Annotated in this window: 38 protein-coding genes, 1 riboswitch and 1 other annotated feature (1 of these 40 running past the window's edge); of the genes, 3 read left to right on the forward strand and 35 right to left on the reverse strand. The window is 49.1% G+C overall.

Features of this window, described 5'->3' with window-relative positions; all coding sequences use genetic code 11:
• From thyX to ACY2VW_RS01710, 8 genes are all read right to left on the reverse strand, one after another.
• Positions 1-350: the 5' portion of an FAD-dependent thymidylate synthase gene (thyX, locus tag ACY2VW_RS01675; protein ID WP_022461846.1), read on the reverse strand. The gene continues 307 nt to the left of window position 1, outside the view; 350 of the gene's 657 nt are visible here — the first part of the coding sequence; the start codon lies at positions 348-350; its stop codon lies off the left edge, out of view.
• A 16-nt stretch (positions 351-366) separates the two neighbouring features.
• Complete coding sequence (locus ACY2VW_RS01680; protein ID WP_118660036.1) at positions 367-1,521, reverse strand: cysteine desulfurase family protein; 1,155 nt, start codon at positions 1,519-1,521, stop codon at positions 367-369.
• Complete coding sequence (locus tag ACY2VW_RS01685) at positions 1,521-2,273, reverse strand: 16S rRNA (uracil(1498)-N(3))-methyltransferase (RefSeq protein WP_022461848.1); 753 nt, start codon at positions 2,271-2,273, stop codon at positions 1,521-1,523. The genes ACY2VW_RS01680 and ACY2VW_RS01685 overlap by 1 nt, the downstream gene beginning before the upstream one ends.
• 42 nt (positions 2,274-2,315) lie before the next feature.
• On the reverse strand, positions 2,316-3,272 hold the full coding sequence (gene prmA, locus ACY2VW_RS01690) for a 50S ribosomal protein L11 methyltransferase (RefSeq protein ID WP_022461849.1): 957 nt from the start codon (positions 3,270-3,272) through the stop codon (positions 2,316-2,318).
• Between the two features lie 112 nt (positions 3,273-3,384).
• Positions 3,385-4,746, reverse strand: a complete 1,362-nt coding sequence (locus ACY2VW_RS01695; RefSeq protein WP_461876783.1) for an MFS transporter — start codon at positions 4,744-4,746, stop codon at positions 3,385-3,387.
• 337 nt (positions 4,747-5,083) lie between these two features.
• A complete protein-coding gene (gene rfbD, locus ACY2VW_RS01700; protein WP_173829660.1) occupies positions 5,084-5,953 on the reverse strand; it encodes a dTDP-4-dehydrorhamnose reductase in 870 nt (289 codons plus the stop codon).
• Between the two features lie 180 nt (positions 5,954-6,133).
• Positions 6,134-7,024, reverse strand: a complete 891-nt coding sequence (gene rfbA, locus ACY2VW_RS01705; protein ID WP_022461852.1) for a glucose-1-phosphate thymidylyltransferase RfbA — start codon at positions 7,022-7,024, stop codon at positions 6,134-6,136.
• Between the two features lie 155 nt (positions 7,025-7,179).
• Positions 7,180-8,403, reverse strand: coding sequence for a chloride channel protein (locus tag ACY2VW_RS01710; RefSeq protein WP_461876755.1), 1,224 nt, complete (start codon positions 8,401-8,403; stop codon positions 7,180-7,182).
• Positions 8,404-8,597: 194 nt separating this feature from the next.
• Here ACY2VW_RS01710 and ACY2VW_RS01715 point away from each other — a divergent pair, with 194 nt between their 5' ends.
• Positions 8,598-9,017, forward strand: a complete 420-nt coding sequence (locus tag ACY2VW_RS01715; RefSeq protein WP_461876756.1) for a hypothetical protein — start codon at positions 8,598-8,600, stop codon at positions 9,015-9,017.
• A gap of 375 nt (positions 9,018-9,392) precedes the next feature.
• On the opposite strand, the gene ACY2VW_RS01720 is transcribed toward ACY2VW_RS01715, so the two are convergent.
• Complete coding sequence (locus ACY2VW_RS01720; RefSeq protein WP_461876757.1) at positions 9,393-10,037, reverse strand: DUF4317 family protein; 645 nt, start codon at positions 10,035-10,037, stop codon at positions 9,393-9,395.
• 163 nt (positions 10,038-10,200) lie between these two features.
• Between ACY2VW_RS01720 and ACY2VW_RS01725 the strand changes: the two genes are divergently transcribed.
• Positions 10,201-11,118 carry a metallophosphoesterase family protein gene (locus tag ACY2VW_RS01725; RefSeq protein ID WP_461876758.1) on the forward strand — a complete coding sequence of 306 codons (918 nt, stop codon included), beginning with the start codon at positions 10,201-10,203 and terminating at the stop codon, positions 11,116-11,118.
• Positions 11,119-11,276: 158 nt separating this feature from the next.
• Here the strand turns inward: ACY2VW_RS01725 and dapB are convergent, their stop codons facing one another.
• The 3 genes from dapB to ACY2VW_RS01740 all read right to left on the reverse strand — a co-directional run bounded on the left by dapB (position 11,277) and on the right by ACY2VW_RS01740 (position 13,977).
• A complete protein-coding gene (dapB, locus tag ACY2VW_RS01730) occupies positions 11,277-12,038 on the reverse strand; it encodes a 4-hydroxy-tetrahydrodipicolinate reductase (protein ID WP_461876759.1) in 762 nt (253 codons plus the stop codon).
• A 35-nt stretch (positions 12,039-12,073) separates the two neighbouring features.
• A complete protein-coding gene (gene dapA, locus ACY2VW_RS01735; protein WP_461872834.1) occupies positions 12,074-12,964 on the reverse strand; it encodes a 4-hydroxy-tetrahydrodipicolinate synthase in 891 nt (296 codons plus the stop codon).
• A 152-nt stretch (positions 12,965-13,116) separates the two neighbouring features.
• Positions 13,117-13,291, reverse strand: a riboswitch (Lysine riboswitch).
• Positions 13,292-13,347: 56 nt separating this feature from the next.
• The gene (locus ACY2VW_RS01740) at positions 13,348-13,977 is read right to left on the reverse strand and encodes a single-stranded DNA-binding protein (protein ID WP_173813577.1); all 630 of its coding nucleotides are present in this window, start codon (positions 13,975-13,977) and stop codon (positions 13,348-13,350) included.
• Positions 13,978-14,382: 405 nt separating this feature from the next.
• Between ACY2VW_RS01740 and typA the strand changes: the two genes are divergently transcribed.
• Positions 14,383-16,212 carry a translational GTPase TypA gene (gene typA / locus ACY2VW_RS01745; RefSeq protein WP_461876760.1) on the forward strand — a complete coding sequence of 610 codons (1,830 nt, stop codon included), beginning with the start codon at positions 14,383-14,385 and terminating at the stop codon, positions 16,210-16,212.
• Between the two features lie 87 nt (positions 16,213-16,299).
• Here the strand turns inward: typA and ACY2VW_RS01750 are convergent, their stop codons facing one another.
• The 23 genes from ACY2VW_RS01750 to ltrA form a co-directional block, all read right to left on the reverse strand.
• Positions 16,300-17,391: a polysaccharide deacetylase family protein gene (locus ACY2VW_RS01750; protein WP_461876761.1), complete on the reverse strand. Its 1,092-nt coding sequence runs from the start codon at positions 17,389-17,391 to the stop codon at positions 16,300-16,302.
• 269 nt (positions 17,392-17,660) lie between these two features.
• The gene (locus tag ACY2VW_RS01755; RefSeq protein ID WP_461876763.1) at positions 17,661-18,839 is read right to left on the reverse strand and encodes a hypothetical protein; all 1,179 of its coding nucleotides are present in this window, start codon (positions 18,837-18,839) and stop codon (positions 17,661-17,663) included.
• A gap of 64 nt (positions 18,840-18,903) precedes the next feature.
• Positions 18,904-19,140: a hypothetical protein gene (locus ACY2VW_RS01760; RefSeq protein ID WP_461876764.1), complete on the reverse strand. Its 237-nt coding sequence runs from the start codon at positions 19,138-19,140 to the stop codon at positions 18,904-18,906.
• Positions 19,141-19,236: 96 nt separating this feature from the next.
• Complete coding sequence (locus ACY2VW_RS01765; RefSeq protein ID WP_461876765.1) at positions 19,237-20,154, reverse strand: carboxypeptidase-like regulatory domain-containing protein; 918 nt, start codon at positions 20,152-20,154, stop codon at positions 19,237-19,239.
• A 41-nt stretch (positions 20,155-20,195) separates the two neighbouring features.
• Entirely contained in the window at positions 20,196-20,684 is a 489-nt protein-coding gene (locus ACY2VW_RS01770) for a hypothetical protein (protein ID WP_461876766.1), read from the reverse strand.
• Positions 20,685-20,702: 18 nt separating this feature from the next.
• Positions 20,703-21,206: a hypothetical protein gene (locus ACY2VW_RS01775; protein WP_461876767.1), complete on the reverse strand. Its 504-nt coding sequence runs from the start codon at positions 21,204-21,206 to the stop codon at positions 20,703-20,705.
• 51 nt (positions 21,207-21,257) lie between these two features.
• A complete protein-coding gene (locus ACY2VW_RS01780) occupies positions 21,258-24,488 on the reverse strand; it encodes a hypothetical protein (RefSeq protein ID WP_461876769.1) in 3,231 nt (1,076 codons plus the stop codon).
• Positions 24,489-24,507: 19 nt separating this feature from the next.
• Entirely contained in the window at positions 24,508-25,065 is a 558-nt protein-coding gene (locus ACY2VW_RS01785; protein ID WP_461876770.1) for a hypothetical protein, read from the reverse strand.
• A gap of 167 nt (positions 25,066-25,232) precedes the next feature.
• Entirely contained in the window at positions 25,233-26,459 is a 1,227-nt protein-coding gene (locus ACY2VW_RS01790; protein WP_461876771.1) for a LuxR C-terminal-related transcriptional regulator, read from the reverse strand.
• A gap of 202 nt (positions 26,460-26,661) precedes the next feature.
• On the reverse strand, positions 26,662-30,387 hold the full coding sequence (gene rpoC / locus ACY2VW_RS01795; RefSeq protein WP_461876772.1) for a DNA-directed RNA polymerase subunit beta': 3,726 nt from the start codon (positions 30,385-30,387) through the stop codon (positions 26,662-26,664).
• Positions 30,388-30,425: 38 nt separating this feature from the next.
• Entirely contained in the window at positions 30,426-34,265 is a 3,840-nt protein-coding gene (rpoB, locus tag ACY2VW_RS01800) for a DNA-directed RNA polymerase subunit beta (RefSeq protein ID WP_461876773.1), read from the reverse strand.
• Positions 34,266-34,613: 348 nt separating this feature from the next.
• On the reverse strand, positions 34,614-36,164 hold the full coding sequence (locus tag ACY2VW_RS01805) for a carboxylesterase/lipase family protein (protein ID WP_461876774.1): 1,551 nt from the start codon (positions 36,162-36,164) through the stop codon (positions 34,614-34,616).
• Positions 36,165-36,329: 165 nt separating this feature from the next.
• Entirely contained in the window at positions 36,330-38,828 is a 2,499-nt protein-coding gene (locus ACY2VW_RS01810) for a GH39 family glycosyl hydrolase (RefSeq protein WP_461876775.1), read from the reverse strand.
• Between the two features lie 102 nt (positions 38,829-38,930).
• Positions 38,931-40,325 carry an MFS transporter gene (locus ACY2VW_RS01815; protein WP_461876776.1) on the reverse strand — a complete coding sequence of 465 codons (1,395 nt, stop codon included), beginning with the start codon at positions 40,323-40,325 and terminating at the stop codon, positions 38,931-38,933.
• Between the two features lie 210 nt (positions 40,326-40,535).
• Positions 40,536-41,315, reverse strand: a complete 780-nt coding sequence (locus ACY2VW_RS01820; RefSeq protein WP_461876784.1) for a GH39 family glycosyl hydrolase — start codon at positions 41,313-41,315, stop codon at positions 40,536-40,538.
• Between the two features lie 319 nt (positions 41,316-41,634).
• On the reverse strand, positions 41,635-43,308 hold the full coding sequence (locus ACY2VW_RS01825; protein ID WP_461876777.1) for an alpha-glucosidase: 1,674 nt from the start codon (positions 43,306-43,308) through the stop codon (positions 41,635-41,637).
• 149 nt (positions 43,309-43,457) lie between these two features.
• On the reverse strand, positions 43,458-45,149 hold the full coding sequence (locus ACY2VW_RS01830; RefSeq protein ID WP_461876778.1) for a CocE/NonD family hydrolase: 1,692 nt from the start codon (positions 45,147-45,149) through the stop codon (positions 43,458-43,460).
• A 3-nt stretch (positions 45,150-45,152) separates the two neighbouring features.
• Positions 45,153-45,452, reverse strand: a complete 300-nt coding sequence (locus ACY2VW_RS01835) for an AtuA-related protein (RefSeq protein WP_119197923.1) — start codon at positions 45,450-45,452, stop codon at positions 45,153-45,155.
• A 133-nt stretch (positions 45,453-45,585) separates the two neighbouring features.
• The gene (locus ACY2VW_RS01840; RefSeq protein ID WP_461876780.1) at positions 45,586-46,938 is read right to left on the reverse strand and encodes an acyclic terpene utilization AtuA family protein; all 1,353 of its coding nucleotides are present in this window, start codon (positions 46,936-46,938) and stop codon (positions 45,586-45,588) included.
• A 349-nt stretch (positions 46,939-47,287) separates the two neighbouring features.
• The gene (locus ACY2VW_RS01845) at positions 47,288-47,770 is read right to left on the reverse strand and encodes a helix-turn-helix domain-containing protein (RefSeq protein WP_119197880.1); all 483 of its coding nucleotides are present in this window, start codon (positions 47,768-47,770) and stop codon (positions 47,288-47,290) included.
• Between the two features lie 92 nt (positions 47,771-47,862).
• Positions 47,863-48,237, reverse strand: coding sequence for a 50S ribosomal protein L7/L12 (rplL, locus tag ACY2VW_RS01850; RefSeq protein ID WP_055266931.1), 375 nt, complete (start codon positions 48,235-48,237; stop codon positions 47,863-47,865).
• A gap of 71 nt (positions 48,238-48,308) precedes the next feature.
• Complete coding sequence (rplJ, locus tag ACY2VW_RS01855) at positions 48,309-48,818, reverse strand: 50S ribosomal protein L10 (RefSeq protein ID WP_195997549.1); 510 nt, start codon at positions 48,816-48,818, stop codon at positions 48,309-48,311.
• Positions 48,819-48,855: 37 nt separating this feature from the next.
• Positions 48,856-49,000 (reverse strand) — a sequence feature (ribosomal protein L10 leader region).
• 362 nt (positions 49,001-49,362) lie between these two features.
• Complete coding sequence (gene ltrA / locus ACY2VW_RS01860) at positions 49,363-50,667, reverse strand: group II intron reverse transcriptase/maturase (RefSeq protein ID WP_461876781.1); 1,305 nt, start codon at positions 50,665-50,667, stop codon at positions 49,363-49,365.
• Positions 50,668-51,031 lie beyond the last annotated feature (364 nt).

The raw sequence follows: 51,031 nt of genomic DNA on the forward strand, positions 1-51,031 counted from the left end.
AGATCATAGGAAAATCCGGTTGCCAGATCGATACAGGTGATCTGGTTTCCAAATTTATCTTTCGAATAGTTGCAGTAGCGGGTGCTCTCCTGGCTGTAGCTTGCGATACGGTGGCGGACGATCTCATGGGTCACGCCGCGGTCGCACGTTACTTTTACGGTGATGGAGCCGTGCTCAATGACGGATTCATGGCCGCGTTTGATGATGCCTGCAATGAATTTCTCTGCAGTGCCTTCTCCAATGCGCTCCTCGCTCTTGTAGCAGACTCTTCCGATTTTCTCGATCCGGCGCAGCATATCCTCGTAGGATTCGGTGCTCAGGATTTCAATTTCCGGCTGTATTGTAATCATAATTTTCCTCTTTCTATTATTTCCTGGTAAATCTGCGCAGCATCGGCAGTACCTCGCGCAGCGTATCCAGGGTGTAATCAATCTGTTCCAGTGTCGTAAATTCGCTGAAGCTGAACCGCACGGCAGACTCCATCTCGGCTTTCGATGCGCCGATGGCAGTCAGCGTCGGGCTTCCGGCTCTCTTGTGTGATGAGCAGGCGCTTCCGGCGGAAACGTAGATCTGGCGGTCCTCCAGCGTGTGCAGCAGCACTTCACTACGCACATTTAAGAACGATGCATTGACAATCTGCGGCGCACCCTCTTCTTCCGGCATGCCATGGATGACCACATCGTCCAGCTCCCGCAAGCCTTCGATCAGACGGTGTTTACAGGCACGCATCTGCGCAGTCTGCTCGTCAAAATGCCTGTAAACGATCTCAGCGGATTTCGCAAGGCCTGCGATGCCCGGCACATTGTCGGTTCCGGAACGCATGCCGTTCTGCTGGCCGCCGCCTAAGATCAGCGGACGGATTTTTACTTTCTCATCAATATATAAAAAGCCGCTTCCCTTCGGTCCGTGGATCTTGTGGCCGCTCACGGAGAGCATGTCGATGCCCATCCGTTTCGGATAAATCCGGTATTTGCCGAACGCCTGGATCGCATCGACATGAAAATACGTTTTCGGATTTTTCGCCTTGATTCTGCGTCCGATCTCCCCGATTGGCTCAACAGAACCGATCTCATTGTTGACATACATAATCGAAACGAGAATCGTCTCCGGTGTGATCGCTTCTTCGAGTTCGTTCACATCCACAAGGCCTTCTTTATTTACCGGCAGGCGCGTAATACGGAATCCCTGCTCCTCCAGAAATGCCAGCGGTGCCGACACGGCCGGGTGCTCGATCGCGCTTGTGATGATGTGGTTTCCCGTTCTCTTATTTGCCATTGCTGTTCCGACGAGCGCCCAGTTGTCGGACTCTGTGCCACCGGAGGTAAAGAAAATTTCTTTTTCTTTGACTTTCAGAATCTTTGCCAGCGTTTCCTGGGCGGTTCTGATATATTGTTCTGCTTCTACCCCTTTTTGATGCATCGCAGACGGATTTCCATAATGATTTACCATCAGATCACAGACGAGATCTGCGGTTTCCTGATAAACACAGGTGGTTGCGGAATTGTCCAGATATGCTTCCATTATCTTGTTCGTTCCCTTCCTTCTAAAAGATACACCAGAATGGAAAGCACGGTCATTCCGGCCGTTTCCGTGCGCAGAATGCGCTTTCCGAGCGTAATCGGCTCTACCTTTTCCTTCATGGCCATTTCCACTTCCGCTTCGTCGATGCCGCCCTCCGGTCCGATCAGGATCGCAATAGATTCACCCGGTTCAATGGATTCCAGAATTCTTCTCGTTCCTTCCATCCCCTCTGCGTTCTCATACGGCATCAGGCGAACGTCTGATTCTGCCATCATTGCAAGCGCCTGCTGAAATGTAACAGGCATGTGTACCGTCGGAATCTGCATCCGTTTGGACTGCTTTGCCGCACCAAGCGCGATCGTCTGCCAACGCTCTGCTTTCTTTTCCGCCTTTTTCCGGTCCAGCTTCACAACGCAGCGTTTCATCTCCACCGGAACAATTTCCGTCGCACCAAGTTCCACTGCTTTTTGGATGATCAGTTCCATTTTGTCACCTTTTGGCAGACCCTGAAACAGTACAATTCCGGACGGGAGTTCTCTGTCTGCTGCTGTGACTTCTTCTACTGCGGCAAGAACCTCCCCTTCCGGGAAATCCGAAACGGCACAATGATATTCCTTTTCGCCTCCGGTACTGACCAGTATTTTTTCGCCCGGCCGCATGCGGAGCACATTTTTGATGTGATTAACGTCACTGCCCGTGATGTGGACAGTGCCGTCATAAATCTGACTTTCTTCTACAAAAAAACGGTACATGAATCTGTTCTCTTTCTCTTCTGGTGTTTCGCTTTTCTTAATTTACATCGGTTTTCTTGCTGTAACAGAAACCCATTCGCCCTGATGTGTAACTTCAACCACTTCAAGTCCCGCTGCAACGACTGCCTCTTTGACAACTTCCTCTTTCACATCGAGAATGCCGGATGTGATATAAACAGCGCCCGGCTTCATCTGGTGTACGATTACCGGCGTCAGCGGAACGAGAACATCTGCAAGAATATTGGCGGTAACGATATCGTATTTCTCGTATCCGACTCTGTCCTGTACTTCTTTGTCATCAATGATATTTCCGATCATCATATCAAAAGCTTCTACCGGAATTCCATTGACTTCTTTGTTTTCCTCAACCGCAGGAACCGCACACGGATCGAGGTCTGTTCCGACCGCATGACGCGCACCAAGCTTCAGTGCAATAATCGAAAGAATACCGCTTCCGGTTCCGACATCAAGCAGCTCGGTATCCTTTGTCACATATTTCTTTAACTGACGGATGCAAAGCTGTGTTGTCTCATGCATACCCGTTCCAAAGGCTGTGCCCGGATCGATATGGATGATCATTTTATCCCGGTCTTCCGGCTTTACTTCCTCCCAGGACGGGATGATCAGAATGTCGTCCACATAGAACTGTTTGAAATACTGTTTCCAGTTGTTGATCCAGTCCTTGTCCTCTGTCTCAGACTCTGTGATGGTGCACTCTCCAAGGTCCAGGAACTCCTGCATTTCTGCAAGTGCCGCGCGGACATCTGCAAGAACCTTCTCCTTGTCCTCATCCACATCGAGGTAAAAATTCAGGTAGGCAATGCCATCGTCATCCGGAATATCCGGCATGATATCCACGAACATCTGCTGTTTGTCGCTCTCGGTCAAAGGCTGTTTGTCCTGAATTTCCACGCCTTCGATTCCCACATCGGCCAGAGTGGAGATCACAATGTCTTCCACTTCCGATCTTGTTTTTAATGTAAATTTATTCCATTTCATTGTTTAAACTCCTTTTTGCGCTTCTCTTTTCCATACGTGCAAAGAAAGCCACATTTATCATACACGATATCGTTCCTGTTGTAAATGTTATTTTCGGCTTTTACGGCCCGTCTCAATCCGAAATCTTTGTCAGAAAGTCATCTTTTTTCGCCTTCTGATAACGCCATATCAGCCCGAATGTGGATAAAATGCGAACCCCAAGATCTATCAGGTTGAACCGGTACAGTGCCGTAAGATCTGCCCCAAGTGCCGTATACAGACGGACACCAAGCAACGGCAGAACACTGTTGGTCAGCGTCGTCATCATCGTAAAGAGGCTGATCAAAAGCGAACGGTTCTTTTCCGGTGCGGCATTTAAAAGAATCTGTACCGTGCAGAGTGCAACGGCACACTGTGGAGCGTTCAGAACCGTCATCAGAACAATAAAAGTAACCCCTCGGTACGCCAACGGTAAATGTGGAACCAGAATCATAATAACCGGGCAGAAGCAAAGACCGATCCCGGCGGAAATCAGTGCAAAATCCGGCGATTTTTTCCGGACAACCTTCGCGATCATTCCAACTGCCGCAAGCTGGCCGATATTGAAAACACCGTTGCAGATGGAAAGTGTCATCTCCGACATTTTGCAATATTTGACCTGTCCTAAATACCACATGCTCCAGTCAAGCTGCCAGGTGATATAGAAAAAGACCACCGGCACGAAAAACCAGCGCAATGCTTTATTTTTCCCCACGCTTGTGATCGCCTCCAGCAGATCAGAAACAGAAAAACGTGAGGATGCCTTCCCCGCTTCTGCCGGAGCCTTTCCCTCCTCCTGCTGTTTCACCGGAATTTTTTTGATTGCAGCGGCCTGCAGCAGAACACAGACAGCACACAGATAAAAGAAGCTTCGGAGTACCAGAAGCTTTCCATCGGCCGTGTGGCATCTTCCCATCAGAATCCCGCAGATCACCGGTGCAAGAATGCCAATCACAAACATGAACTGATTCCGAAAGGCATAGACATCGTTTCGCTGCCGCAGTGAAACCGCAGCACCGAACATTGCCTGCCACTGCGCATTGTAAATAGCAAGTGCCCCTGCAGTAAATGCCAGTGATACAAAAAACAGCTCCATACGTCTCTCGCCGAGTGCCGGTACACTTCCAAGAAATGCATAGCCGGCACACATCACAAGAAGCGTAAGCATCGGTATCGTCTTTGTCGACTTCAGACGATCCGCCAGAATTCCAAGCGGCAGCAGTGCTGCACACGCTACAATGTTCGGCACCATCTGGATAATACCGATCTGACTGTCGGTTGCACCCATGTTTGTCGCATACAGATTCAGGCCGAAACCGTTGATCGATGTGATATATTGCAGAAATACACCCTCGACGGCAAACAGCAGCATGATCTGCGCAGATGGCGGCATCTTTTTTGCCCGGTAAAACAGACTCTTTTTCATTGCTTCATCCCCCATGCCTTCTTTTGTCATCTTCACGTTCCTGCCCCCTGCCGGATACGTAAAGATTCTGCTTTCATAATGGCAATTTCATGTTCAAATGTCAACAGAAATACCCGGATCCAATGTGAGAATTTTAACGGCATTTTCTGTCAATATTCACAAAAGAAAAAAGGGCATTCTCCCTGTTGAATGCATGGGTTTGGCATAAGAAAAAGGAGCCCCCGTTTTACCTGGGAACTCCGCATATTGGAAATGTTTATAGCAATCTCAGAAACCAAATTCATCTCCCACCGCAGAACGTGTCTTCTTGCCGGAAGAGGATAAAAAAATTCAGCACTGCTTTTTTGCGTTATTTTCGGGGTTTCTATCAGAATTCGATCTCGCGCAGATATCTGTGCAGCGCATCCTGCCAGGTCGGCAGTTTTTCGAATCCGTTCTCGGTCAGTTTCTCTTTGCTCATGCGGCTGTTGGACGGACGTTTTGCTTTTGCCGGGTACTGGTCAGAGCTTACCGGTGATACACTTACTTTTCCGTAAGCCGGATCGATCTCAGCGGCCTGTTTGAAAATCTCGCAGGCGAACTCATACCAGGAGCAGAGTCCCTCGTTTGTTGCATGGTAGCGGCCGTAGTTCTCTTTCTCTGCCATGTCGACAAGCAGGCGGGACAGGTCGTAGGTGTAGGTCGGGCTTCCTACCTGATCATCTACAACAGTCAGATGATCGTGTGTCTTTCCAAGGTTCAGCATGGTCTTGATGAAGTTCTTTCCGTTCACGCCGAATACCCATGCGATGCGGACGATGTAGAATTTTTTCACCCATTTCTCTACCGCGAGCTCTCCCTCGCATTTCGTCTGGCCGTATACGTTCAGCGGATGACGCTCATCATCCGGCTCCCACGGGCGGGTGCCCTGGCCGTCGAATACGTAGTCGGTGGAGATGTAGATCATTTTGCAGTCAAGGTCATGGCAGACTTTTGCGATGTTCTCGGTTCCGACTGCATTGACCTGATGTACTTTTTCTTTTTTGTCATCATCCTCAGCAAGGTCTACCGCGGTCCATGCTGCACAGTGGATTACGACATCCGGGTTTGCTTCGGTAATGACTTTTCTTACGCTTTCTGCATCGGTGATATCCATTTCTTCAATATCAACGCCGATTCCTTCATGACCGCGTTTTGCAAGTTCATTCATGACGTCATGGCCGAGCTGGCCTTTTACACCTGTTACAAATACTCTCATAATGGTTCTCCTTTTTTCTGATTTTGTTATCGTTATGTTTTGTCTGTCTCTTGTTTTTCAGTCTGATTTTCTGTTTGTACCATGAGTATAAAGGATGACGTTATGTCATGGTCAAGCACTTTTTTCAAAAACTGCCCCGGATTTTTCTTCCGGGGCAGTTTTCTTCAACGCTGTTCGCTTTTATTTGTCGATATATTTTCCGTTCATCACATCCATCAGATACTGACCGTACTGATTTTTCTTCAGCGGCTCGATGTCGGTCAGAAGCTGGTCTTTGCCGATCCAGCCGTTCAGGTAACCGATCTCCTCGAGGCACGCAATCTTGCGGTGCTGATGGGTCTCGATGGTTTTTACGAAGTTGGTTGCCTCTACCAGGCTCTCATGTGTACCGGTATCCAGCCAGGTGAAGCCCTGTCCGAGAAGCTCAACGTTCAGGCTGCCGTCTTCCAGATAGATCCGGTTCAGGTCGGTGATCTCAAGCTCTCCGCGCGGTGACGGTTTCAGGTTCTTTGCATACTCTACGACTTTGTTGTCATAGAAGTACAGACCTGTAACACAATAGTTTGATTTCGGTTTCTCCGGTTTCTCTTCGATGGAGATGGCTTTTCCCTCGGAGTCAAATTCTACGATTCCGAAACGCTCCGGATCATCTACATAATAGCCGAATACGGTTGCGCCTTTTCCGGTCTCAGCGTTTTCTACTGCTGCTTTCAGGCGTTTGTTCAGACCGTGTCCGAAGAAGATGTTGTCGCCGAGCACCATGGCAACGGAATCATCCCCGATGAACTCCTCGCCGATGATGAAGGCCTGTGCCAGTCCGTCCGGGCTTGGCTGTACCTTGTAGGAAAGCTGTACACCGAACTGATGGCCGTCACCGAGCAGTGCCTCGAAACGCGGGGTGTCCTGCGGGGTGGAAATGATCAGGATATCACGGATGCCTGCGTTCATCAGAACAGACAGCGGATAGTAGATCATCGGCTTGTCATAGATCGGGAGAAGCTGTTTGGATGTTACCATAGTTAACGGATAAAGACGTGTGCCGGAGCCTCCGGCAAGTACGATACCTTTCATAATTCATTACTCCTTTTTCGTATATGATACCTCTAGTATAACCTTATTCCCGGAAACGCGTCAACCCGTGTCGTAACGTAACGGTATGACACGGGTTGACGCGGATTGTGTGATTTTCTGTCTAAAAGACCATTTTCTATCAGGATTCCTCCTGATCAGCAGCTGTACTTCGTCAATTTCTGGCGGGAATAGATCGAGCTGTTGCGGTTAAATACGTAGGCGGCCGTGCAGACAATGAAGAAATACGGCAGATAATCGTAACCGAAAATTTCGCCGCCGATGAAGATAGCGGCCAGCAGTGTATTCGTTCCGCCGCCGAAAACAGCAGCGTAGCCAAGCGCCGCAGAAAGTTCCACCGGAATGCCGAACAGACTGCCGAGGACTGCGCCCAGGGTTGCTCCGATGGTAAACAGCGGCGTCACCTCGCCGCCCTGGAAACCGGCAGACAGCGTCAATACCGTCAGAATAAATTTCAGCGCCCAGTCATAGGCGTACACTTTCTTTCCCGTAAAAACTGCCTCGACAAGATTCGTTCCAAAGCCGCAGTACCGTCCGCGGTACAGAACCAGAAACAGAATACTTAAGACAACACCGATGGAAAAAACGCGTACCAGCGGATTTTTGATTTTTTCACCGAGATATTTTTTCGTACGTTTCAGACACCACGCAAAGAGGCCGCCTGTGATTCCAAAGATGATACCGAGTGTAATCAGGCGTACCAGCAGAAATGGTGTCAGGCTTTCGCTGATGTGGATCGTCAGATTTTCTTTGTGGATTCCAAGCAGGGAAGCCACAGCGCTCGCGGAAAAGGATGCTGTAAATGCAGGAAGCAGCGCTTCATACCGCATTTCTCCGGCAGCGAGCACTTCCACTGCAAAGATCACAGCCGCAATCGGTGTCCCGAACATGCCCGCAAAGCCGGCTGCTATTCCTGTCACCAGAAAGATTCCAGGAGCATTTTTGAACGGCAGTTTCTTTCCTGCAAAATAGGAAAATACTGCGCCGATCTGTACCGCAACGCCCTCACGTCCGGCACTTCCGCCGAACAGGTGGGTCAGCGTTGTCGAAAGCATTGCCAGCGGGATCATGCGGAGCGGAAGCTCCTCTTCTTCTTCATACGCCACATCGAAAATCAGACTCATGCCCTTCGTTCCCTTGCCGCCGAATTTCTGATTGACGATTACAATCACAAGACCTGCCACGGCGAGAAACGGCAGACACCAGAAAAGATGCGCCACACGGATGGCCGTTACTTTCAGCAGCAGACGGCAGAACAGCGCCTCGATCAGACCGACTGCCGCGCCCATCGGAACGCCGGTGACGCCGAGCAGCAGCAGAGCTCCGTAGGTGCGGAGGGATTTCTTCAGTTCTTCTTTCATCTTCTGTCTCTCCTTTGTTGAATTCTGCTGCTATCATATCACAATTTTTACTCCGCTGCCAGCCCGCCGCAAAGCTTCCATAAAACTGATTTTTGTCAAGATTTGTGACGGCTGCTTCTTTTTTGTATATTTTCCGGCATTCTTCAAATACTAGCAACTGTCCAGACACTGTTAGGGAAAGGAGATTTTTGAAGATGAGAAAAATCAGAAAAGTGTGTATGACGCTGGCATTGGCGGGGTTACTGGCCGGGATGACGGCCTGCGGAAACAACACCACAAACGATGCGGGGAACGGCAATACCAACACGGAGAGCGACATGGGGCAGACAGATAACAGAAACGATGTCAATACGACAGAGATGCCGGCAAATGACAACGTAAATGATGTGACGGAGGGCACCGACGGGAATGCAAACGGCGCGAATACCGGGGATGGAAATACCCTTGGGGATGATGTCGGTGACGCGGCGGAAGATGTGACCCGCGGTGTCGGTGATGGCGTTGAGGATGTTGGCCGCGCGGTGGATGATGTGGTAAGCGGCGGTAGCAATGAGACTCAGAATCCGCAGGAAAACGGGGCAACTACACAGAATGGGGCGGGGATGGCACAGTAAATATGCAGTTCTGCTGCTCCCGTAGTCAAAGCGGATATTCGCAATCCGCTTCGCTACTTGCTCATAACCGAATAGCTGCTTCGCAGCTTATCAGGAGTGGCTTGTACCACTCCTAATACAAGCAAGTCCCAACCCACTGCTTATTGCTTCACGCAATAGAAGCAGGGGACTTGCTTGATTCGGTTAAAAAAACTTCCCTTGGCGAACGATACATGCAGGTTCGCCGGGAAGTTTTTTACTGTCAGGCACGTCAGCACCTGGTTTGATCCGTCAATTTTTATTTACGCGGGCAACGAGCCAAAGTCCGTGCTTGCACGCGACCTTGGCGACTGCCGCGATAACTTGAGAAACTCGCGGAGCGTGTTTCTCATAGTTTTACAGACCGCTGCTGAATTTTCTGCCCTTCGCACCAAGAATACCGGCCATCCGATCGCCCCATGCCGCACGCTCTGCATAAATATCAATCCGTTCCAGATCGCCGCTCCGGTCCACAAAGGCCGGGAACAGGAATCCACAAATAGGATTTCCCGGCTCGTATTCCCCGACCAGCGGGCAGACAGCGCAGATCAGATAGGGGAACATCTCCTCGGATTCCCCCAAACGCTCTTTATCAGAGGTTTTCGCAGGAATATCGTACCGGTCGTAAAACATGTAAATGGCATAGGCTCCGTGAATCTGCAATCCTTCAATGAGGATATCATAAAACGTTTCCAGCAGTGCATCATTTTTCAGCCCGCACTCACGCAGCGCCATCAGCATCTGCCAGATACTGCCCGCACCCTGCGTTTCTTCCGGAAAACGGTATTCCCGCAGCTTCTCATTCGATTCCGCAAACGGAATTTTCTTGGCGATTGCCAGATTCCTGGCCTTTTCCGAACCGGACAGCTTCAGAAAATGAATGTTAAAACTGCCGTCATACTCCCCATCCGAATCCGTATAACATCCCGCCATCCGCACAAACGAAGTCCGCGCCGGCGTCATTCTCCTCGTCAGCTCCAGCATGTCTTCCCGATTAATCATATATTTCCTCCGACAGTAAAGATATTCGAAATTCTCTGTCTTTGATCTTATCACAACATGCTTTTTCTGTCAGCAGATTTTTAAATTGCGTTCCTTCTCACCATTTGATAAAATCAAGACAGTATCTCGCATTTTTACAAATTCAACATAGAAAGGACAATACATGAAATTAGCAGTAATCAGTGATCTTCATGGGAATTATTATGCGCTTTCGGAGGTGATGGCGTTTCTTCGCGAGCAGCAAATTGACGGTATCATCGGGCTTGGGGATTTTGTGACGGATGGGCCGTTTCCGCAGAGGATGATGGAGGCGCTCCGTGAAATGCAGGATGAGTTTCCATGCTATCTGGTTCGCGGAAACCGGGAGGAATATCTATTGGAGAATCTCTGGTGCCCGCAGAACTGGAAGACGGGTTCTTCGACGAGCGGGCTTTTGGATTACACGTTTCGGAATCTTACCGCGCAGGATCTGGAATTTTTTGAGCAGCTGCCGACAGACGGTGTTCTGATTGGAAAAATGGATGAAACGGGCCATCTGATTCCTGTTTTTGTGCCGCAGGAAGAAGTTACACCGGACACCTGCCGTGAATCCCTTTTCCCGGCACTTCGGCTCTGCCACGGCGCACCTGGTGAAATCCGTGGGAATTTCGGACTGCATCCGGAACTCCTGCTTTCTCATCTGGAATATCTTGATGCCGCTATCCTGCTCGGCGGCCACAGCCACAAGCAGGAGCAGAAAGAATACGCCGGAAAAACGTATCTGAATCCAGGCTCCCTTGGTCTTGCGCTTGATGGTGTCGGCGGTCATGCACACTTCGCGATTCTGACGCTGGAAAACAATACCTGGCAGACAGAACTCTTCCAGATCCCCTACGATCTCGAAGGCTACCTCGCCGAATTCGACCGCGCTGAACTGGAAACGCATGGCAATGTACTCGCCCGTTCCTTAAAGCGGACGCTGACCTGCGGCATCAATTACTTTTATCTCACGGTAAAACGGGTGCGGGAACTTGCGGATGCACTGGCGCTGACTGATCTTGACGAAGAAATCTGGGAAAAAGCGGAACGGGAGCTGAAATAGATTTCATAAGTGAAAAAACTCATTGGCTAAAACAGAAAAGCAGCTCGAATCAAAATTGGTTCACTGGACCAATTATTGATATGCTTGGCAAAGAAGGCAGGCTGTGCAACTGCACACAGCCTGCCTTCTTTTTATCTTTTCTATTTCCTGCTTCTGCCTTACTTCGCAGCAATCACATCCTGCATATCATACATACCGGCCGGTTTTCCAGCCAGGAATTTTGCAGCCTCTACCGCGCCTTTTCCAAAGACACCTTTGGAATATGCTCTGTGGGACAGGGTAACAACCTCGTCCGGGCCTGCGAAGATGACGTCGTGGTCGCCGACGATCGTGCCGCCGCGTACAGCAGAGATTCCGATTTCTTTCGGGTCACGCTGCTCGTGGCGCTGGCTTCTGTCGTATACGTAGTGGTACTGGTTGTCCATTGCCTCGTTCAGGCTGTCTGCCAGGGCGATGGCGGTTCCGCTCGGGGCGTCGCATTTCAGTTTATGGTGTTTCTCCACGATCTCCATATCAAAGCCTGCTTCGGCAAGCACTTTTGCAGCTGCCTGTACCAGTTTCATCAGTGTATTCACACCAAGGGACATATTTGCAGAGCGGAGAACCGGGATTTCTTTGCTGGTCTCCTGCACTTTTCTGAGCTGATCCTCGGTGAGGCCTGTGGTGCAGAGGACGAGCGGAAGTTTTTTCTCCTTGCAGGCATCCATCAGAGCATCTGCTGCCTTATAGGAAGAGAAGTCAACGACTACGTCCGCCGGAACATCGCATTCTGCCAGGCTTTTGAATACCGGGTAATCGTTCTGGCCGTTGTCGTTCATATCGATTCCGGCTACGATTTCTGCGTTTGCATCTTCTTTTACCAGGCCGGTGATGACCTGTCCCATATGGCCGTTGCAGCCATGCATAATAATTTTAACCATTGTCTTTTTCCTTCTTTACTTCGTGTATTCTTAACTTAAGCCAGTTTGATTCCAAAATCTTTCATAGCCTTTGCCAGGCGCTCCTGGTTCTGCGGCTCCATCTCGGTCAGCGGCAGACGAAGCGGGCCAACCTCTTTGCCCATCAGGTTCAGCGCTGCTTTTACCGGAATCGGGTTTACTTCGCAGAACAGGGCATCGATGAGCGGCAGGGCTCTCAGCTGGATTTCTCTTGCACCAGCCACATCGCCGTCGAGGAATTTCTGTACCATATCGTGGGTCTCACGCGGTGCTACATTGGAAAGAACGGAGATGACGCCGCTTCCGCCAAGGGAAAGGATCGGCACAACCTGATCGTCGTTTCCGGAGTACAGGTCGATCTTTCCGTCGGTCAGCTGCATGATTTTTGCGACCTGGGAGATATTGCCGGAAGCCTCTTTGACTGCGACGATATTCTCTACGTTGTTGAACAGGTAAGCGATCGTTTCCGGTGCAATGTTCACGCCGGTTCTTCCCTGGATGTTGTAAAGGATGATCGGCACTTTGACGCTGTTGGCAATGGCGGTAAAGTGTGCGATCAGACCTTTCTGGGTTGCTTTATTGTAATACGGAGAAACGAGAAGAAGTCCGTCCACGCCGTATTTCTCTGCTTCCTGGGACAGATAGATGGCTGTCTCGGTGCTGTTGGAACCTGTACCTGCGATAACCGGGATTCTGTGGTTTACTTTTTCTACGGTATATTTGATGGTATCGAGATGCTCCTCGTGAGACAGGGTGGAAGCCTCACCTGTTGTTCCGCAGATGACGATCGCGTCGGTTCCGCCTGCGATCTGCTCCTCGATAATTTCTCCGAGTTTCTCGTAATTCACTTCCTGTGTTTCGGTCATCGGTGTAATAATTGCAACGGCTGCGCCTTTAAAAATAGACATTCTTTTTTTCCTCCTGTATGTCATATCAGATCACTATAGAAACAATTCATGCGCCGGAGCAGGGGCTTCGCGGAAATCTTATCTTTCCGCAAAAAAAGAGGCGTCTCATCCCCGATAAGATCGCCTCCAAATTCACACATACGCAGTATCTATGATCAGATAGCTCTCCATCTCTCGATGACAGTCGCAGATTTTTTCAACCTGCGCCCAGGAGCATTCCGGTTCAGCGCCGGATGTCCTTCGGCATTCTTCCCTTTTCCTCTTCTTCTTTTGCTGCTGAGGCATCCGAAAAGGTACTCTTGAAGTAATGCGACCTCTATCCACTTCAGTTCTGCTTTTACTATAGCATTATTAAATTTTCTTGTCAACAGCGGATCTTGGCTTCAATTCTCACTGTATTCCAGCTTGCTCACCGAAACCTCATATGCGGTCCGCTTTTCCATTTCCGTCTCGCTCAGCCGCTTCATATATTCCCGGCTCTGGATCCGTCCCCAGATGAGAACGTGGCCGCCCACGGCAAACGCAGAGGCATACCGCGCATTCCGTCCCCAGCAGATGCACGGGATATAATCTGATTTTCCATACGGACGGTTGACCGCGATCAGAAGGTCGGCGATCTCTCTTCCCAGAGGTGTTTTCCGGTAGACCGGCGGTTTACATATGTATCCATCGAGGTAAATCTGGTTGGATTTGACGGAATCGTCCTCTTCCTCCCCGAAGCTTAATTCCCGCGCAAATACGGAGAGCACCAGACGGTTCTTCTTCTCCTCGTGGCGGTTGTAGGACCGGAACTGACCGCTGATGCAGATCCACTCACCCTGGTAATCCTGTGATACGTCCACCAGCCGCTCGGAGACCATCACCGGAATGATATCCTGTGATTCACTCAACCGCTTGACCATCACATCGACGAGGTAAAAGCCCTCTCCGAATACCTGATGGCTGAATGTAAACGGGGAGACAATCTCTCCCATGATAACCACCTGATTGTTTTCAATCATCTTGTCTGCCATAATGAAAATCCCCTTCCTTTGTCTTTTCTTTCTGAATATTGATTTCTGATCGGTACTTTGCTGATCTATAATCCTAATGTATGAACCACATTTCTTTTTCAGAACCACTTTTTTCCAGATTTTTTTATTTCTATTCAAATCAGCATTCTGCCCAATTTTTTGTATATGTTTCTGTAAAAACCGCACCACATGCTTCGTATTTTCTACCATTGCAATACAAAAAATGTCACATCTTCCCTGTTTTTTTTCTCTGTTCTGTGTTATAATAGTTCAGATAGGCAGGCATCCAGCAGAGACAAAACGGCAAGGCACCTGCCTTTGTGCTGTGATAAACATTCCCAGCCGGCTTGAAATTTTGAAAAATTGAACCCGGCAGGGTCAACCCATAGGAAGAGGAATGAAGAAATGAAAACAACGAGAGAAGATGTAAGAAACGTTGCCATCATCGCCCATGTCGATCATGGTAAAACTACACTGGTAGACGAGCTTCTGAAACAGAGCGGCGTTTTCCGTGCCAATCAGGAGGTTCAGGAACGTGTCATGGACTCGAACGATATCGAGCGTGAGCGTGGAATCACCATTCTTTCCAAAAATACAGCAGTTTACTACAAAGGAACGAAAATCAACATCATCGACACCCCGGGCCATGCGGACTTCGGCGGCGAGGTTGAGCGAGTTCTGAAAATGGTAGACGGCGTTATTCTGGTTGTAGACGCATTCGAGGGCGCTATGCCGCAGACCAAATTCGTGCTGAAAAAAGCACTGGAGCTGGATCTGTCCGTTATCGTCTGCATCAACAAGATCGACCGCCCGGAAGCACGCCCGGATGAAGTTATCGACGAAGTGCTCGAGCTTCTGATGGACCTCGACGCATCCGACGAACAGCTTGACTGTCCTTTTCTGTACGCATCCGCAAAGATGGGCCATGCGGTACTCGATCTGAACGATACCCCGAAGGATATGACTCCTCTGTTCGAGACCATTCTGAAATACATCCCGGCTCCGACCGGAGATCCGGAGGCAGGTACACAGCTTCTGATCAGCACCATCGACTACAACGAATACGTTGGACGTATCGGTGTCGGCAAAGTTGAAAACGGAACGATCCACGTGAATCAGGACGTTATGCTGGTCAACCACCACGATCTGACCAAGAAGAAAAAAGTAAAGGTCAGCAAACTGTATGAGTTTGACGGCCTGAAAAAAGTAGAGGTTACTGAAGCAGGCATCGGTTCGATCGTTGCGGTTTCCGGTATCCCGGATATCCATATCGGAGATACGCTCTGCGGTGATCTGGACAACCCGGTTTCCATCCCGTTCCAGAAGATCTCTGAGCCGACTATTTCCATGAACTTCATCGTAAACGACAGCCCGCTGGCCGGTAAAGAAGGTAAATACGTAACTTCCCGCCACCTGCGCGACCGTCTGATGCGTGAGCTGAACACCGACGTTTCCCTCCGTGTCGAGGAGACCGATTCCGCAGACTGCTTCAAGGTTTCCGGCCGTGGAGAGCTGCATCTGTCCGTCCTGATCGAGAATATGCGCCGCGAGGGATATGAGTTCGCAGTAAGTAAGGCAGAGGTTATCTACAAAGAAGACGAGCGCGGACGCAAACTCGAGCCAATGGAAATCGCTTACGTTGATGTTCCGGACGAGTTTTCCGGTACGGTCATCCAGCTCCTCAGCGAGCGTAAGGGCGAGCTTCACGGCATGAGCCGCGCAAGCGATGGTTCTACCCGTCTGGAGTTTGAAATCCCGGCACGAGGCCTGATCGGTTTCCGTGGAATCTTCATGACCTCCACCAAAGGAACTGGTATCCTGAATACCGAGTTTGAAGATTACGCACCGTACAAAGGTGATATTGAATACCGTAAGCAGGGTTCTCTGATCGCATTCGAGGCAGGCGAGTCCGTTACCTACGGTCTGTATTCCGCACAGGAGCGCGGTACTCTGTTCATCGGACCTGGCGAGAAGGTTTACGCCGGTATGGTTATCGGACAGAACGGCAAAGCCGAGGATATCGAGCTGAACGTCTGCAAGACGAAACACCTGACCAACACCCGTACTTCTTCCTCCGACGAGGCACTGCGTCTGACTCCGCCGAGAATCCTTTCCCTGGAGCAGGCTCTGGACTTCATCGACAAGGACGAGCTTCTTGAGGTTACTCCGGTTTCCTTACGTATCCGTAAGAAAGAGCTGGATTCCAGACTTCGTAAGAGAGCGGCAATGAAATAAATTTTTATAAAACGACATAAGAACCGCCGGTTTACTCTTGATTTGAGAGTAAACCGGCGGTTCTTTGTCGTTTTTCTATTCTGTTTTCTATTCGTTTGTCGTTCCGCCATGGAAGCCGTAATACGTCTCTCCCGCTGCAAGATCCACGCCGTTTGCCGCTGCAAGAGTATGAATCGTGACAAGCTCATACCCGCGGTTGATCAGCTCCGGCACGATCGTTGCACACGATTCTACGGTCGTCTCGTGGATATCATGCATCAGGATAATGTCTCCCGGGCTTACACTGTCGAGAACGGCGCTGATGTTTGCCTGTACATTTTTCGTCTGCCAGTCCAGGGTATCGACATCCCACATGATGCTCGGGCGGCCGATGGATGCGAGCAGTTCATCGGTGCTGTTTCCATACGGGAAACGGATGACAGTTGCACCCTGTCCGTTGTTGTACTGGGCGATCAGATCATCTGTCATCTGGAACTGGGCAAGGCCGTCGTCGGTGCTCAGTTCTTTCATATTCGGATGCGCATAGGAGTGGTTTCCAAGCTCACAGCCGATCGCCGCCATGCGCGGGATCACATCTGCACCGTATTTTTCCACGTTGCTGCCGAGCATAAAGAACGTCGCCTGTGCCCCGTACTGCTCCAGCGTATCGAGAAGCGTGCTGGTATAGACGCCTGGGCCGTCATCAAAGGTCAGGGCTACCATCATCGCGCCGTTGCGGTCTGGCTGGTAAACACCCTGGTCATCAAAGTAACAGCCTTTTCCGCCGATCGCTTTCCAGCCGGTCGCCATGTAACCATTGGAATCAAAATGGTACTGGTTTCCGTCGATATCTGCCCAGCCGTTGACGTAGTACGTTGTGGCATCCGTTGCGTACCACCAGCCCGACGAGCTGTACTGCCATCCCGGCGTCTCATTCGGCGGCGTAGTCTCCGCAAGCTTCTTAATTCCCGCATTTCCCGATCCGTCCTCCGCCTCCGGCGCCGTCTCGCTCACCGTCTTTGCGGCTGTGTCATTACTCAGTACAATTCCTTTTTTCGCAAGCTGCGCTCCCGCAAATTTCCAGATAAGCGCAAGAAAAAGAAGGCTGATTACCACACACAGGGAAATCCGTGATACCTTCTGCATCATCTGTCTGCGGCGCATCTGCTTTCTTCTCTGTTTTAATGATTTTCTATCCATTGATCTATTTATACCCCATCGTTCCGCTCATTTTTGCGGAACTTCTTTCGTCGTAACGTAAAACGTTTTTCGACATTTTTCTACCTTCTATCATAACGTGATCTCACCGAAGATGCAAGGAACAAATTCTTACATTTTTCCACTTCTGGTAAATTTAAGTTCATGGTTTCTTAACATCTTCATCGCAGCAAAGAAGAGTGACTCTGTTCCCGGAAAATCGGATGCAGAATCACTCTTTTTCGCGTAGTTCTTATTCAATTTCAGCCCGTCTATTTTCCCAGATCAACACCCTTCAGGAAGTCGCTTCCCATGACCCAGGTTTCCTTCTCCAGCGTCACAGCGGACTCCATTTTCCAGGTAACCGTCTCTGTTTTGGTTTTCCGGAAGAAATGCAGGAAACGGTTCCGCTTTTCGATCGTGGCAGTCACTTCTGTCGCGATCTGCATCTGATTTTCTACGCTGGTTACTGTTGTGGAGATGCTGCTGATGGTTACATTGGTGATTCCGGTGTTGGTATCGCTGTTCAGGTACGCATCGCAGATCTGCTGGTACTGCTCTTTTGCGTTCGCCTGTACTTCTGTGTCTGCGGAAAATTCATCTTTGATGGTGTCAAATGCTTTTCCGTTTACCGCAGCTGTGAACACCTTGTCCAGCGATTCTTCCACGCGGTCGGCGATGACTTTTCCGGTTGAATCGTTGAGTTTTAAGTCCGGCAGAAATTCCATGCTGCTGTTGTCCTGCACGAGGATAATCTCGCGGTATGGGTCTTTCTTCGCTTCAGTCAGCTCAATCGTGTGGCCGCCGATGAAAAGGTACGGGATTTTATAAACGCTGACGGTGTCTGCCGTCTCTTTCAGATATTTTTTCCCGACCTGAACGCCGTCAAGATAAAGCGTGGCATTCGCCGGAACGGTGATCTCGACATCGGTCACGTAGCTGTCTTTCGGCACGACATACCATTCTTTGAAATTCCACTTTACGATATCCCCGGCTGCGATTTCCATTGTCTCTTCCTGTGAATCGCTCACGCCTTTTAACGTGTACCGCACCGTATAGATCCTGTTTCCCCCTGTCTCAAGGCTCTGTTTCCGGCGCATGAAAAAGCTCTTGATCTCCGGCGTTTCCTGCCCGTCAGAGCCGTCCTGTTTCGCTTTCCAGGTCATCGCATTGTCGTAATTCTTCCGCGTCAGAAACGTGCCATCCGGGAACTGGCAGACATCATACGCGCTGTTCCAGTCGCCCGCAAGGCATGCTTCCACGTAATTCCGTCCGGCCGCCTGCGGCGCATACAGATACGCACCTGCCATAAAAAATACGGCACACAGAATCAGAAACAGACTGAGATTCACGATCAGAATGCGCAGGCTCATCGGCAGATCACGGAACTTCGCCGCCCGTATTTTCACAGAAAGCTCCGTTGTTTCCTCTTCTTCTCCCTGTTTATCCACAGGGCGGAATCTTTTTCCTTCTTTTTTCCACTTCTGGAGCATAGTTTACCTCATCTTTTTCTTTTTATTTCGATGCTTCCTCCACCGCATACGTATGCACCCGGTCGCTTTTCTGGCTGTATGCCTCTCCTTCCGAATAATACTCCTGCGATGTCGTCGAAAAACGTGTAATCGTCTCTTTTACACGCTCTCCCGCCGTCTGCTGATGGAGAAACAGTGCTGCAATCATCAGAATCACAAACACATCCAGAATCAGTACCGCCGCATTTGCCGCGATGCCAGGTAATTTTTTTATCCACATAGGCTTCCCTCTTTTCTGTCTCCATTGTAACAAAATGCTCCCGAAAATACAAGGAAAGCAGAGCCCCCGGCGGACCGGAAATTCTCTGCTTTCCCTTTATTGTTGTTTCTTCTTTCTATCAAAAATGAAAACAGCCTGCTGCACAACGGCTCCGGAAATCAGAAGCGCTGCAAACCACATCATCGGGTCTGCCGTATCTCCGGTTTTTGGGCTCGTTGCGCTCGCGCTGCTGCCGTTTTTCCCGCCTCCGGCCTGACTTCCGCCGCTGCCTGAATTGCTGCCATTGCCGCCGGAAGCAGGCTCCTTCTTTGGCGCACCCGATACTTCCTTCGCCTCTGTCATGCGCATCGTATCATCACTTTCCAGTGTCAGCACCAGATCAATGCCGATCGCATTCTGATTCGTGTTCACTGTATAAACGCCATCCGTCAGCGACAGATCGACCTGGTTTCCTTCCAGCAGGATAAACTCCACGTAGCCGACGATCTCTCCGTTTTTCAGCGCTGTCAGCGAATGCTTTCCGCATTCCACATCCGCGAACGAAAACTTTCCATTCGCATCCGTCACATACGTTTTCAGCGTACTGCGGAGCTCCATCGTGATACCGCTCACCGGCTGCCCGTTCCGCATCACCGTTCCCTGCACCGTGTAGGTTTTCCCCTGCGCCGCAGGTGCTTCATCCGTCATCACGGTAATCGTCTGATCCTCGTAAACCGGCTCCAGTGTATAATATCCTCCCCGGATCTGCTTCGTAATATTCTCCCCATTCAGCAGAATCTCTGTGATCTCCCTGCCGCTTTCTGCGCGGATCAGCAGCTTCGGCCCGGAAAGCCGTTCTACGGTAAAACTGCTCCCCGCCGCTCCATCACAGAATACCTCCGCGCCGTCGGCATCAACGGTAATCGTATGGCTGCCCGGCACATTCGCTGTGATGGTGATATCACCTGCAAAGGCTGTCACATGCGTGCTGCAGAGAAAGAAGAACGACAACAATACTGTCATGATCTTTTTCAATCGCATTCACCTCCGTTTCCGGTACCGCCTTGTTACAGAAACTACGGAGTTGCTGTGGTATCCACATAGGAAACGGTGAAGATTACGGTATCGCTGTAGCTTCCCGCTGCAGCTTTGTTCCACTCATCCTTTGCGATGGCAATCGTCAGAGGCGTCTCCTGTCCGGCTGCGGTATACTTTGCGGAGGTAAACGCCGCTTTGGAATCATTCACGGAATAGGAAATCGTTTTTGATGCATCGGCCGCATTTTTCAGTTTTCCGCTGGCCAAAAGCTCAACCTGAATGGCATAGCCGGGATCGAGCTGCGCGGCATCCAGCTTCACGGCACCGAAATCTGTGGATACAGCGTTAAACGCTACTTTCGTATTCGCAGGAATCGTGACGGTATACGTCGGATCAATGGAGGTCGTCACCGTGACCTGCGATTTCTGAGGAGTACTGTTCTGCTGATTCTCCGCCGCAGACACCGGCACGGCCATTGCGCCACAGGTCAGAAGCAGGGTCAGCAGGGCTGCTGTCCTTTTTTTCATTTTGCTCCACCTCTCTTTTTATACAACTGCGATGTTGAAGGTTACGGTATCTTTATAATCACCGGCATACGTTGGATTTTCTGCCGCAAAATGCAGGGTGCTGGACCATTTGTCGGAATCGAGGGTTGTAAAGTCGGCAACGACATCTCCGCTTGTGATTGCTGAACCGGAGGTACCGACCTTTACGGTGTAGGGAAGCTCATACTGTGCTCCCTGCGCACCGGTTGTCAGTTTAAAATTGCTTTCCAGCGTTACCTGAACTTTCTTGCCCTCCAGCAGACGGACATCTGATGCGGAAACGGTCAGATCTTTTTCATAGGTAATCGTACCGTCAGCTCCTTTTTTCTGATCTAGGGTTACATCCGCCGGAATCGTCACGGTGTAGACTGGATCGACCTTGAATGTTACGGTCGTGTCAGCCTTCTGCTGGGTGCTGTTCTGGTTGATGTCGGCTGCAAAGACGGATGTCGATGCGGCAAGTACCAGTGTGAGTGCCAGAGGCATGGATAATAATTTTTTCATAGAGTTTCCCTCCTGTTTAAAGTATTTTTTATGTTATGCTTTTTTGCATTCTCAAGGATTCGATGCGGCTTCCACCGAAACGCTGAACATCACGGTTCCTGTGTAAACGCCGGCATATTTCGGCTCGCCATCCGGCGCGAAATCCAGACTGACCGTTCCACTGTTATTCGCGGTTCCGCCTTCTACGGCGAGTACGGTATCACTTTCCCTGATGCTGGTCTCCCCGTTCTTTATTGTGTAAAGCTGCTCGGCGCCTTCCGGGGTTGTCAGTTTCAATCCGTTTGCATCGGAAAGTCTGACCACAAGCTGCGAACCGCTGACCACATTCACATTCTCCGCCTGAATCTCTGCGGTGTTTCCCAGTTCTACGCTTGCAGGGATCGTAACGGTGTAGGATGGGGCGTTGGTATACTGAGCGGTAACTGTCAGTTTTTGGGCAGGCATTGTGAAGGCGTCGTTTGCGATTGCCACGGTATCATCCGAACAGCTCCAGCCTGCCGCCTGACCGACGGGAACATTTGTCGCATTTAATGTAACGGAACCGCCTGTCTTACCATAAAGCTGATTCTTATATGTACTGACATCGCCTCCGGCTGTACCACCGGTAACCGTAAGCGCATAATGCACTTTTCCGCTTCCGCTCACAGATTCTGCAAGGGTACCACTGACATAAATGTTGCCGTCATTTGTGAGATTGGCTGTGCTTTGTAGTGAAGTGTTTTCTGGAATCAGAAGATTCTGGGTATCTTCAAGGGTAAATTTCTGTGATAAAGTCGGATCTCCGTATACAATTCCATCCGTTTCAGTATTTTCAAAGATCATGCCGCTCCAGGTATCTTTGTCAGACTCGTTGATTTTGCCACTGGTAATAACAATACTATTTGTAATTCTGGTAATCCCCAATTCACTTTGTAAGCCTCCGCCAATAGCAACCTGCTGTTCTTGATTTGCCTTCACAGAGGCATATACGATACCTCCCCGAATCCATATATTAGCTCTTCCTTTTCCATTTCCACCGCCAATTCCAGTTGCATTAATTCCTCCTTCTGCATTGACTTTGCCGCCTGCAATAATAATAGTTCCTCCTCCGCCTCCATTTCCGCCGCCAATTCCAGCTGCATTTGCTCCACCTTTGACGCTGATATTGCCTCCATTTATTTTAATTTTTCCAGCCGTTTCTCCATTATCTCCACCAATTCCGGCATTCAGCCCCGCTGGAGAACTAACCGTCAACGCACCATTTCCCTCCTGCTGCCCCCATATCGTCAGAGTATTTCCTTGGTTAACACTAATTCCTCTTACCACATTAAAAGTACAGTCATCTTTTAGAATCAGGTTTACATCTCCCATAATTGTAATACGCCATATTTTACGCGCAGCAATATTTCCCTCTATCGCATACCATCCGTCTTTTAGTGTTTTATATTTATCACTATTATTTTTTGTAAGAATCACATTGCAGACTGCTGTTTCATTTTTTTGACTGACTGGGTCCCAATAGGTGACTGCCGTCAGGTAATTTGGTGTGAACGTTAATGCCTTCGCGGGCATGGTAAAGGTGCTATTGGTAACCGTTACTGTATCGTCCGAGCATGTCCAGCTTCCTATGACTTGTCCTGCTGGAATGTTTGTACCGCTTAATGTAATCGTGCCGTCTGCCCTGCCATAGAGTTGATTTTTATATGTACTGACATCACTGCCTTCGGCCGTGCCATCCACGATGGTAAGCGGATAATAAACATTGCCGCTCACAGGTTCTGCAAGTGTACCCTGGACATAAATATGACCTTCATTTATGAGCTTCGCTGTGCCCTGCAGTGAAGTGTTTTCTGGGATCAGAAGATTCCGGGTGGATTCAAGGGTAAATTCCTGTGATAATGTAGGGGTTCCGTATACGATTCCATCCGTTTCCGTATTTTCAAAGATCATACCACTCCAGGTATCCTTATTGTACTCATTGATTTTACCTCTGGTAATAACGACACTATCCTTAATACTAAGACTTCCACCGGATCCATTCATACCTGCTCCAATTGCAAAGTCTCCATTTGCAATTAGAGCATCTCTTATGGAAGCATATATGTTGCCACCTTGAATCTTAATCGTCCCACCAGCACCTTGACGGCCACCACCGATTCCCGCTCCTCCATCGATACCTTTCGCTTTAATTTTTCCTCCTGTGATTGTAATCGTTCCACCGTTGCCATAACCCCCGCCACCGATTCCTGCTCCTGCAGTTCCACCTTCTGCTTCAATTTCTCCTCCTTTGATCGTAATCATTCCACCGTTGCCATAAGCTCCACCACCGATTCCTGCTCCCGCGGAGTATGCTGTAGCAATAATATTACCACCGACTACAGTAATATTTCCGCCGGACTTCCCGTATCCGCCGCCAATTCCCGCACAATACGTTCCAACATCCTGAGCTTTTAATTCACCATTTCCTTTCTGCTGTCCCCATATCGTCAATGCATTTCCCTCATTAACCTCGATTCCGTCATTTACGGTAAAGGAACACCCATCTTTCAGGATCAGGTTTACAGTTCCTTCTACTTTGATTCGGGTATTTCCGGTCACAGTTCCTTCTACTGCATACCAGCCGGTTGTCAATGTTTCATAGCTTTCGATGTTTTCCTGCGTAATAACGTCATTGCACACTGCTGTCTGTTCTTTTCCATTTTCATCATAATAGGAAACCGAAGTTCCTGCCTGTACTGCAATTCCCGGAGATTTCAGCGTGGTCAGTGCGTAGTTTGCAGCCAACGCTGTTACACTTTTTTCCAGATTCAGACTTTCTTCTGTCGGAATGCTTTCCTGTTCCGTTTCAGCCGGGACTTCTTCGCTTGTATTCTCTGGGTTCTCCTCAGGGATTTCCTCTTCCGGAGCTTCCTCGGCTGTCTCCTCTTCTTTTATCTCAACGATTTCCTCCGGTGCCTCTTCGCTGTCCGATTCTGAATTTGCTTCCTGCGTTTCTATCGTAGCTTCCACTGGCTTTTCCACCGGGTTTTCAGCCGGCACCTCTGTCCCGTTTTCTCCCACACTTTCCGCAACAGCGGCTTCTTCTGCCTCTATCTTTTCTTCGCCAATTTCTTCTATCTGTTCTTCCTGTTCTTCCACACCGGCGTTTGTTTCCTCTTCCACCGGCACTTCTTCACTCACGCTCTCCACCTGCACCCACGCGTCCGCTTCCGTTTCTGTCCCTTCCGCCAGTGCCGTTGTCGGCAGTGTGGTCAGAATCAGGGCGCCGCTAAGGAGCAGCGATATCCATTTTCTTCTTTTCACTGCTTCTGCACCTCCTTTTCTATTGCACCATCAGCACGGTCTCTACGTTTGCGCCGTTCATGGCGCTGCCGTCTTCCAGAGAAGCGGTGGTGATGCGCAGGGTTGCGGGGTATTCTCCGGCGGGCAGGCTTTTGGATAAGGTGATGTTGGATATTGCCTGCCCCGGGGCTACCAGTTTTGATGTGTACAGAGTTTCATCGGTATCTTTCAAAACCAGTTCGAAGGTAAAGTAACACGGATTGCCTTCCGGGTTCAGAAGGGATACTGCGACTTCCTGCTGTTCTGCCGGGATCGTGATGGACGGATAGCCCGGGATTTTGATGCCGACGGCTTCTTCTTCGCTCTTGTCCGGGATCTTCTCTCCCGTCCAGTTCTCTGCGTCCGGGTCGAGATCAGGCTGGAATGCTTCCTTTCGTTCTTCTGTCTTCAGTGTTTCTTCCCCAAACCAGTGATTCCAGTTGATTCCGACTGCGACGCCGCCTGCGATCAGAAGCAGAATGACTGCGACCGCAGCTATCAATGTCTTTCTGGAGAGCGTCACGCCCTGGCTGTTGTTTTTCTCTTTTCTGTCATTCATTCGTCTGGTCTCTCCTTCCTTTATCTTCCTTACAGACATAGTTCGATCTTTCCTTCACATTCTTATGACTTTTTCTAACTTATTTTACCAAATACAGAATATTCAGAACATGCCCGTTTAACGCAAAAAAAGTGCCTGTTTTTCTTTTAAAAACAGACACCTTTTACTTATTGGTTTACAAATTCTTTTATTTTTTCTCTTTTATCTATATTGAGCTTCTCCAGAATCCCCGACACATAATGCTTCACCGTATTCACGGAAAGCCCCAGATACTCCCCGATCTCCTGGTTTGTCCAGTCGCGGCAGGCGAGCATGGCAATGGAAAATTCCATCGGGGTCAGGAGATCGGTCACGGCTTTCTGCATCTGCGGATTGTGGATTTTCATCCAGCCGCGGCTGAAGGCGAGCACGCCGTCCACCAGTTTTTTGTAGATCTCCGGCTCCTGTTTGCGGATACACGATTCCAGTACGCCCTGCAGGAGTCCGTGGTATTCGATAAATGGTTCCAGAAACTTGTCTTTTCGCGCCATCTCCCAGGCATTTAACACCGACCGCGTAGCACCCTCCTGATCCTTCTGATTAATCTGGCACATCGCCGCAACGCAGTTCAGATAGATCATCGGAATCGGATACGTCTTTTCCGTCATGGCCATCGCCATCTGTACCATGCCCTGCGCTCTGGCATACTCGCCTTTCAGATAGGCCGCATGCCCCAGCGTACTCACGGCAAACAGACGCTGCCCGGTCGGAAGCTGAACGAGATACTGTTCCAGCGGCGGCAGTCCGTCTTTTGGCGGAATGTGAATCAGCACGCTCGTCACATAGCACGCAAACAGACAGTATGCCGTCCGCTCCTGCGATTTTTCTGTTTCCAGTTCTTTTTCCAGACACCGGTACACATCTTCCCTCGCCTTCTGTGCCTTTTTTGCATTTCCCAGCGTAAAATTTGCAAACGTATACAGCATGTCGGCAGACAACCGCAGCGCCAGATCATCACTTGTCAGATATTTTTCTACGGTTTTTGCACAGTTTTCCGCCTGCGCCGAGAAAAAGTACAGCTCCCCGCGTGCAATTTCCCGAAGCCCCGGATCGCGGAAGCTCTCCACTCTTTCTTCTGCTTTTCCCGGCGCGAAGGCACTTCCCATCAGCGGCAGCACGGTGCGTTTCTCTTCCTCCTGCGTAAGTCCCATTCTGGTGCCGTCCGGCAGGACAAATGCCTGATCAAATGTTACATCGAGAATCTGCGCCGCCCGCTCCCATTCTTCTACGGTAAGGGTATCGCGCTGCAGCTTTTTGCAGAAATTCTGCCGCGACTGCCCCAGCTTTGCCGCCAGACGGGCAACACTGATCCCTTTCTCTTTGCACACCTTCTTCACCAGCTCTTCTGTCGTCATAACCGGCCCTTCCCCCTTTCTCTTCTGTCAATCATTTGGTTGCTTTTTGTCTTTTATTATAACAATTTCTTCGGCTTTGTACAGTTTTTATTTTTCTGTAATGTTTTTGTCCAGAGGCACAAAAAGGAAAGCAGAGACTCCGGCGGACCGGAAATTCTCTGCTTTCCACGAATGACATATTTATTTTTTAACCTTGAAGGGTTTACTCCTCGGTATCATCCTTTGACGGAATCATTTCCTCAAAGTCGAAGTCGATCATCGGCTCTTCCTCTTCAGCTGACGGTTCTTCAGCCGGAGCTTCTGCAGTTGGAGCTGCCGGAGCATCGTCCTCAAGATCTTCGGTCAGAATCAGATCCTCGTCCTCTTCTTCCTCGATCATGCTGTCGGTATTCAGATGAATGTTGCTGTAGCACTTCATACCGGTACCAGCCGGGATCGGTTTACCGATGATAACGTTCTCTTTTAAGCCTACGAGGTGGTCAACCTTACCCTTGATAGCAGCGTCGGTCAGAACCTTGGTGGTCTCCTGGAAGGATGCTGCGGACAGGAAGGAATCGGATGCCAGGGATGCTTTTGTGATACCAAGCAGTACCTGTTTTCCTTCTGCCGGCTCTTTTCCTTCTGCGATCAGAGCTTTGTTGGTCTCGTCGTAATCCAGGAAGTCTACCATGTCGCCCGGAAGGAATTCGGTATCTCCGTTTTCCTCAATGCGGATCTTCTTCAGCATCTGGCGAACGATAACCTCGATATGCTTATCGTTGATTTCTACACCCTGCAGACGGTAAACTCGCTGTACCTCACGGAGCATGTAATCCTGAACGGCACGGACGCCTTTGATCTTCAGGATATCGTGCGGGTTGACAGAACCTTCGGTCAGCTCGTCTCCGGCTTCCAGAACCGTTCCGTCCGCAATCTTGATACGGGATCCGTAAGGGATCAGGTATGTCTTGGATACGCCGTCTTCCGGATTGGTTACCACGATCTCACGTTTTTTCTTGGTATCTTTGATCTGGGCAACACCTGCGATTTCAGTGATGATGGCAAGTCCTTTCGGCTTTCTTGCCTCGAAAATCTCCTCGACACGAGGAAGACCCTGTGTGATATCTCCACCTGCAACACCTCCGGTATGGAAGGTACGCATGGTAAGCTGTGTACCAGGCTCACCGATCGACTGGGCTGCGATAATTCCGACAGACTCACCAACCTGTACTGCCTCGCCGGTTGCCATGTTGGCACCATAGCATTTTGCGCAGATTCCGTTGCCGGAACGGCAGGTAAGAATGGTACGGATTTTTACTTTTGTATAATGCTCACCGTTCTCGTTGATGCCGTCTTTGATGACACGTGCAGCACGTTTCGGGGTGATCATATGATTTGCTTTTACAATGACGTTGCCGTCCTTGTCTTTGATCGTCTCGCAGGAGAAACGGCCTGTGATACGATCCTGCAGACTCTCGATCTGCTCTTTTCCGTCTGTGAACTCGCTGACCCACATACCCGGAATTTCGTCCTTGCCCTCGGCACAGTCGATTTCACGGATGATCAGGTCCTGAGAAACGTCTACCAGACGACGGGTCAGGTAACCGGAGTCGGCGGTACGAAGCGCGGTATCGGACATACCTTTTCGTGCTCCATGCGCAGACATGAAGTATTCCAGTACCTGAAGACCTTCACGGAAGTTTGACTTAATCGGCAGCTCGATGGTGTGTCCGGTTGTATCGGCCATCAGTCCTCGCATACCGGCCAGCTGTTTGATCTGCTTATCGGAACCACGGGCTCCGGAGTCAGCCATCATGAAGATGTTGTTGTATTTATCCAGTCCGTCGAGCAGTGCTTTTGTCAGCGCATCGTCGGTCTTCTTCCAGGTATCTACAACCTCTTTGTAACGCTCTTCGTCTGTAATCAGACCACGTTTGAAGTTTCTTGTAATCTTGTCTACCGTTGCCTGTGCTTCGGCGAGCATCTCCGGTTTCTGCGGCGGCACGGTCATATCGGAAATGGATACGGTCATGGCTGCACGGGTGGAGTATTTATATCCGGTTGCCTTGATATAGTCCAGAACCTCTGCGGTCTTGGTAGCTCCGTGTGTATTGATGACTTTTTCCAGAATCTGTTTCAGCTGTTTCTTTGCAACAAGGAAATCAACCTCAAGAGCAAGCTCGTTGCCCGGAACCGTACGGTCTACGTATCCCAGATCCTGCGGCAGAATCTCATTGAAGAGGAATCTTCCGAGTGTGGAGCTTACGTTCTGCTGCATTACAGTACCATCTTCCATCTCTTTTTCGCAACGGATGGTAATCTTGGTCTGCAGGGTAATGTATCCGTTCTCGTATGCCAGGATGGCTTCGTTCATATCGCGGAAGAAGCTTCCTTCGCCCTTCTCGCCCGGACGCTCCTGTGTCAGATAGTAGATACCAAGAACCATATCCTGGGAAGGAACGGCTACCGGACCACCATCGGACGGTTTCAGCAGGTTGTTCGGAGAAAGAAGCATGAAACGGCACTCTGCCTGCGCTTCTACAGACAGCGGCAGATGGACAGCCATCTGGTCACCGTCGAAGTCAGCGTTGAACGCGGTACAAACCAGCGGGTGAAGCTTAATTGCTTTACCTTCTACCAGAATCGGCTCGAATGCCTGGATACCCAGACGATGCAGTGTAGGGGCACGGTTCAGCATAACCGGATGCTCTTTGATAACGTCCTCGAGAACGTCCCATACCTGCGGCTCGAGTTTCTCGACCATTTTCTTTGCATTTTTGATGTTATGTGCAGTACCGTTGGAAACCAGCTCTTTCATAACGAACGGTTTGAACAGCTCGATTGCCATTTCTTTCGGCAGACCGCACTGGTAAATCTTCAGTTCCGGTCCTACGACGATAACGGAACGGCCGGAGTAGTCAACACGTTTACCAAGAAGGTTCTGACGGAAACGGCCGGATTTACCTTTCAGCATATCGGACAGAGATTTCAGCGGACGGTTTCCAGGACCGGTTACCGGACGGCCGCGGCGGCCGTTGTCGATCAGGGCGTCAACTGCCTCCTGGAGCATACGTTTCTCGTTGCGCACGATGATATCCGGTGCACCGAGCTCCAGCAGTCTCTTCAGACGGTTGTTACGGTTGATGATACGGCGGTACAGATCATTCAGGTCGGATGTTGCAAAACGTCCACCGTCAAGCTGTACCATAGGACGCAGATCCGGCGGAATAACCGGAACCGCATCGAGAATCATCCACTCCGGACGGTTTCCGGACTCACGGAATGCCTCAACAACCTCAAGTCTCTTGATGATGCGGGCTCTCTTCTGTCCGGTAGAATCTTTGAGACCTGCCTTTAATTCAGCAGACTCTTTTTCCAGATCGATTGCCATCAGAAGCTCTTTGATGGATTCCGCACCCATACCTGCACGGAAGCTGTTTCCGAACTCCTCTCTGGCATCCTGGTATTCTTTCTCGGTCAGAACCTGTTTGTACTGTAATTTGGTATCGCCTGCATCAAGAACGATGTAGTTTGCGAAATACAGAACCTTTTCCAGAGTTCTCGGAGACAGATCCAGGATCAGTCCCATACGGGACGGAATTCCTTTGAAATACCAGATGTGGGATACCGGAGCTGCCAGCTCAATGTGTCCCATACGCTCACGGCGCACACTGGATTTTGTTACTTCTACGCCGCATCGGTCGCAGATTACGCCTTTGTAGCGAATTTTCTTATATTTACCGCAATGACACTCCCAGTCTTTGCTTGGTCCGAAGATTCTTTCGCAGAACAGACCGTCTTTTTCCGGTTTCAGCGTTCTGTAATTGATGGTCTCCGGTTTTTTTACCTCGCCATGGGACCACTCCCGGATTTTCTCCGGGGAGGCAAGTCCTATTTTGATGGCATCAAAGCTCATCTGGTAATTTTCTTTTTTTGCTGTTTCTGGCATTTGATTACCCCTTTCCTCGCAAAGCGAAGATCTACAAGTTACATGTCATCGTCTGAACTTTCGTCCAGATCGAGATAAGAGTCTTCTTCTTCATCCTCTTCCACATCTACCATTTCTTCTCCATCAAACTCTTTCTTGGAGAATCCATAGTCACCAAATCTCTCGTCTTCTCTGTCAGAGTAACGATCTCCCTCGATGATGTGGTTCAGGTTGGTATCACCGTAATCAACTGATTCCATAATTTTAACTTCGGTATTGTCATCACGCAGCACGCGGACATCGAGTGCCAGGGACTGCAGCTCTTTCAACAATACTTTGAAGGATTCCGGAATACCAGGCTCCGGAATATTGTCGCCCTTGATGATGGCTTCGTATGTCTTCACACGGCCAACCACATCGTCAGACTTCACAGTCAGGATCTCCTGCAGCGTGTAGGATGCACCGTACGCCTCAAGAGCCCAAACCTCCATCTCTCCGAAACGCTGTCCACCGAACTGAGCTTTACCACCCAGAGGCTGCTGTGTAACGAGGGAGTATGGGCCGGTAGAACGGGCATGAATCTTATCGTCTACCAGGTGATGCAGTTTCAGGTAATGCATGTGTCCGATTGTCGTTCTTCCATCGAACGGCTCACCGGTACGTCCGTCGCGGAGCTGTACCTTACCGTCTCTTGCGATATCAACACCCTTCCACAGTTCTCTGTGATCCAGATGCTCTTCCAGATACTGATATACTTCCGGAAGCAGAATATCTTTATATTTCTCGGAGAATGCATCCCATTCCATGTTTACATAATCGTTTGCCAGTTCCAGGGTATCCTGAATATCTTTCTCGTTTGCGCCGTCGAAGATCGGAGTGGAAACGTTGAATCCAAGAGCTGCTGCTGCAAGGCTCAGGTGGATCTCAAGCACCTGTCCGATGTTCATACGGGACGGCACACCCAGAGGGTTCAGCACGATGTCCAGCGGACGTCCGTTCGGCAGGAACGGCATATCCTCTACCGGAAGTACACGGGAAACAACACCCTTGTTTCCGTGACGACCAGCCATCTTATCGCCGACAGAGATTTTTCTCTTCTGTGCGATGTAGATGCGGACTGCCTGGTTTACTCCAGGAGAAAGTTCGTCGCCGTTTTCACGGGTAAATACTTTGGCGTCCACGATGATACCATACTCACCGTGCGGTACTTTCAGGGAAGTATCACGTACTTCTCTTGCTTTCTCGCCAAAGATGGCACGGAGCAGACGCTCCTCTGCGGTCAGCTCGGTTTCTCCCTTCGGAGTTACTTTTCCGACCAGAATATCACCGGCACGTACCTCTGCACCGATGCGGATGATTCCACGCTCGTCCAGGTCTTTTAAGGCTTCATCGCCGACGCCCGGAACGTCTTTTGTGATCTCTTCCGGTCCAAGCTTGGTGTCACGGGCCTCTGCCTCGTACTCCTCGATGTGGATGGAAGTGTAAACATCATCCTGTACCAGACGCTCGCTTAAGAGTACGGCGTCCTCGTAGTTATATCCTTCCCAGGTCATAAATCCGATCAGCGGGTTTTTACCAAGAGCAAGCTCGCCCTGGTAGGTAGACGGACCGTCTGCGATTACTTCGCCGGCCTCTACATGGTCACCTTTAAATACGATCGGTTTCTGGTTGTAGCAGTTGCTCTGGTTGCTTCGCATGAATTTGGTCAGATGGTAAACATCTTTTGTTCCGTCATCATTGTTCATGCGGATCTCGTTGGAGCAGGAGTAGGAAATCGTTCCTGCTTTTTTTGCAACGACGCAGACACCGGAGTCTACGGCTGCTTTTGCTTCGATACCGGTTCCTACAACAGGAGCATCGGTGATCATCAGCGGTACGGCCTGACGCTGCATGTTGGATCCCATCAGCGCACGGTTCGCATCGTCGTTCTGAAGGAACGGGATCAGCGCCGTAGCAACGGAGAATACCATCTTCGGAGACACGTCCATGTAATCAAACATGTGCGGCTCGTAGGACTGGGTCTCATCCAGGTAACGTCCGGAAACGTTCTTGTTGAGGAAGTGTCCTTCTGCATCCAGCGGCTCGTTTGCCTGTGCTACATGGTAATTATCCTCTTCATCTGCGGTCATGTAGACTACTTCGTCCGTAACACGCGGATTTTTCGGATCTGATTTGTCAATTCTTCTGTATGGAGCCTCAACGAAACCATACTCGTTGATGCGCGCATACGATGCCAGAGAGTTAATAAGACCGATGTTTGGTCCCTCAGGAGTCTCGATCGGACACATTCTTCCGTAATGGGAGTAGTGAACGTCTCGAACCTCGAATCCGGCACGGTCACGGGACAGACCGCCAGGTCCCAGGGCGGAGAGACGTCTCTTATGTGTCAGCTCTCCAAGCGGGTTGTTCTGATCCATGAACTGGGACAGCTGGGAAGATCCGAAGAACTCTTTGATTGCAGCTGTAACCGGTTTGATATTGATCAGGGACTGCGGAGAAATTCCGTCGATGTCCTGTGTTGTCATACGCTCACGTACCACACGCTCCATACGGGACAGACCGATGCGGTACTGGTTCTGAAGCAGCTCGCCTACGGCACGGATTCTACGGTTGCCCAGGTGGTCGATATCATCGGCATTTCCTGCGCCGTATTCCAGATGCATATTGTAGTTGATGGAAGCGAAGATATCTTCCTTTGTGATATGCTTCGGAATCAGGTCGTGGATGTCACGCTTGATTGCCTGTTTGATCTCTTCGATATCGGTATTCTCCTCCAGGATCTTTTCCAGAACCGGATAGTATACCTTCTCGTTGATACCAAGCTCTTCCTCGTCAACATCTACCCATGCTTTCAGATCTACCATCAAGTTGGAAAGAACCTTTACGTTTCTTTCCTCTGTCTGAATCCATACATACGGTACTGCTGCGTTCTGAATCTTGTCTGCCAGGTCCAGTGTAACGGTGGTACCTTTCTCTGCAAGGATTTCACCGGTTGACGGATCCACTACATCCTCAGCGAGGATCTGGTTGCGGATACGGCTGCGCAGTGCAAGTTTCTTGTTGAATTTATAACGGCCTACCTTTGCCAGGTCATAGCGACGCGGATCAAAGAACATGCTCATGATGAGGCTCTCTGCGTTTTCTACTGCAAGAGGCTCGCCCGGACGAATCTTCTTGTACAGCTCCAGAAGACCTTCCTGATAGTTGGTGGAAGTATCTTTTGTAAAGCTTGCAAGGATCTTCGGTTCCTCACCGAACAGCTCTACGATCTCTGCGTTGGAGCTTACTCCAAGAGCACGGATCAGGACAGTGATCGGAACTTTTCTGGTACGGTCTACGCGGACATAGAAGACATCATTGGAATCGGTCTCATACTCCAGCCATGCTCCACGGTTCGGGATTACGGTACAGGAGAACAGTCTCTTTCCGAGCTTATCATGTGTGATTCCGTAATAAATACCAGGGGAACGTACCAGCTGGCTGACGATAACTCGCTCTGCGCCATTGATCACGAATGTTCCTGTTGCTGTCATCAGCGGCAGATCACCCATGAAGATTTCATGCTCTGTGATCTCGTCTTTTTCCTTATTATATAATCTTACTTTTACCTTTAACGGTGCCGCATAAGTCGCGTCACGCTGTTTACACTCTTCGATTGAGTATTTTACGTCATCTTCACACAGTGTAAAGTCTACGAATTCAAGGCTCAGCCGTCCGCCGTAGTCGGAGATTGGTGAAATGTCATCAAAGACTTCTTTGAGGCCGCTTCTCAGGAACCAGTCATAGGAATCCTTCTGGACTTCAATCAAGTTGGGCATTTCCAATACTTCTTTTTGTCTCTGGTAACTCATTCGCATACTTTTTCCGGTAGGTATCGGACGTATTCTGTTTTTCTCCATTGACGTTGTCACCCCTTGTGTTATAATATATTTATTACCGCTCATGCCTGAAAAAGGTTTTAGGCATATCTTGCCATAATAGTGCATTTTCTAGATTATCATGTTTTTTCAAGCGTGTCAACAAAACAGATTGTATTTTTTTCAGTACAATCCGTTTTTTACTGGTTTTTCCGCCAGGACCCTGTTAAAATAATACTTTAGATGTGATTGAAAGCACCAAATTTTCAGAAAAAACCGCCTGTTTGATTTTTTTATTTTTCAAATCAAACAGGCGGTTTTTTTATTCTAATTTTTTAATATTTCAGAGTTCCATCCCGATTCCGCTTATGCCGCGTCGAATCGTTCCTTTTAATGCTGAATATTGTCGGTCATCATGTCCATAAAGCTCCATGGCTTCAGAACTTTGTTGATTTCCGCAAAGACTTTATCGTCGTAATTGTGTTTTACTTCCGTCTTTCTGTCAAATACCATGGTATCCGCATCTTCTGCTTCTGCTTCCGGCCAGTGCGGAAGCCCCTCGTGGTCCGGATTTCCGTTCTTTGCGAAAGCGAGAAGTGCTCCGAAGATTTCGCTTTCCAGTTTATCGCTGACATCCGGGATTCCACAGATTTCCACGAGATCTGCGTTTCCGAAGAAATACGGGATGTCGGAGCAGTGCCATGCCGGCTTGCCGTGCTGGAACGGGAATTCCAGGGCGAAGTTGTAGAGGTATGCTTTACCGCCGCCTTTTGCGAACAGTTTGGCAAGTTTTACGGTCGGCTCACGCATTGCACGGTCGATCGCAAGAACATCCACGCCGTTCTTCTCCGGATATGCTTCTTTGAAAGCTGCCAGAACATTTTCGGCATTGTCTCCGTAAACCTTTTTGAGGATTCCCAGAATCTCTTCCGCTGTCAGTTTGCTCTTATCATAAGCTGCCGGAGCAAACGTTGCGAATTCGCCGTATACGGTTCCGATCATCATCGGAATCTGATGTGCATGCTCACGGAAGCCTGCGTCGAATGGATTTCCACAGAAGTAATCGCCCTTTTTCGGGCCGCCGCCGATGTAGCCGCCACTCTGTGCAATCGCCGGAGCCACTTTTGCGTATGCAGCAGCAAGCTGCGGATACGGTACGGTTTCCAGCTGTGCCACATCGTCAAAGCCGAGTTCTTTCATCATTGCCGTAACAATCTCCGTGCCGTCTTTCTCTCCTGCGCCGAGCGGATCATCCTCCATCACACCGCTCATGACAAGACCTTTCTGGAACAGACCGTCTGCTGATGGAATCTGCATCAGGTCAGTCACCTTCATTCCGCCGCCGGACTGGCCGAAAATGGTTACATTCTCCGGATCGCCGCCGAACAGGGCAATATTGTCGTGTACCCACTGCAGGGCTGCCACCATATCCGCATGACCTGCGTTTGCTGAATTTTTATATTTTTCCCCAAACGGAGACAGATCCAGATACCCGAGGATATTCAGTCTGTGGTTGACCGAAACGAGAATCGAATCTCCTTTTTTTGCGATGCTGACACCTTCGTAAGCAACCTGCTCGATGGAAGATCCTGCTGCATATCCGCCGCCATGGAACCATACGAGAACCGGTTTCTTTGCCTCCGGATCCAGTTTGCTGGTCCAGATATTCAAAGACTGGCAGTGCTCATCCTGCGGCCAGTAGCGATGCGGAACCATCAGTTCTGCGCTCGGTGTTTCCTGGTTCTGGAGCGGGCATACAAAGCCATAGTTCGTTGCATCCTTCACACCGTCCCATTTCGATGGAACCGGCATCTGGAAACGGTCCGCGTATGCATACGGAATTCCTTTGTAAATGTAAACACCGTCATAAAAATAACCTTTTAAATCGCCGGATGTGGTATGCAGCACCGGCACGCCATCGTAATCAAATATTTTCCCCATTTTGAAATACCTCTTTTCTGTAGAATTTAGCATTTATGTTGTTTTCAGTATAAACAATATTTTCGTCCTTTTCTACTCGAATTGCCGCAAGATCTTCTTATATTGTTGCTTTTTTTCCACTCTTTCTCTGTATTCTCCCACCGCGAGTGCAATTTTTTGAAGATTTTACAGAATCTGCTCCACCTCAATCAGCGCCGTCTCGTGCGGCTCCAGGCGTTCCTGCACCGTGAGGCTGCCTTCCGGGTCGGTTTCCTGCTCCCAGACACGGTATTCCGGGTCCGCACTGTGGCACAGCATCGCGCGCTCCATCCGGTTCATCCGCTCCGGAGCTCCCATCCGCACCCACGCATCGTAGCTGCTGCCGTGCTCTTTCGTCACTTTATACAGCCGCAGGCAATATTTTCCCGGTTCCAGTCCGGTCAGCTTCACTGAAAAGGTCCGGATTTCCCCCATATTGAATACGCGGTAACGGTCCGTGCGGGAAATATTCACGGCGTGGCGGTAGCGGTACAGCATATCGTAGTGAACATAGTTATACAGGTAAATCTGGCTGCGGTTTTTCTCCGGCTCCGTGCTGATAAAATAGCCGTCCCCTCGCTTCACAAGACGTGATCCCATTCTGCCGAGCAGCCGCAGCGCAGTGCAGACCGCCTTTGGTATGCCGTTCATTGTGAACAGCCCAAAACCTCCATGATACGTTTCCCGCGCCGGAAATATTTCATCCAGACGGTCATTGACCGAGAAATACGCAATTCCCTGCAGCGTTTCTTCATTTTCCAGAAAATTTTTAAACAGCCATGCCGCTTTATAACAGGTATCGTTGCACAGATCCCTCTGCCAGATGTTGCTGCTGCACTCATCCACCAGAACCGGCAGTGCACCAAGCCCGGCCTTCTGCAGCAGACCTTTTACCTTCTCCCTGCGGTTCCGCAGAAAATCCGGGTCGCGGCTCACAATCATATTGGCACTCTCGTTGTTCTGGATCAGATTCATTTTCTCCTCTTCCTCTCCATAGAGCACCGTGCCAAACGAGCGGAATGCAAAAATTTCCGGCACGCATTCCTTTTCCTTCATAGTTTCGATAAAGGCTTTGAGATGTTCCTCCGGTCCAAGGCCAAAAGAAAGACATGTTACAAGATCCGGGCTCACACGTTTCATCTCATCATACGATGCTTTCCACGTTTCAAAGAACGCATCTCCTTCATCACTCATGATCGCGTCTCCGCTGATCCACGGGTTGAAAATCCAGCGCCGCATCTGGTTGATTCCATACCGCTCCTTTAGATGTTCCATCAGGTTTTTAATCAGCATGCGCCACTCAGCCAGATCCCGCGGAAGGCTGCTTGGTGCCGGACGCAACGTTGTTCCCGGGTCTGTTTTTGCCAGCAGCAACGGCATATGACCGAATTCCAGCAGCGGCTTCGCTCCCGTGGAAAGGATGAAATCGATCACCTCATCAATATAGTTCCAGCAGGACTGAATCTCACCCCACATATTCCGTCGAAGTACGCACATATCATCATCGAGAATTCCTTTTACACGAATCATCTCATAGCCAAGCTCCTGCACCAGCTGTTCCAGCTCATCCTGCACCTCGCGGTTCAACACACTTGCCGCATAGCCGGCATTGATCACGCGCTTCCAGTGGCCTGCCACTCTTGGTTTCCGTCCGTTTACTGCTGCTGTCACGGAAACGGCACTCTCATTTGTCGTCTCAATTTCCTGCTCCGTGACCGCTGCATACTGCAGGAGATTCTGGAAAATATCATGGTCTTCCGCCGTTTCTTCCCGCTCTTTTCCTTTCTTTTCACTCTGCTCTGCCGTATGTTTCATCTGCTTCCGGTATTCGCTCGGTGTCATACCGCGGTATTTGCGGAATGCGCGGATCATCGCCGTCTCGTTGACAAATCCATTGCGATAGGAAATCTCCGTCAGCGTTGCGCCGCTGTGCATTTCCTGTACGGCATGCGCCAGGCGCACCTGAGTCACGTACTCCAGGAATGATACACCGAAATACCGCGGAAAGCTCCGCGAAATATAGGCACGGCTCAGATAAAGATGATCCGCCAGATCCTCCAGCGTAATCTCTTCCCGGTAATGCTGCAGAATATAGTCCGATGCCCGCTGAAGGCGTTCCCGTCCGCTCCGGCCCTGTTCCACCTTTTTCTCGGATGTAAAGTAAGAAAGCAGATCCTCCAGAAGCGCCGTCACACGGCTTTTCATATAGACCGGTTGTTCCTCATTATTTTTGTACATCTCAAGAAAGATCCGTGCCATATCACGCCGGATCAGGTCAAATTTTTCCTGCTGATTTTCCATATAAAAAAACGACTGACATTTGACCTCACATTTCAACAGCTTAATGTGAAATGCAGCAATTGTCTCCGCTGAAATGCAGAGCGACAGGGCCAGTCCGTCTTCGTCCAGATCCAGATCACAGATCTGAAACCGGTTGATCGCAAAGACAGATCCCACCGGGAGACTGTGAACTTCTCCGTCCTCGTAGCTGACTCTTCCCGTCCCACGAAGCAGAAATAAGAGTTCAAAATCCGGATTCCACAGTTCCCGTTTCTCCTCCGACCGGAGTAGCCGAAAATAGAATCCCGGCATTTCCTGTTTTGTTCCTTTCAGCATCATGTCTTCGTCTCTGTTGTCTCTTTCCATTCCACACCTCATGATAGATTTTTTTTCTGTTGTATTGTACCACAAAAAAGGTCCCGCAAAAAGATCTTCTCCTTTTGTGGGACCAATTTTTCGGTTTTTGTTTTAGTATTTTCCTTTTGCTGCCTCTCTTGCCTTCAGGTCTTCCATTACCTGCGGATAAATCTTGTCAAGTTTGTAAAATACATAGAAGAGAATCATAATTGCATAAAACGGAATCGGAACCCACAGATACAGGGCTTTGATTGCAGAAAGTGCACTTGCGGTCTGGGTTGCGGCAAGTCCGTCATAACCTGCTGCGGAGATGACCCACAAAGCAACGGCACTTGCGAAGCCACTTCCTACTTTTGCACCGAAGGTTGTGGTGGAATACAGCATACCTTCGACACGTGTTCCATTTTTCCACTCGCCGTACTCAATCGTATCGGCTACCATTGCGAAGATGGTTCCGGTCAGGGTTGCAGAGCCGACACCTTTGATCAGCGAGCATACCAGAAGCCAGGTAGCATTGGTCGGATTGATGACCATCAGGAGCTGGCTGGCAAGGCTGAAGAAAGTTCCGACAAGGGCTACGTTTCGTTTTCCGTATTTCAGACTGAGCGGTACACAGAACGGCATCAGAATCAGCACCGGAATAATGGAAACAGATGAGATAAATCCTGCCATGTTCTCATTCATCAGGATATATTTTGCATAGTAAGTTCCAACCGCACCGCTGGCGCCCATGCCAAGGCACATAGTAATCCAGATGCCGCAGAGCAGCAGCCATTGGCTGTTTTTGAAGATCAGTTTCAGAGACTGCACAAAGTTGACTTCTTCTTTCTGTTCGGAAGATACGGTAACACGCTCTTTGGTGTTTTTGAAGCAGACCAGGAACAGAATTGCTGCAACGACTGCGTAAATAGCAGATACGATGATCCAGCTCTTCTGGTGGCTGCTTCCGCCCATTTTGTTGACCAGTGGAAGGGTAGAAGCATTGATGATAAGGGAACCAAACTGTGCCATGAACATACGGAAAACGTTGATGACCGTTCTCTGTCCCTGATCACGGCTCATCAAGGATGTCAGTGCGCCGTAAGGAATGTTGATCATCGTGTAAAGGAAAGTGGTAACGAGGTTATATGTAATCGTTACGTAAATATACTTTCCGACGGTTCCAGTGTTTGGAACGAGGAATACAAGCACACATGCTACGGCAATCGGTATTGCCAGCCATAACAGCCATGGTCTTGCCTTTCCGTATTTCGTTTTGACGCGGTCCATGACATATCCCATGAGCATGTCGGTGACACCGTCTGCAAAACGGGAAAACATCATGATGCTTCCGATGATTGCTGCGTTTAATCCCAGTGCGTCGGTGTAGAAATACGCTACAAATGTGGATGTCAGCACGAGAATCAGGTTACTGGCCAGATCTCCGCATCCGTAGCTGATCTTTTCTTTCGTGCTGATTTTTTCGGTAAAGCTCTGCTTTGCCGAAACTTGTTCTTTTGCTGCCATTGTTCTATCCTCCCATACATTTTTGAGGCTGCGGATGAATCTCCTTCTCTCTTCCGCCCTCTTTGTGGCCGTACCATGCGCCTACGACCTTTGTTCTGTTTCTCAGTATAGGGATTTTTGAGGCAATTTTCTACTCACTTTCCACACGCTGTTTCTCATTTTCTTGTCTTTTTCTGTTTTATTATTATGTTTTCATATTTTTTAGTGCAATTATCGATGATGATTCAGGCAAATTATCTCTATACATGCAACCTCATGTACCTTCAAATGTTCCTGAACAGAAAGAATCTGTTCCTCTCCCACTATTTCCCGCCAGACACGGTACTCCGGATCCGCACTGTGGCATACCATTTCCTTTTCTTCCGATGTCATTGCCTCCGGTGCGCCCATTGCCGCCCAGCAGTCATATGGACTGCCCTGTTCCCGCGTAATCTTGTAGCACTGGATACGGTATTCTCCCCTTGGTACTTTCCGGAGCTGCACAGAAAATGTCAGATTTTCCCTCGCCTGAAAAACACGATAGCGATTTGTCCGTGAAATGTTGACAGTATGGCGATGGCGGTACAGCATGTCGTAATGTACATAATTGTAGAGATAAATCTGTATTCTCTCTTCTCTTTCTTCGTTACTGATAAAATACCCCTTCCCCGATGCAACAAGACGCGTCCCCATTTTTCCGAGAAGTTTTGCCGCACCATAAACCGCTTTTGGTATCCCGTCATCTGTAAACATTCCGAATCCTCCATGAAAAGAATCGCGCACCGGAAAGATCTCGTCCACAATTACCGGCGTTCCCTGAAATCCCATTTTCTGCAGTCTCTTTCTGATTTTCCGAAGATAGTTTTGCAAATAATCCATATCCCGGCTGACTGCAAAGTCAAAGCTTTCACTATTGACAATCAGGTTCAGGTCTTCCTGCTCTTCCCATGGCATAACTGTGCCAAAGCTGCGTACTCCGTAAATCTCCGGAAAACAGCCCGCCTCCTCCATTTTCAAAAGCAGCTCTTTTATCCCATGTTCTCCCAGCATTCCACAAGAAAGACAGGTCAGAAAATCCGGGCAGTTTTTTTTAACCGAATCAAGTAAGTCCCCTGCTTCCATTGCGAAAAGCAATAAGCAGTGGGTTGGGACTTGCTTGTATCAGGAGTGGTACAAGCCACTCCTGATAAGCTGCGAAGCAGCTATTCGGTTATGAGCAAGTAGCGAAGCGGATTGCGAATATCCGCTTGACTTCTCTATCTGCGAAAAAACTGCGGTTCCGCAAAGCATATGCATCCGCAGAACCGCAGTTTTTGTTTTAGTTTTTTGTCTATTTATTTACTTTCAGCACCAGACACTGATACGGCTGCAGACGGATCGTTCCCTCGCCCGCCTCGCAGGTGTCATAGTTATTCAGAAGTACCTCTTCGATGGTATCTGCAAACGGCAGTGTAATGCCGTCTGCGAGAGAAGTGGTGAGAATCAGAATATCGTTCTTTTCATCCTTTCGACGGTATGCCAGAACGCCGCTCACCGTCTCGTATTCCGGAATCAGCGTTCCGTAGAGGAAGGTTTCTTCCAGATCTTCACGTCGTCTTACCGCCACCATTTTGCGGTAGAACCACAGCAGGGAATCAGGATCTTTTTCCTCGGCCTCATAGTTCAGTTCCGTATAGTTTTGATTCACCGGGAACCACGGCGTACCTGTTGTGAATCCCGCCTCAGCAGATGCATCCCACTGCATTGGGGTTCTGCTGTGCTCGCGGCTCTCACGGTTGATCTGCCCGAGCGCTTCCGCATCTGTTTTTCCTTCGGCAATCAGACGGTCGTAAATAGCAAAGGTCGGTTTGTCGACGAATCCCTGAATCGACTGTTTCGGGTTGTCGCGCATGCCGAGCTCCTGTCCCTGATACAGAAATACAATACCCGGCAGGAAGAAATTGGTGACTGGAAGCATCTTTTCGCTGTAGCGGTTCTGGTCCTCCGGCATCAGGAACCGGTCGATACTGCGCGGTTTGTCATGATTTTCAAGGAAGTTGCAGAGCATGCCGCGGCCATCCACGATTTTCTGCGCCGCAAAAAGCTGATCACGATAATCATCAAACAACGCCACGGTATTGCCCCATTTCGGGTTACGCACATTGTCGAAGGTGTGGCAGAAATCGAAAACAGACGAAAAACTGCCATTTTCCCCAATCACATCCTCCACATCCTCCGGTGCCATGTGATCGTACTCTCCGATCGTCAGCGCATCGGTCGGCGCAAAGGTGCGCTCCTTCATTTCACGCAAAATGTCGGCAAGACCGTCTACATTGTTGAAATACTCGAACGCCATATTGTACTCGTCCGGTCCATCCGGCGGAAGGTTGGTGTACTGATAATTCTTTTTCAGATGGCTGATCGCATCAAGACGGAATCCGCCAAGTCCCAGATCCATCCATTTTAAAATCATCTCATAAATTTCTTCCCGCAGCTCCTGGTTTTCCCAATTGAGATCCGGCTGCTCTTTCGTGAAGATGTGGAGATAATACAGGTTATCATATCCCGGTACTTTCTCCCATGCGCTGCCACCGAAAATCGACCGCCAGTTGTTCGGCTCTTTGCCGTCTTTTCCTTCCCGGAACACATAATACTTTCCGTACTTTCCAAACGGATCTTTGAGTGCCGCCTGGAACCATGCGTGCTGATCCGAGGAATGATTCACGACAAGATCCATCAGGATGCGGATGCCGTGTTTTTTTGCCTCCGCAATCAGCTCCTTCATGTCCTCCATCGTTCCAAACGACGGGTCAATGTCCATGTAATCGGAAATGTCGTATCCGTTGTCCACCATCGGGGATGCAAACACCGGGCAGAGCCAGATGACATTGGCTCCCAGTTTTTCTATTTTGTCAAGATGACGGATCACACCTTTCAGATCTCCGATTCCATCTCCGTTGGTATCCTGAAAACTCTTCGGATAAATCTGATATCCGACTGTTTTATGCCACCACTTTTTCTCCATAGCTTTTCTCCTGTTCTTTTGATTTCATGACGCAGTCCGCTGGTTAGGTTTACCGCGAAACCTATAGTATTTTCACTATACCACAAAAGAATGGATTGTGCTACTTTTTTCTTTTTGATTTTCCCCTATGTCCGTCTTACCGTTACAGTTCACTGTTTTTTCATCAGCGGCAGAATCACACAGGATGCGTGCACTCCGCCCGTGTGGATCGTCTGATGTGCAATTTTATTCTCTGTTTTTTCCGACCACAGCCCTTTCTGATTGCTGTGAACATGATACTGCGGGAAGTCGGAAGAAGAAACATCTACACGAATGCGGGAACCCTTTGAAATCGTGTATACAATATTCCACATAGTAATCTGTACCTCTGCCACGCTGCCCGGTTCATAGGCCCCGGCCTCTGTTTTTCCCTGCTCCAGCGTTGCAATCGAGGAACGAATGTTGTAAGCTTTTCCCTCCGGCGTTACTTCCATGATTTTCGCTGTGAATGCAGTATCCTCGCAGTCACTTTCCACGAACAGGCGGACGGAGGCTTTTCCGTTCAGCGTGAAAGTTTCTTCCAGCGGTTCTGATACAAAACTCAGGACATCCTCGCGATAGTCCGGTTCCGGCTGGAGATGGCTGCCGATCTGCGGCATCGTATGCAGAAGGGCTTCTCCTCCGATGCTCTCGACCGGATCGGCGGGGTCAAACGTATAGTTTCTCGTTTTTTCCTGTTCCGGCGTGTCTGTCCGCAGTGTTTTCTCATCCAGATACAGTGTCATGCTTCCCGCAGTTCCTTTTTCTCCCAGTCCGTCGGACACGGTATCAATCCACCGGTCTGCGCCGATCTCATAGGCACGGATCCGCTGCGTCGGGATTTCTTTTTGTTTCAGCGTCAGCTCAAACCATTCCAGCATCTTCGGAATTTCTTCATTCTGTGGATGCTGCACCTCTTTATCTTCGAGGCAGATCTGGAAGAAATGATTCCACGCACCGATTTCGAGCCAGCTGTGCTGTTTCGTCTCCTCGTTCAGCCGCTCCCACGTTTTCATACTGCTGCCGTGGTGATGGTCGTACCAGCCGCTTAAAAGATAAATCGGAACCTTCGTTTTTGATGGAATTTCCCGCAACTGTTTCCACCAGCCCGTCTGCCAGAGTGCCGCATCCGGGTTCGGGCTTGTGATGTATTCGCGGTAGGACGGAACCTTTTGTCCCCACAGCGCCTCGTCCACTTCAATCTGCGGCAGGTAACGGCAGCTTTCGCGGTAATCGGCAGACACTGGTTTTTCCGCATTTTCCATCGACCAGGCGGTTAAGATATCGTGGCGGAAGCAGCCCTTCTCGTAGGCTGATGTAAAACGATCCGTTCCATAGTCCTCCAGAAACATTGCGGCAACCTTTCCTTCCGCGGCATCGGCAAAACCCCAGCCGGTCATACTTGTGTAGGAATGACCCCAGTAGCCCAAAATCTCGCACCATGGCTGTTCCACAAGGTAGTTCATGGTGTCAATGCCATCCTTCCGCTCATTGATGTTCGGTTCCCATTTTCCTTCTGAATTCTCCCGGCCGCGGCAGTACTGGTACACATATACGTAGCCTCTGCGTGCCAGTCCTTCTCCGTAGGCACGGTGAATGCGGTCATTGCCCGGATAGCAGGTACGGGTCAGAATGACAGGATATGTTTTTTCTTCTGCCGTGTCTTCTTTTGGAAAATAATAGATCGTGTGAAGCTTCACGCCGTCACGCATCTCGATCTGGTTTTCTTTTCTTTCGAAGGCTGCACAGCTTTCGGAAACGCCGCTTTTCGCAAACTGTTCTTCCACGCGTTTTACCGCAGCCTTCAAAAAATCTTCTGCCATTGCCTACACCTCCATTTCCAGCAGCGCCATGCCGAGTGTCTTTCCATGTTTGTCCAGTGCCAGCGATCTTGTGACACCGCCACCTAACGTTTTGTCAAGCACAAAATTCAGCGCATGGATGCCGTCCAGTTCGTATCGGGTTACCTTACCGTGACAGATTTCATGAAAATATTCTGCCACGCGCGCTTCTGTTACTTTTTCTTTCAGCATTTCATAATCATTTTCGTCGTATGGGATCACCGAAATATTGGAGATCTCTCCTTTGTCACCTGTTCTTGCATGTGCAATCTCTTTTAATTTCATACCGTTTCCTTTCCTGCTCTTCGTTACTCTCTGCTAATTGCGGAAAATGGTTTTCCAGACACGTTCCGGCAATCTCTTCATTTTATAACAATCCCAGCTCTTCTGCTGCTGACCGTAATATCAGAGGCATCGATCAAACTTCAAAATACCGAATCTTCTGTGTTACGTCATCACGCGGTACAAAAATCGAGCAGACCGAGACAACCTCGGACACCCGTTTCACCGCTCCGCCGCCTCCTGCGGGGCCGTTGGTGTAGAGAGCCTCCACCTCATTTGCCAGCAGAACAGCATTTTTCCGGTCTTTCGTTCTGCCTGCGGCGCGGAGACGCACTTCACACGGAGTTCCGCTGCTGATCTCTTTGGAAATCGCGTCGCGGTACAGGGAATTGCAGCCGATGAAGTCAATGCGGTACTCTTCCAGCTCGATGCCGGTCAGCGCAATCCGTTTTTCCAGAATCTCCGCCGCCAGCTCGGCGCGTGCCATACAGTTGCTTCCGCCGTAGGAAATCTCGCCCTCGCCGATGAAGCAGTCCTTGTAGCCGACGCTCACTTTCAGCGTTTCCGGTCTTCCATGCGTCGTGGCATGTTCAGCGCGCACCTGATTTTCCCCGATCTGACGGAATGTAACCTGTGAAAAATCTGCCGTCGCATCCGGGGTCAGATAGGCTTTCGGGTTATGGATTTCGTAGATCATCTGCTCCTTGCACGTATCGACACTCACGAGTCCGCCGCTGCCCTCAACCTTCGTCACGGTAAATGCGCCTGTCTCGTCGATCTCAATGAGCGGGAATCCGAGTTTCCACAGCTCCGGCACATCCTTGTAACCGGGGTCAGCGAAATATCCACCCGTCACCTGTCCCGCGCACTCCAGCAGATGGCCTGCCAGAACCGCCTGTCCCATCTGATCCGGGTTGTCGGTAATGTTCCATCCGAACTCATGCACCAGCGGTCCGATCGTCAGCGCCGGGTCGGAAACACGGCCGGTGATGACAAGATCAGCGCCTTCCTCCAGCGCTTTCGTGATGCCCTCCGCACCCATGTAGACATTCGCGGAAATCAGAACATCTTTTTTCTCTTTTAACAGCGTGCCGTCCTCCAGCACTGTTTCATTTTCATACTTATCCAGTTCGTCTGTAATATCATCGCCGGTCACACAGGCAATTTTCAATCCACCGACACCCAGTTTTCTGGCAATTTCACACGTCCGTTCTGCAGCAGATACCGGGTTTGCAGCTCCCATATTGGTAATGACTTTTACTTTGTTTTTCGCCATCAACGGAAGAATTTTTTCCATTCGGTAGTCGAGTAACTGGTTGTAACCCTTCGACGGATCTTTTTCCTTGTCCTGCTGTCCAATCGCAACGGTGCGTTCCGCCAGACATTCGAAAATAATGTAGTCCAGGTCTCCTTTTTCCATCAGCTCCACTGCCGGCTCAATGCGGTCTCCCGCGTAGCCCGCGCCGCTTCCGATTCTGATTTTTTTCATATCCAATGGCCTCTCTTTCTTTGATCTGAGGTCATTGTAACGCAGAGCCATGGCAGGTACCACAAAAGGGAACCGAATTTCTAAAATTTTAGAAATTTGGTTCCCTTTTTATATCAACCGCTTTTCAGCCGGGTCGGAAAATATTCTATAGCAAGACCCGAAAATAATGCAAAAAAGGCAGTGCTGCAGAGCGCGAATTGCAAGGAACAGATTTGAAGGCGTACCGGGGTACGACGAAAATCTGTGACGCAGTAATTCACGCTCTGCGGTGCTGAATTTTTTGCATTATTTTCGGGGATTGCTATAGAAACATCCAACGCAATAAAAATTCCGGCTTTCCGCTATTTTTTTATTCTTTCATTTTATTGTATAACGTTGCCAGCGAAATTCCGAGTTCCTTTGCTGCTTTTCGCTTACCCTCCATATCCTGTCCATACAGCAACAGCGTATTTTGGATCTCCTGCCGTTCGAACCGCCGCACCCGCTCTTCCAACGTCATGTGGGCTTTCGTCTCGCGCTGCTCAAACTGCACGAGACTCGTCACGATCGAGATGCTCCCGCGGATATGGTTCTCCTCCCAGATTGGATAAACACTTGCAAAATATTCCTGCGCCCCTTCTCTCCGCACCATTCCCTCGACCGGAATGCCGCTCTCAATGACCTCCGGAGCGATGGCAGATTTGCGGTACTCCGTAATTTTATGACCTTTCGCGGTTTCGAGCGGAACACCGATGAAATCGCCGTAGACCTGATTGAAAAACACAATCCGGCTATGCTGGTCGCAGATCAGGATGCCCTGCTGTAAGGATTCCAGAACGGAATGTACCTGCATTTTTCATCTCTCCCATTTTCATCATTTACGCAAAAGAAAACGCACGGCAGGAAACCCCGCCGTGCGTCAGTAAGTTCTGATTTACGCTTAAATTATTTAAGAGTAACTTTAGCGCCTTCAGCCTCAAGTTTAGTTTTGAGCTCTTCAGCTTCTGCTTTGGAAGCAGCCTCTTTGAGGACTTTCGGAGCACCGTCAACTACTTCTTTAGCTTCTTTCAGGCCAAGTCCTGTAGCTTCACGTACAACTTTGATAACTTTAACTTTGTTCGGGCCAACCTCTGTCAGCTCTACGTCGAACTCGTCTTTCTCCTCAGCTGCTGCTGCATCGCCTGCTGCTGCTGCAACTACAACGCCTGCTGCTGCGGATACGCCGAACTCTTCCTCACATGCTTTTACAAGATCGTTTAACTCTAATACAGATAACTCTTTGATAGCGTCAATAAACTCTGCGGTTGTTAACTTTGCCATTTTATTTTCCTCCTTGGATATTTTCTGAATAATGTTCTCAGGCTGCGTATTTTACGCTGCCCGCTTGAGGCTTAGGCCTCTGCTGCGCCGCCTTTGGACTCTGCGATCTGGTTGAGGACGCGAGCCAGGTTTGCGATCGGGGACTGGATGCTTCCAAGCAGTTTGCCAAGAAGTTCTTCTCTTGACGGAACGTTTGCCAGTGCTTCCATTCCAGCTTTGTCGTAGTAGTTTCCTTCTACAACACCAGAAACCATCTCCAGCTTCGGAGCGGTTTTTGCAAATTTAGCGATGATTCTTGCCGGAGCTGTTGCATCGTCTTTGCTGATTGCGATAGCGTTTGTGCCATCCAGGTCTTTGGTAAGAGACTCAAGAGCAGTACCAGCGAATGCACGTTTCATCATTGTATTTTTGTATACTTTGTAATGAACGCCTGCTTCTCTTAACTCTTTACGCAGCTGAGTATCCTGAGCAACGGTTAATCCGCTGTAGTTTACCAGCAGCACGCACTGTGCGCCTTCTACCTGTGCGCTGATCTCTTCCAGGACCGGCTTCTTCAGATCGATTTTTGCATTGATTGCCATGATTGCACCTCCTTGTAGTATTTCGTACCTACGCTTTGGAAGTATAAAAAAAGCTCTTCGCGAAGATTGGCGAAGAGATCTCAAAATTCCATAACATGAACCTTGTGTAACTTCTCCTCGGCAGGCGTTTGAAACTTACGCCTTGCGGCACCTGCTGTCTTCGGCGTGATACAGGTGGTATGATATCATATGTGAGGCGGGTTGTCAAGATCAAAATAAACTTTTTTCATATTTGTGCAACTTCATCAAAATATACGTTCTATTTTTTCAAACCGTTTCTTCCTATACCATGTTATACTTATTTTGTTGTCGCCTCCCAAACTGGCAACAGGAAGGGAGTGAGCGCATGTCTATACTTATTTCTCTTATCGTTTCCGTTGTAGCAGGTGTAATCAGCTACTATATCTGCAAGTGGCCAGACGGAAAACATGGCGACAATTAGCCCAGGCGGATGCCCTTCCGTAAAATAGGGTAGAGGGAGAATAAATTTTCCTCGCCCCTCCCATTGAACCGCACGTACGGGTCTCGTATACGGCTCTACAACTTATATTCCAACTTTAACTAAGTAATAGGATAAGGGATTGAGCAAATTAACTCCGTCTTTTATCCTATTTTCAAGTAAATCTTTACTGATAATGAAATTTACTACGTTCATTCCACATCTTCTGTACCATCCAAGTCTTGAGTTCGCAACTTTAAAAATTTCTTCCTGATTACATCCAGTCTTATTTTTCCAGTTTAGATAACTTAAATTTCTATAGATGGTTTTTGGTCTTTTCCACTGTTTCATTAGAATCACTCGCATTTTGTGTCTCAGCCATTCCCCAAGTTCTTCCATAAACAGCTTCATCATTCCAATTCTGAAATAATTTATCCACCCTCGTACAATCTCGTTTACTCTTTTAATTGTAACTGCAAGTGGTCTCGCTACCGCTTTTCCTCTTTTCAGATATTCGCTTAGCTTCTTTTTCAGTTTCTTTTTCTTTTCATTGGTCGGCCTGACTTTCCATTCCGAACCATTCTTTAGAAATGTGAATCCAAGATATTTACTTCTTGTCGGTCTTACCACTTTCGTTTTCGTAGCATTTACTTTCAGGAATAGCTTTCTTTCTAACCAGCTACAAATGGATTTCATTACTCGATTGGCTGCCATCTCACTTTTGGTGAATATCAGCACATCATCAGCATACCTTGTGAAACGAAGTCCTCTTTGCTCCAGTTCTTTATCTAACTTATCAAGATAGACATTAGAACATACAACCGAAAGTGGACCACCCTGAGGTACACCCGTGATAGTCGCTTTTTCCAGTCCTTTTTCCATTACTCCTGCTTTCAGATATTTCCGAATCAGATTTAATGTGGTACTATCGTTTACTTGCTCTCTTAGTATCTGAATTAACTTATCGTGATTTACCCTGTCGAAAAACTGTTCAATATCAATATCTACTACCCATTCATAGCCACTGTTCAGATAGCAGAGTGCCTGTCTGATTGCATCATGACAGCTTCTTCCTGGTCTGAATCCATAGCTGTATTCACTAAATATTTCTTCATAAATATCAGATATTGGCTGTGCAATTGCCTGTTGGATAGTTCTATCCAGTGCTGTGGGGATTCCCAACGGACGTTGTTTTCCATTGTCTTTCGGAATGTATACTCTCCGTACTGGCTTCGGCATATAAGTTTTATTCCTAATGGATGTGACAATCACATCCTTATTCTCCCTTATATAATCTCCCAGTTCCTTAACAGTAACTCCGTCAACTCCACTTGCACCTTTGTTGGCTACCACCTTTTTATAGGCTCTGTTCAGATTTTCTTTTGATAAAATCACTTCGATTAATTCCATCGTTGTTACTCCTCTGACTTATCCCAAAATTCATACATAACACCCCTCTGAATATAAACAGTATTCCTTGGTTACGTTCCTACTTTTCCTGTCCATTCGATTTCTGGCTCATGTATTATTTTAAACATAACGATTTGTACTATAAATCGTTTCAGTCCTTCGGCTCTCGCCTACTATGACATCATCTGACTCCCTCTCCAAACCTTTTTCGACCATATCTTTCGATATGTGAGTAGGGTCTCCCGAGGTAAGACACTAATCTTTCGTTCCACAACCTCTTGATTTACAATTTCGGTTTACGTTTACCATTTGGGCTTCGATTTGCTTTGCAATCTTACCCACCTAATCGCCTTATCAAGTTTCT

The organism is Fusicatenibacter sp., from assembly GCF_977045365.1.

Bases quoted from the DNA above. Each gene is read 5' to 3' on its own strand.
- ACY2VW_RS01680 (WP_118660036.1), bottom strand. From the start codon at position 1,521: ATGGAAGCATATCTGGACAATTCCGCAACCACCTGTGTTTATCAGGAA.
- ACY2VW_RS01685 (WP_022461848.1), bottom strand. From the start codon at position 2,273: ATGTACCGTTTTTTTGTAGAAGAAAGTCAGATTTATGACGGCACTGTC.
- prmA (WP_022461849.1), bottom strand. From the start codon at position 3,272: ATGAAATGGAATAAATTTACATTAAAAACAAGATCGGAAGTGGAAGAC.
- ACY2VW_RS01695 (WP_461876783.1), bottom strand. From the start codon at position 4,746: ATGACAAAAGAAGGCATGGGGGATGAAGCAATGAAAAAGAGTCTGTTT.
- rfbD (WP_173829660.1), bottom strand. From the start codon at position 5,953: ATGAGAGTATTTGTAACAGGTGTAAAAGGCCAGCTCGGCCATGACGTC.
- rfbA (WP_022461852.1), bottom strand. From the start codon at position 7,024: ATGAAAGGTATCGTACTTGCCGGAGGCTCCGGCACACGTCTTTATCCG.
- ACY2VW_RS01710 (WP_461876755.1), bottom strand. From the start codon at position 8,403: ATGAAAGAAGAACTGAAGAAATCCCTCCGCACCTACGGAGCTCTGCTG.
- ACY2VW_RS01715 (WP_461876756.1), top strand. From the start codon at position 8,598: ATGAGAAAAATCAGAAAAGTGTGTATGACGCTGGCATTGGCGGGGTTA.
- ACY2VW_RS01720 (WP_461876757.1), bottom strand. From the start codon at position 10,037: ATGATTAATCGGGAAGACATGCTGGAGCTGACGAGGAGAATGACGCCG.
- ACY2VW_RS01725 (WP_461876758.1), top strand. From the start codon at position 10,201: ATGAAATTAGCAGTAATCAGTGATCTTCATGGGAATTATTATGCGCTT.
- dapB (WP_461876759.1), bottom strand. From the start codon at position 12,038: ATGGTTAAAATTATTATGCATGGCTGCAACGGCCATATGGGACAGGTC.
- dapA (WP_461872834.1), bottom strand. From the start codon at position 12,964: ATGTCTATTTTTAAAGGCGCAGCCGTTGCAATTATTACACCGATGACC.
- ACY2VW_RS01740 (WP_173813577.1), bottom strand. From the start codon at position 13,977: ATGGCAGACAAGATGATTGAAAACAATCAGGTGGTTATCATGGGAGAG.
- typA (WP_461876760.1), top strand. From the start codon at position 14,383: ATGAAAACAACGAGAGAAGATGTAAGAAACGTTGCCATCATCGCCCAT.
- ACY2VW_RS01750 (WP_461876761.1), bottom strand. From the start codon at position 17,391: ATGGATAGAAAATCATTAAAACAGAGAAGAAAGCAGATGCGCCGCAGA.
- ACY2VW_RS01760 (WP_461876764.1), bottom strand. From the start codon at position 19,140: ATGTGGATAAAAAAATTACCTGGCATCGCGGCAAATGCGGCGGTACTG.
- ACY2VW_RS01770 (WP_461876766.1), bottom strand. From the start codon at position 20,684: ATGAAAAAAAGGACAGCAGCCCTGCTGACCCTGCTTCTGACCTGTGGC.
- ACY2VW_RS01775 (WP_461876767.1), bottom strand. From the start codon at position 21,206: ATGAAAAAATTATTATCCATGCCTCTGGCACTCACACTGGTACTTGCC.
- ACY2VW_RS01785 (WP_461876770.1), bottom strand. From the start codon at position 25,065: ATGAATGACAGAAAAGAGAAAAACAACAGCCAGGGCGTGACGCTCTCC.
- ACY2VW_RS01790 (WP_461876771.1), bottom strand. From the start codon at position 26,459: ATGACGACAGAAGAGCTGGTGAAGAAGGTGTGCAAAGAGAAAGGGATC.
- rpoC (WP_461876772.1), bottom strand. From the start codon at position 30,387: ATGCCAGAAACAGCAAAAAAAGAAAATTACCAGATGAGCTTTGATGCC.
- rpoB (WP_461876773.1), bottom strand. From the start codon at position 34,265: ATGGAGAAAAACAGAATACGTCCGATACCTACCGGAAAAAGTATGCGA.
- ACY2VW_RS01805 (WP_461876774.1), bottom strand. From the start codon at position 36,164: ATGGGGAAAATATTTGATTACGATGGCGTGCCGGTGCTGCATACCACA.
- ACY2VW_RS01810 (WP_461876775.1), bottom strand. From the start codon at position 38,828: ATGGAAAGAGACAACAGAGACGAAGACATGATGCTGAAAGGAACAAAA.
- ACY2VW_RS01815 (WP_461876776.1), bottom strand. From the start codon at position 40,325: ATGGCAGCAAAAGAACAAGTTTCGGCAAAGCAGAGCTTTACCGAAAAA.
- ACY2VW_RS01820 (WP_461876784.1), bottom strand. From the start codon at position 41,315: ATGGAGGAGGCGGGCTGTTTTCCGGAGATTTACGGAGTACGCAGCTTT.
- ACY2VW_RS01825 (WP_461876777.1), bottom strand. From the start codon at position 43,308: ATGGAGAAAAAGTGGTGGCATAAAACAGTCGGATATCAGATTTATCCG.
- ACY2VW_RS01830 (WP_461876778.1), bottom strand. From the start codon at position 45,149: ATGGCAGAAGATTTTTTGAAGGCTGCGGTAAAACGCGTGGAAGAACAG.
- ACY2VW_RS01835 (WP_119197923.1), bottom strand. From the start codon at position 45,452: ATGAAATTAAAAGAGATTGCACATGCAAGAACAGGTGACAAAGGAGAG.
- ACY2VW_RS01840 (WP_461876780.1), bottom strand. From the start codon at position 46,938: ATGAAAAAAATCAGAATCGGAAGCGGCGCGGGCTACGCGGGAGACCGC.
- ACY2VW_RS01845 (WP_119197880.1), bottom strand. From the start codon at position 47,770: ATGCAGGTACATTCCGTTCTGGAATCCTTACAGCAGGGCATCCTGATC.
- rplL (WP_055266931.1), bottom strand. From the start codon at position 48,237: ATGGCAAAGTTAACAACCGCAGAGTTTATTGACGCTATCAAAGAGTTA.
- rplJ (WP_195997549.1), bottom strand. From the start codon at position 48,818: ATGGCAATCAATGCAAAAATCGATCTGAAGAAGCCGGTCCTGGAAGAG.
- ltrA (WP_461876781.1), bottom strand. From the start codon at position 50,667: ATGGAATTAATCGAAGTGATTTTATCAAAAGAAAATCTGAACAGAGCC.